Annotated in this window: 65 protein-coding genes (1 of these 65 running past the window's edge); 10 read left to right on the top strand and 55 right to left on the bottom strand. The window is 45.9% G+C overall.

Features of this window, described 5'->3' with window-relative positions:
• Positions 1–368: 368 nt before the first annotated feature.
• Both BM278_RS07620 and BM278_RS07625 read left to right on the top strand, forming a co-directional pair.
• Positions 369–650, top strand: coding sequence for a hypothetical protein (locus BM278_RS07620; protein WP_090948760.1), 282 nt, complete (start codon positions 369–371; stop codon positions 648–650).
• 446 nt (positions 651–1,096) lie between these two features.
• Entirely contained in the window at positions 1,097–1,540 is a 444-nt protein-coding gene (locus tag BM278_RS07625; protein WP_090948761.1) for an Hsp20/alpha crystallin family protein, read from the top strand.
• Between the two features lie 23 nt (positions 1,541–1,563).
• On the opposite strand, the gene BM278_RS07630 is transcribed toward BM278_RS07625, so the two are convergent.
• The 5 genes from BM278_RS07630 to BM278_RS07645 are packed head-to-tail and all read right to left on the bottom strand — an operon-like array spanning position 1,564 to position 6,403.
• Positions 1,564–2,580 carry a LacI family DNA-binding transcriptional regulator gene (locus BM278_RS07630; protein ID WP_090948762.1) on the bottom strand — a complete coding sequence of 339 codons (1,017 nt, stop codon included), beginning with the start codon at positions 2,578–2,580 and terminating at the stop codon, positions 1,564–1,566.
• A 4-nt stretch (positions 2,581–2,584) separates the two neighbouring features.
• Positions 2,585–2,719 carry a hypothetical protein gene (locus BM278_RS19465; protein WP_279625755.1) on the bottom strand — a complete coding sequence of 45 codons (135 nt, stop codon included), beginning with the start codon at positions 2,717–2,719 and terminating at the stop codon, positions 2,585–2,587.
• Complete coding sequence (galT, locus tag BM278_RS07635) at positions 2,716–4,233, bottom strand: UDP-glucose--hexose-1-phosphate uridylyltransferase (RefSeq protein WP_090948763.1); 1,518 nt, start codon at positions 4,231–4,233, stop codon at positions 2,716–2,718. The genes BM278_RS19465 and galT overlap by 4 nt, the downstream gene beginning before the upstream one ends.
• A 2-nt stretch (positions 4,234–4,235) precedes the next feature.
• The gene (gene galE, locus BM278_RS07640; RefSeq protein ID WP_090948764.1) at positions 4,236–5,222 is read right to left on the bottom strand and encodes a UDP-glucose 4-epimerase GalE; all 987 of its coding nucleotides are present in this window, start codon (positions 5,220–5,222) and stop codon (positions 4,236–4,238) included.
• On the bottom strand, positions 5,219–6,403 hold the full coding sequence (locus tag BM278_RS07645; protein WP_090948765.1) for a galactokinase: 1,185 nt from the start codon (positions 6,401–6,403) through the stop codon (positions 5,219–5,221). The genes galE and BM278_RS07645 overlap by 4 nt, the downstream gene beginning before the upstream one ends.
• A gap of 145 nt (positions 6,404–6,548) precedes the next feature.
• Here BM278_RS07645 and BM278_RS07650 point away from each other — a divergent pair, with 145 nt between their 5' ends.
• Positions 6,549–7,331, top strand: a complete 783-nt coding sequence (locus BM278_RS07650; protein ID WP_090948766.1) for an EcsC family protein — start codon at positions 6,549–6,551, stop codon at positions 7,329–7,331.
• A 175-nt stretch (positions 7,332–7,506) separates the two neighbouring features.
• Here the strand turns inward: BM278_RS07650 and BM278_RS07655 are convergent, their stop codons facing one another.
• The 6 genes from BM278_RS07655 to BM278_RS07675 all read right to left on the bottom strand — a co-directional run bounded on the left by BM278_RS07655 (position 7,507) and on the right by BM278_RS07675 (position 12,531).
• The gene (locus tag BM278_RS07655; protein WP_090948838.1) at positions 7,507–9,171 is read right to left on the bottom strand and encodes a glycerol-3-phosphate dehydrogenase/oxidase; all 1,665 of its coding nucleotides are present in this window, start codon (positions 9,169–9,171) and stop codon (positions 7,507–7,509) included.
• A 197-nt stretch (positions 9,172–9,368) separates the two neighbouring features.
• Positions 9,369–9,929 carry a glycerol-3-phosphate responsive antiterminator gene (locus tag BM278_RS07660; protein ID WP_090948767.1) on the bottom strand — a complete coding sequence of 187 codons (561 nt, stop codon included), beginning with the start codon at positions 9,927–9,929 and terminating at the stop codon, positions 9,369–9,371.
• A gap of 19 nt (positions 9,930–9,948) precedes the next feature.
• A complete protein-coding gene (locus tag BM278_RS18720; RefSeq protein WP_167359598.1) occupies positions 9,949–10,107 on the bottom strand; it encodes a hypothetical protein in 159 nt (52 codons plus the stop codon).
• Between the two features lie 15 nt (positions 10,108–10,122).
• A complete protein-coding gene (locus tag BM278_RS07665; protein ID WP_090948768.1) occupies positions 10,123–11,520 on the bottom strand; it encodes a HAMP domain-containing sensor histidine kinase in 1,398 nt (465 codons plus the stop codon).
• Entirely contained in the window at positions 11,517–12,191 is a 675-nt protein-coding gene (locus BM278_RS07670) for a response regulator transcription factor (protein ID WP_090948769.1), read from the bottom strand. Before BM278_RS07670 ends, BM278_RS07665 begins: the two co-directional genes overlap by 4 nt.
• 109 nt (positions 12,192–12,300) lie before the next feature.
• Positions 12,301–12,531, bottom strand: a complete 231-nt coding sequence (locus BM278_RS07675; protein ID WP_090948770.1) for a hypothetical protein — start codon at positions 12,529–12,531, stop codon at positions 12,301–12,303.
• 93 nt (positions 12,532–12,624) lie between these two features.
• On the opposite strand from BM278_RS07675, the gene BM278_RS07680 reads away from it, so the two are divergent.
• Positions 12,625–13,092, top strand: coding sequence for an Hsp20/alpha crystallin family protein (locus tag BM278_RS07680; RefSeq protein WP_090948771.1), 468 nt, complete (start codon positions 12,625–12,627; stop codon positions 13,090–13,092).
• 47 nt (positions 13,093–13,139) lie between these two features.
• Here the strand turns inward: BM278_RS07680 and BM278_RS18725 are convergent, their stop codons facing one another.
• A complete protein-coding gene (locus BM278_RS18725; protein WP_167359599.1) occupies positions 13,140–13,283 on the bottom strand; it encodes a hypothetical protein in 144 nt (47 codons plus the stop codon).
• A 118-nt stretch (positions 13,284–13,401) separates the two neighbouring features.
• On the opposite strand from BM278_RS18725, the gene BM278_RS07685 reads away from it, so the two are divergent.
• Together BM278_RS07685 and BM278_RS07690 are read left to right on the top strand one after the other, a co-directional pair.
• The gene (locus BM278_RS07685) at positions 13,402–13,590 is read left to right on the top strand and encodes a hypothetical protein (protein WP_090948772.1); all 189 of its coding nucleotides are present in this window, start codon (positions 13,402–13,404) and stop codon (positions 13,588–13,590) included.
• Positions 13,590–13,844, top strand: coding sequence for a sigma-G-dependent sporulation-specific acid-soluble spore protein CsgA (locus BM278_RS07690; RefSeq protein WP_090948773.1), 255 nt, complete (start codon positions 13,590–13,592; stop codon positions 13,842–13,844). Before BM278_RS07685 ends, BM278_RS07690 begins: the two co-directional genes overlap by 1 nt.
• A 38-nt stretch (positions 13,845–13,882) precedes the next feature.
• On the opposite strand, the gene BM278_RS07695 is transcribed toward BM278_RS07690, so the two are convergent.
• A complete protein-coding gene (locus BM278_RS07695) occupies positions 13,883–14,221 on the bottom strand; it encodes a YppG family protein (protein ID WP_090948839.1) in 339 nt (112 codons plus the stop codon).
• A 165-nt stretch (positions 14,222–14,386) separates the two neighbouring features.
• Here BM278_RS07695 and BM278_RS07700 point away from each other — a divergent pair, with 165 nt between their 5' ends.
• A complete protein-coding gene (locus BM278_RS07700) occupies positions 14,387–14,584 on the top strand; it encodes a YppF family protein (protein WP_090948774.1) in 198 nt (65 codons plus the stop codon).
• A 199-nt stretch (positions 14,585–14,783) separates the two neighbouring features.
• On the opposite strand, the gene BM278_RS07705 is transcribed toward BM278_RS07700, so the two are convergent.
• Positions 14,784–15,155 carry a YppE family protein gene (locus tag BM278_RS07705; RefSeq protein ID WP_090948775.1) on the bottom strand — a complete coding sequence of 124 codons (372 nt, stop codon included), beginning with the start codon at positions 15,153–15,155 and terminating at the stop codon, positions 14,784–14,786.
• A 64-nt stretch (positions 15,156–15,219) separates the two neighbouring features.
• Positions 15,220–15,468 carry a hypothetical protein gene (locus tag BM278_RS07710; RefSeq protein WP_090948776.1) on the bottom strand — a complete coding sequence of 83 codons (249 nt, stop codon included), beginning with the start codon at positions 15,466–15,468 and terminating at the stop codon, positions 15,220–15,222.
• 266 nt (positions 15,469–15,734) lie between these two features.
• On the opposite strand from BM278_RS07710, the gene recU reads away from it, so the two are divergent.
• Entirely contained in the window at positions 15,735–16,340 is a 606-nt protein-coding gene (recU, locus tag BM278_RS07715; RefSeq protein ID WP_090948777.1) for a Holliday junction resolvase RecU, read from the top strand.
• A gap of 36 nt (positions 16,341–16,376) precedes the next feature.
• A complete protein-coding gene (locus tag BM278_RS07720; RefSeq protein WP_090948778.1) occupies positions 16,377–19,136 on the top strand; it encodes a PBP1A family penicillin-binding protein in 2,760 nt (919 codons plus the stop codon).
• A gap of 20 nt (positions 19,137–19,156) precedes the next feature.
• Here BM278_RS07720 and BM278_RS07725 read toward each other — a convergent pair whose 3' ends face one another.
• From BM278_RS07725 to BM278_RS07810, 18 genes are all read right to left on the bottom strand, one after another.
• Complete coding sequence (locus tag BM278_RS07725) at positions 19,157–19,660, bottom strand: YpoC family protein (protein WP_090948779.1); 504 nt, start codon at positions 19,658–19,660, stop codon at positions 19,157–19,159.
• A 101-nt stretch (positions 19,661–19,761) separates the two neighbouring features.
• Complete coding sequence (gene nth, locus BM278_RS07730; RefSeq protein ID WP_090948780.1) at positions 19,762–20,418, bottom strand: endonuclease III; 657 nt, start codon at positions 20,416–20,418, stop codon at positions 19,762–19,764.
• Positions 20,419–20,469: 51 nt separating this feature from the next.
• Complete coding sequence (locus tag BM278_RS07735) at positions 20,470–21,177, bottom strand: DnaD domain-containing protein (protein WP_090948781.1); 708 nt, start codon at positions 21,175–21,177, stop codon at positions 20,470–20,472.
• Between the two features lie 69 nt (positions 21,178–21,246).
• Entirely contained in the window at positions 21,247–22,539 is a 1,293-nt protein-coding gene (gene asnS, locus BM278_RS07740; RefSeq protein ID WP_090948782.1) for an asparagine--tRNA ligase, read from the bottom strand.
• Positions 22,540–22,657: 118 nt separating this feature from the next.
• Entirely contained in the window at positions 22,658–23,848 is a 1,191-nt protein-coding gene (locus tag BM278_RS07745) for a pyridoxal phosphate-dependent aminotransferase (RefSeq protein ID WP_090948783.1), read from the bottom strand.
• Positions 23,849–23,869: 21 nt separating this feature from the next.
• Positions 23,870–24,352, bottom strand: a complete 483-nt coding sequence (locus tag BM278_RS07750; protein WP_208601769.1) for a cell wall elongation regulator TseB-like domain-containing protein — start codon at positions 24,350–24,352, stop codon at positions 23,870–23,872.
• 7 nt (positions 24,353–24,359) lie between these two features.
• Positions 24,360–24,530: a YpmA family protein gene (locus BM278_RS07755; RefSeq protein WP_064550254.1), complete on the bottom strand. Its 171-nt coding sequence runs from the start codon at positions 24,528–24,530 to the stop codon at positions 24,360–24,362.
• Positions 24,531–24,812: 282 nt separating this feature from the next.
• A complete protein-coding gene (gene dinG / locus BM278_RS07760; RefSeq protein ID WP_090948785.1) occupies positions 24,813–27,575 on the bottom strand; it encodes an ATP-dependent DNA helicase DinG in 2,763 nt (920 codons plus the stop codon).
• Positions 27,576–27,645: 70 nt separating this feature from the next.
• The gene (panD, locus tag BM278_RS07765) at positions 27,646–28,029 is read right to left on the bottom strand and encodes an aspartate 1-decarboxylase (protein ID WP_090948786.1); all 384 of its coding nucleotides are present in this window, start codon (positions 28,027–28,029) and stop codon (positions 27,646–27,648) included.
• 21 nt (positions 28,030–28,050) lie between these two features.
• Positions 28,051–28,899, bottom strand: coding sequence for a pantoate--beta-alanine ligase (gene panC, locus BM278_RS07770; protein ID WP_090948787.1), 849 nt, complete (start codon positions 28,897–28,899; stop codon positions 28,051–28,053).
• Positions 28,896–29,735 carry a 3-methyl-2-oxobutanoate hydroxymethyltransferase gene (gene panB / locus BM278_RS07775; RefSeq protein ID WP_090948788.1) on the bottom strand — a complete coding sequence of 280 codons (840 nt, stop codon included), beginning with the start codon at positions 29,733–29,735 and terminating at the stop codon, positions 28,896–28,898. The genes panC and panB overlap by 4 nt, the downstream gene beginning before the upstream one ends.
• Positions 29,736–30,003: 268 nt before the next feature.
• On the bottom strand, positions 30,004–30,993 hold the full coding sequence (locus BM278_RS07780; protein ID WP_090948789.1) for a biotin--[acetyl-CoA-carboxylase] ligase: 990 nt from the start codon (positions 30,991–30,993) through the stop codon (positions 30,004–30,006).
• Positions 30,951–32,165 (bottom strand): CCA tRNA nucleotidyltransferase, encoded by a 1,215-nt coding sequence (locus BM278_RS07785; RefSeq protein ID WP_090948790.1) that lies wholly within the window; start codon positions 32,163–32,165, stop codon positions 30,951–30,953. Before BM278_RS07785 ends, BM278_RS07780 begins: the two co-directional genes overlap by 43 nt.
• Before the next feature lie 4 nt (positions 32,166–32,169).
• Positions 32,170–33,297 (bottom strand): N-acetyl-alpha-D-glucosaminyl L-malate synthase BshA, encoded by a 1,128-nt coding sequence (gene bshA / locus BM278_RS07790; RefSeq protein ID WP_090948791.1) that lies wholly within the window; start codon positions 33,295–33,297, stop codon positions 32,170–32,172.
• 2 nt (positions 33,298–33,299) lie between these two features.
• Positions 33,300–34,010 carry a bacillithiol biosynthesis deacetylase BshB1 gene (bshB1, locus tag BM278_RS07795; RefSeq protein WP_208601770.1) on the bottom strand — a complete coding sequence of 237 codons (711 nt, stop codon included), beginning with the start codon at positions 34,008–34,010 and terminating at the stop codon, positions 33,300–33,302.
• Positions 34,000–34,422 carry a methylglyoxal synthase gene (mgsA, locus tag BM278_RS07800; protein WP_090948793.1) on the bottom strand — a complete coding sequence of 141 codons (423 nt, stop codon included), beginning with the start codon at positions 34,420–34,422 and terminating at the stop codon, positions 34,000–34,002. Before mgsA ends, bshB1 begins: the two co-directional genes overlap by 11 nt.
• A gap of 39 nt (positions 34,423–34,461) precedes the next feature.
• Positions 34,462–35,262, bottom strand: a complete 801-nt coding sequence (dapB, locus tag BM278_RS07805) for a 4-hydroxy-tetrahydrodipicolinate reductase (RefSeq protein WP_090948794.1) — start codon at positions 35,260–35,262, stop codon at positions 34,462–34,464.
• A complete protein-coding gene (locus BM278_RS07810; RefSeq protein WP_090948795.1) occupies positions 35,262–35,600 on the bottom strand; it encodes a nucleotide pyrophosphohydrolase in 339 nt (112 codons plus the stop codon). Before BM278_RS07810 ends, dapB begins: the two co-directional genes overlap by 1 nt.
• Before the next feature lie 142 nt (positions 35,601–35,742).
• Here BM278_RS07810 and BM278_RS07815 point away from each other — a divergent pair, with 142 nt between their 5' ends.
• Positions 35,743–36,612 (top strand): YitT family protein, encoded by an 870-nt coding sequence (locus BM278_RS07815; protein ID WP_090948796.1) that lies wholly within the window; start codon positions 35,743–35,745, stop codon positions 36,610–36,612.
• A 32-nt stretch (positions 36,613–36,644) separates the two neighbouring features.
• Here the strand turns inward: BM278_RS07815 and ypjB are convergent, their stop codons facing one another.
• The 22 genes from ypjB to BM278_RS07925 all read right to left on the bottom strand — a co-directional run.
• Positions 36,645–37,433: a sporulation protein YpjB gene (gene ypjB / locus BM278_RS07820; RefSeq protein ID WP_090948797.1), complete on the bottom strand. Its 789-nt coding sequence runs from the start codon at positions 37,431–37,433 to the stop codon at positions 36,645–36,647.
• A gap of 58 nt (positions 37,434–37,491) precedes the next feature.
• Complete coding sequence (gene lhaT, locus BM278_RS07825) at positions 37,492–38,085, bottom strand: lipoprotein heptaprenylglyceryl N-acetyltransferase LhaT (RefSeq protein WP_090948798.1); 594 nt, start codon at positions 38,083–38,085, stop codon at positions 37,492–37,494.
• 78 nt (positions 38,086–38,163) lie between these two features.
• Positions 38,164–38,931, bottom strand: a complete 768-nt coding sequence (locus BM278_RS07830) for a menaquinol-cytochrome c reductase cytochrome b/c subunit (protein WP_090948799.1) — start codon at positions 38,929–38,931, stop codon at positions 38,164–38,166.
• 48 nt (positions 38,932–38,979) lie between these two features.
• Complete coding sequence (qcrB, locus tag BM278_RS07835; protein WP_090948800.1) at positions 38,980–39,654, bottom strand: menaquinol-cytochrome c reductase cytochrome b subunit; 675 nt, start codon at positions 39,652–39,654, stop codon at positions 38,980–38,982.
• A gap of 6 nt (positions 39,655–39,660) precedes the next feature.
• Complete coding sequence (locus tag BM278_RS07840; protein WP_090948801.1) at positions 39,661–40,167, bottom strand: QcrA and Rieske domain-containing protein; 507 nt, start codon at positions 40,165–40,167, stop codon at positions 39,661–39,663.
• Between the two features lie 151 nt (positions 40,168–40,318).
• Positions 40,319–40,774: a YpiF family protein gene (locus BM278_RS07845; protein ID WP_090948802.1), complete on the bottom strand. Its 456-nt coding sequence runs from the start codon at positions 40,772–40,774 to the stop codon at positions 40,319–40,321.
• Positions 40,775–40,861: 87 nt separating this feature from the next.
• The gene (locus tag BM278_RS07850) at positions 40,862–41,395 is read right to left on the bottom strand and encodes a ReoY family proteolytic degradation factor (RefSeq protein WP_090948803.1); all 534 of its coding nucleotides are present in this window, start codon (positions 41,393–41,395) and stop codon (positions 40,862–40,864) included.
• A gap of 53 nt (positions 41,396–41,448) precedes the next feature.
• Complete coding sequence (locus BM278_RS07855) at positions 41,449–42,705, bottom strand: tetratricopeptide repeat protein (RefSeq protein WP_167359600.1); 1,257 nt, start codon at positions 42,703–42,705, stop codon at positions 41,449–41,451.
• Positions 42,706–42,721: 16 nt separating this feature from the next.
• Positions 42,722–43,624, bottom strand: coding sequence for a hypothetical protein (locus tag BM278_RS07860; protein WP_090948805.1), 903 nt, complete (start codon positions 43,622–43,624; stop codon positions 42,722–42,724).
• A gap of 89 nt (positions 43,625–43,713) precedes the next feature.
• Positions 43,714–45,000, bottom strand: coding sequence for a 3-phosphoshikimate 1-carboxyvinyltransferase (gene aroA, locus BM278_RS07865; protein WP_090948806.1), 1,287 nt, complete (start codon positions 44,998–45,000; stop codon positions 43,714–43,716).
• A 15-nt stretch (positions 45,001–45,015) separates the two neighbouring features.
• Complete coding sequence (locus BM278_RS07870) at positions 45,016–46,119, bottom strand: prephenate dehydrogenase (RefSeq protein ID WP_090948807.1); 1,104 nt, start codon at positions 46,117–46,119, stop codon at positions 45,016–45,018.
• A gap of 65 nt (positions 46,120–46,184) precedes the next feature.
• The gene (hisC, locus tag BM278_RS07875; protein ID WP_090948808.1) at positions 46,185–47,282 is read right to left on the bottom strand and encodes a histidinol-phosphate transaminase; all 1,098 of its coding nucleotides are present in this window, start codon (positions 47,280–47,282) and stop codon (positions 46,185–46,187) included.
• Between the two features lie 23 nt (positions 47,283–47,305).
• Positions 47,306–48,082, bottom strand: a complete 777-nt coding sequence (gene trpA, locus BM278_RS07880; protein WP_244151121.1) for a tryptophan synthase subunit alpha — start codon at positions 48,080–48,082, stop codon at positions 47,306–47,308.
• Between the two features lie 4 nt (positions 48,083–48,086).
• On the bottom strand, positions 48,087–49,301 hold the full coding sequence (trpB, locus tag BM278_RS07885; RefSeq protein ID WP_090948810.1) for a tryptophan synthase subunit beta: 1,215 nt from the start codon (positions 49,299–49,301) through the stop codon (positions 48,087–48,089).
• A complete protein-coding gene (locus tag BM278_RS07890; protein ID WP_090948811.1) occupies positions 49,294–49,935 on the bottom strand; it encodes a phosphoribosylanthranilate isomerase in 642 nt (213 codons plus the stop codon). Before BM278_RS07890 ends, trpB begins: the two co-directional genes overlap by 8 nt.
• A complete protein-coding gene (trpC, locus tag BM278_RS07895; RefSeq protein ID WP_090948812.1) occupies positions 49,919–50,698 on the bottom strand; it encodes an indole-3-glycerol phosphate synthase TrpC in 780 nt (259 codons plus the stop codon). Before trpC ends, BM278_RS07890 begins: the two co-directional genes overlap by 17 nt.
• On the bottom strand, positions 50,691–51,710 hold the full coding sequence (gene trpD / locus BM278_RS07900) for an anthranilate phosphoribosyltransferase (RefSeq protein WP_090948813.1): 1,020 nt from the start codon (positions 51,708–51,710) through the stop codon (positions 50,691–50,693). The genes trpC and trpD overlap by 8 nt, the downstream gene beginning before the upstream one ends.
• Positions 51,703–53,229, bottom strand: a complete 1,527-nt coding sequence (trpE, locus tag BM278_RS07905) for an anthranilate synthase component I (protein WP_090948814.1) — start codon at positions 53,227–53,229, stop codon at positions 51,703–51,705. Before trpE ends, trpD begins: the two co-directional genes overlap by 8 nt.
• 207 nt (positions 53,230–53,436) lie before the next feature.
• On the bottom strand, positions 53,437–53,814 hold the full coding sequence (aroH, locus tag BM278_RS07910; protein WP_090948840.1) for a chorismate mutase: 378 nt from the start codon (positions 53,812–53,814) through the stop codon (positions 53,437–53,439).
• 8 nt (positions 53,815–53,822) lie between these two features.
• On the bottom strand, positions 53,823–54,923 hold the full coding sequence (gene aroB, locus BM278_RS07915; protein WP_090948815.1) for a 3-dehydroquinate synthase: 1,101 nt from the start codon (positions 54,921–54,923) through the stop codon (positions 53,823–53,825).
• Between the two features lie 2 nt (positions 54,924–54,925).
• Complete coding sequence (gene aroC, locus BM278_RS07920; RefSeq protein WP_090948816.1) at positions 54,926–56,092, bottom strand: chorismate synthase; 1,167 nt, start codon at positions 56,090–56,092, stop codon at positions 54,926–54,928.
• A 118-nt stretch (positions 56,093–56,210) separates the two neighbouring features.
• A protein-coding gene (locus tag BM278_RS07925; protein ID WP_090948817.1) for a CheR family methyltransferase crosses the window boundary here: on the bottom strand, positions 56,211–56,303 show its 3' end. It continues 681 nt past the right edge of the window; the window shows 93 of its 774 coding nt (coding positions 682–774); the start codon falls outside the window, past its right edge; it ends in the stop codon at positions 56,211–56,213.

The raw sequence follows: 56,303 nt of genomic DNA on the forward strand, positions 1-56,303 counted from the left end.
GGGCTAATCAGTCGCCTCCACTTTTCTATGTGGACGCTTCGTTTTGTTCAGTTTTCAAGGAACATTAAACCATCCATTTATCTGAAAACATATTATAACTAAACATCCAACATTGTCAATACTTTTAATAGTTTTGTTCCTTCGAGCAATTACTAATTTTATTCAATTCATCATACGTTGTCAATACTTTTTATTTGATTATTTGAGCAATTACAAAATGATACTGTTTGAAAAGACGATTTACATATTACAAACTTATTTCTATTTTGTCAATATAATATTTTTTCCAATTGCTTCTGTATTTTTTATATAATAACCATCGAATTACTCTTTACAAACGACATAATTTAAAGAAGGGAGTATATGCAATGGAATGTTCATTTTCTACATTATTAGAAGCGTACCGCCACTTATGGACGAATCGCTCTTTAACCAAAAAAAAGCTGAATGAACAAGAAAGTCAATCACTTCTTTATGAAACGATTGAAAAAGAACTACGTGATGAAATGACGCATCCTCGTGCACGCCAATTACCTGAAACAAAGTTTTATTACGCCATCAACAGAATCATGAATTCCGATCTATCTGAACAAGAAAAATTATCGTTAATTCACATTCACGTAAACGTGATGGAACAAATAAAAGAATAATCTGCAATGCCAACATAACTGATGGACAGTCGTTTATTCCTATTCATGCTAATTATTAAAAAATTTTTATTTAATTCAAATAAGTGGAAAGATTATTTATAATGGTGATAATCCATACTTTTCTGTGAAATAACGATCCATGAGTGGTTAGGGCCATTTTCACGTTTGAGTGGAGAGTAAAATTTACTCATGGGTGTTTATTATGAAAAAACAGGAGGTGAGCATAATCGAAATTCAAAATCGTCCAGTAACGGCTCGATAAGCTCTTTTATAGTAAGATCCATTCGTTTAAGATAAATGAGAACACCGTTCCACTAGTTCGATACGTCAAAGGGCTTCCATATTGGGGACCCTATTCTTTATAGAACAGCCTTTGTATAAAACGGCGTCATCCAATCCAAACTATATGATGGTAAATAAATCACATCAAAGGAGGCGCTACTTATATGTCTTTAATTCCTTACGATCCATTTCGCCATTTCGAAACAATGCGTAGAGATCTTAACCGATTTTTCGCAACGGATTTTCCATCTTTCTTTTCCCATATGGAAGATCACATCGGAATGCCGCGCATGGATATGCACGAAACAGAAAACGAATATGTTGTTTCCTGCGATCTTCCGGGTCTAGAGAAAAAAGAAGACGTGCATATCGACGTACACAACAATATTTTAACCATTAGCGGAACTATTCAGCGCCACCAAAGCGTGAAACAAGAACAAATGCACCGCCAAGAACGCTTTTTCGGCCGTTTTCAACGTTCTATTACGTTGCCATCTGATGCAGCTACAGACAACATTAAAGCAACATATAAAAATGGTGTGCTCGATATTCATATTCCAAAAACAACATCCGGCCTGAAAAAGCGTGTCGATATCGAATTTCATTAAACTAATAAAGGGAGCTGTTGCATTCAGCTCCCTTTTGCACAAACTTGACTGCTTTCGCGAACAACAAGTTTGGTTGGCACAACCACTTTTTTGCAAATGGTTCGTTTCGTCGTCAATCTCTCTACTAACAATTCTACCGCCGTCTCTCCCATAAACTCTGTATACACTTTTACTGTTGTTAATGGCGGGTGGATAAATTTTGCGGTCGGAAGATCATTAAATCCGACGATCGATACACGATTAGGAACTGGAATTTGCGCTTCATGAAGCGCGCGCAGCGCCCCGATCGCCATCGAATCGCTAGCAATGAAAAACGCAGTCGGAAGATCTTTTGCAGAAATTGCTCGTTTCATTAATCGATAGCCATCTTCGGCGGTAAAGCTGCCTGTCCATACATATCGTGAATCATATATTCCTTTCAAATACAAATATTCGTAAAACGTTGTTTCGCGCTCATCATGAAGAGGTGTTTGTCCGTCCACATATTCACGCCCGCCAATATAGCCGATTTTTTGATGACCGAGTTGAAGAAGGTGATCTAACACCATAATCGTTGATTTTCTTAAATCAATGACAACGGAGTCAAATTTTTGCTCATCCGGCGAACAATCAACAAACACGATATGCTCAGTACTTGCCGCAAACGCACTTACCTCTTTTGGTCCAAATTTTCCTACCGCAATGATTCCATCCAAATGTTCCATCCGTTCCTCTGGATAGGAACCGTTTTGTTTAAACAGCTTTACCAACTCGATCTGCCGTTCAAAACATTCTTTTTCTACGCCTAAACGAATCGCCATGTAATACGGATCATCAAGTTCTTGCCGCTCCGAATACCAATGAATGAGACCGAAGCGAAATCGTTCTTTCGCTTGTTGGTTGCGTTCCCGCAGTGTTTTATAGTTTAGCTGCTGGGCTACTTCGAAAATGCGTTTTCTCGTTTCATCCGATACTGACAAAGTGGTGTCATAATTAAGCACGCGTGACACCGTCGCCACCGATACTCCCACTTTTTCCGCGATTTCTTTTAATGTCGCCATTGGTTCAGATAGATCCCTTCCTTTCATTATCGATGAACGAAGCGAGTTTACTGCTGTATTCCGGGAAAAACGTCGCTTTTATGTCATTGTTTTCTAAAATGATGCTTTTTAATCCTTTGAACGTTCCTTCCCGAATCATGACAACTTTTCCTGCACTTTCCGCAAAAAGGTATGAAATGCCTGTTTTCCTTTCTCAGTGCGTTTAAACACGCCGGCATGTTCTAGGACAGTAATAAAGCGCTGTCCTACTTCATGACGCAAAATGTCCAATACATTTTCTTCCGTAATATTCGAGTAAGTGGCACGGATTTGCTCGTACCAATCCCAATGTTTTAAAAGCGTTTCGTCCCACTCGGCTTTTTTTGTATTTTGGACAAGATACGTTGCCAATGCATCTAATTCGCCAGCAAGCCTTCCCGGAAGCACGGCGAGCCCCATGACTTCAATTAAGCCGATATTTTCTTTTTTAATATGGTGCAACTCTTCATGAGGATGGAAAATGCCGTACGGATGTTCTTTAGATGTTCGGTTGTTACGCAGCACGATATCCATTTCAAACAAATCGCCGCGGCGCCTTGCGATAGGAGTGACCGTATTATGCGGAACATCGCCGCTGTTGGCATAGATGCCAACGCTCGGATCGCTATACGTCCGCCACGTTTCGTAAATGCCATTCGCAGCTTCAAGCACTTCTTCTTTTTTGCCACAGAGGCGGATCACCGACATCGGCCAGCGCACAATTCCTGCCGTCAATGACGGAAATGAAGGAAAAGAAACGTATTCTTCAATTTCCGCTTTTTCCATCGCAAACGTATAGTTTCCGCCTTGAAAATGATCGTGCGCTAAAATCGAACCACCGACAATCGGCAAATCAGCGTTGGAACCGATAAAATAGTGCGGAAACTTTTCGATAAAATCAAGCAAGCGCGCGAACGTTTTCCGTTCCATTTTCATCGGCACATGTTCCGCGTGAAACACGATGCAATGCTCATTGTAATACACATATGGAGAGTATTGAAAATACCACGTCTCATCCAATAACGTAATCGGAATGATGCGGTGATTCGAGCGCGCCGGATGGCGCCACGTCCCTTCGTATCCTTCATTCTCTTTGCATAGCAAGCACCGCGGGTACGAAGATGTCGGCGTATCTTTTAATTTCGCGATTTCTTTTGGGTCTTTCTCCGGTTTCGATAAATTGATGGTAATGTCGAGTTCCCCGTACGCCGTTTTTACTTTCCATTGTTTATTTTTCGCAATCCGCGCTGTTTGAATATAGTTGGACGCTTTGCTTAAGGAATAAAACCAGTCGGTTGCCAGTTTCGGTTCTTTATGATATTTGACATAAAATTCACGGATCACTTCGGATGGGCGCGGCATTAAACAGTTCATCAGCTTGGCGTCCCATATATCCCGCTCCGTCGTTGTATTCGTTTGCAAAAGACCGCGTTCATACGCCCAATCTAAAATCGTCTCTAAGATCGGAGAAGGAGAGGTAAAGGATGTGTCCTTTACCTCCACCGGCTGCCATTCCTCTAACCGCAACGCCGCCAGCAGTCGATTGCGCGCGTAAACAATATCTTCGCGTGAAAGCAGGCCGCTTTTTATCCCGTATTGGATCAGCTGTTCTACTGCCGCCAAAATGTCCGCCACCGTCACGCACCCCGATATCCGTATGGTTTCGCCTGATGCCATTCCCATGCCGAAGCAACAATATCGATAATCGATGTGTATTTTGGTTCCCAGCCAAGCTCGCGTTTTGCTTTTTCCGCGGATGCGACGAGCTTCGCCGGATCGCCCGGACGCCGCGCCATGACGCGCGCCGGGATCGGATGGCCGGTCACTTTCCGCGCCGCTTCGATCACTTCTTTAACGGTAAAGCCGTTGCCGTTTCCTAAATTGTACACGTTGCTTTCCGCACCGCTCCGCAGCTTTTCCACCGCCAGAATATGGGCGTCAACGAGATCAAGCACGTGAATATAGTCGCGAATGCAGGTGCCGTCATGGGTATCGTAATCATCGCCAAAAATATGAATCGCTTCACGTTGGCCAAGCGGCACTTTTAAAATTAATGGAATAAGATGTGTTTCCGGATCATGATCTTCGCCAATCAACGTGCCGTAAGCGCCGGCGACGTTAAAATAACGCAGCGAAATATAGCGGATTCCGTAAGCACGATCGACCCATTTCATCATTTTTTCCATCGCCAGTTTCGTTTCTCCGTACGTATTCGTCGGCATCGTCGGATCTGTCTCTACAATCGGAATTTGCTTCGGCTCTCCATACACTGCCGCCGTCGAGGAAAACACAATTTGCTTGACACCGGACTCGTTCATGATTTCCAGCAATACTTGCGTACCGTACACGTTGTTATCGTAATATTTAAGCGGCTCTTGCATGCTTTCGCCGACAAGGGAGTTGGCGGCGAAATGAATCACCGTATCGATCTCATGCTTGCGAAATACGTCGCGCAAAAACGCACGGTCGCGAATATCACCTTGATAGAAGATCGCATCCGGATGAACAGCCTCGCGATGCCCTGTTTGCAAATTATCGACGACAACGACCTTTTCTCCTTTTTCAACTAAACGATATACCGCATGGCTGCCGATATAGCCTGCGCCGCCGCAGACAAGAATCATACGCTCATCTCCTTTGCTTCTGCTATTTCTCTCGCTCCGTCACCGATTTTCACGACATAAAAACTAGCTTCATATCCAATTTTCCCCGCGTATTCTTTCCCTACTTGTTCAATAAAAGAAGGAATGGACTCATCTTTGACAATGTTCACCGTACATCCGCCAAAACCGGCGCCAGTCATACGGGCGCCGATCGTTCCCTCATGCTTCCACGCCGCCTCAACAAGCGTATCTAGTTCCGTCCCTGTCACTTCATAGTCATCGCGCAGCGAAATATGCGACTGTTTCATCAGCTCGCCAAAACGGGCTAAATCTCCCTTTTCCAACGCGGCCGCCGCTTCTAACGTCCGCTCGTTTTCCGTCACAGCATGACGGGCGCGCTTTTGTTCAAGCGGAGAAAGAAGGTGCTTATACTCTTCCAGCTGCTCGCTTGTCAAATCACCGAGTGAGGCAATGTTTATATGTTTCTGCAATTTCGCCAACGCTGCCTCGCATGCCGCCCGCCGTTCGTTATACGCCGAATCGGCCAAGCCGCGCTTTTTGTTTGTGTTGGCGATGACAATCGAACAATCGTTCATCGAAACGGGTAAATAGCGGTACTCTAACGTTTGGCAGTTTAGTAGCATTGCATGGTTTCGTTTTCCCATTCCGACGGCAAACTGGTCCATAATGCCACAATTGACGCCAACATATTCATTTTCTACTTTTTGACTCATTTTCACAAGTTCAAGCATATCGATATGCTGCGCGAATAGTTCATTGAGCATGACCGCCGTTACTAGCTCAATGGAAGCGGACGACGATAATCCGGCGCCGTTCGGGATCGTCCCGTAATACAAAATATCAAGTCCCGTCTCGATCGGGCAAAGCTGCTGAAACGCGGCGATAATCCCTTTCGGATAGTTCGCCCACCCATGTTGTTCTTGGTAGGATAAATCATCATAAGACACCGTAATGATCCCGGTTTCGGGAAAGTTTTTTGAGTAAAAGCGGATAAACGGATTGGCTGTTTTGCGCACGAGCGCATATGTGCCGATTTCTAACGCACACGGCAGCACATGCCCGCCGTTATAGTCGGTATGTTCACCAATTAAATTGACGCGACCGGGGGCGAAGAAAGTACAAATTTCTTCGTTGCTGTCTCCAAATAATTCAATAAACGTTTTTATTAAATTGGTGATCATGAAGATGCCTCCTAACCTAAATATATCTTAAGTAAATATTTTAGTAAAAATTTTATTATAGATCAATGAAAAAGAAACATTTTCTTTTTTGAAAACGTATAATAAGTATCTTATTCCATCATTTTATATATAAGGAGGGTAGCCAATGGAAACAAAACAAATGTTGGAACAAGAACTGCAAACAATCCGCCGCTGGGAACAAGAGCAAAAAGATTTATGGTTTTGGGAAAAACTTGGGCGCTTGCCGTTTAAAGTGCTCGATAAGCTTACGCCAAGCATTGTACATAAAAAACTGGGACAGCTGTTGGATGAGCTTGGCAGCTATATCCAAAGCGGCGGGCAATATTTAGTGAAAGAAGAAAAAATATTGGAGAAGCTGGGCGTCCCGTCGTTAGAACAAGCGGCGCAGCTGCCGCTTGCGACCATGGACCGCGTTTGTGATGAATTGATCGACGCGCGCGTGACGTTTGCCCAGCTTCAAGGGGCAACAACGGGCGTCGGCGGCGCGTTGACGCTGGCGATCGATATTCCTGCTCTCCTCGGCCTTGCGTTAAAAACGCTGCAGGAAATCGCCATCGTCTACGGTTACAATCCGAAGGAGAAAAAAGAGCGAATTTTTATTGTGAAATGTTTGCAATTTGCCTCCTCCGATATTGTCGGCAAAAAGGCGATTCTTGATCAGCTCACATCGTTTTCCAACCATCACCAGCAAGTCTTTTCCCAGCTTCAAGGCTGGCGTGAAGTCATGATGACATTTCGCGACCAATACGGGTGGAAAAAGCTGCTCCAATCCGTTCCGATCGTCGGAATGATTTTTGGATCAGTATATAATAAAATGTTTATAGAAGATATTGCGGAAACCGGAAAGATGTTATATCGAAAACGGCGCATCTTAGAAAGGCTCCACTCATTGGAAGACGATGTCTAAGTATACACACATGCGATATTTTTTACTAAAATTTTATCTACATAGTAATGATCTTGCTGTTATAAAGCGAAAAGGCGCAAAATCGCAAACAAAACGCCCTTACTTTGGAGCCACCGACGAAGCGCTCCAAACGTAAGGGCGTTTGTTACTGATTAGTGTTTCCTGTCACACAATATTAATCATGTTCACTCGGAACAACCGCTTGATGCAACGCTTTCTCCAACTCTTCTGTATAATCTGCCGTTTGTTCTTCCGTCCATTGCAAATAATCGGCCATAAAAGCAATGACGCGGTCTTTCCAGCGGCGCACAGAGGCGATATCAAATAATAGTGCGCCGGTACGGCGGATGAAATAATCGATCGGCTTTGCCGCCATTTCGTAGTCAATGGCGTATACAAGGCGGACAAACTGTTCGCGGGAAAGGCCGCATGAATGATCATATTGCTTGCTTAATTCAAATAATTGATCGACATTAGTGCCGTATATTTTCGCGAGCCGTTCTCCTTCTTCTTTCGTAAATCCAAAGCGCGCCGCTTCTTCGGCTTTTTTCGCGATAAAGGCTGGCAACTGCTGCGAGCCGCCGACATCCCCGCCGGAGATCGGCAAATGTTTCGTCTGGCATGGACGGAATGTTTTTCCTTCCTCTTTTTCCAACAGTTTTGCCACTAAGTCGACAACCGTTTCCGCCATTTTCCGGTAACCGGTCAGCTTTCCGCCGGCGATCGTAATTAATCCTGTCGGCGATTGCCAAATTTCATCCTTACGGGAAATTTCCGACGGATCTTTTCCTTCTTCATAGATGAGCGGCCGGACGCCTGCCCAGCTTGATTCAATATCATCGGCGGTGATGTTCACGGATGGGAACATATAGCGAATCGCGCGCAATAAATAATCGCGGTCTTCTTTTGTCATTTTTGGATTGGCAATATCTTTATTGTAAAACGTATCCGTCGTTCCAACGTATGTTTTCCCATCGCGTGGGATCGCAAATACCATGCGGCCGTCCGGTGTATCAAAATAAATCGCTTGCTTTAACGGGAACCGTTTTTGGTCGATGACGATATGAACCCCTTTTGTCAGCTGCAATCGTTTTCCCGTTTTCGAACGGTCTTTTTCCCGCAGCGTGTCGACCCACGGACCAGCGGCGTTAATCACTTTTTTCGCGCGGATTTCATACGTTTGGCCGCTTATTTGATCGCGGCAGCGGGCGCCGATCACCTTGCTGTTTTCATCGTAAAGAAATTGTTCCACTTTTGCATAGTTGACGGCATTAGCTCCCAATTCGACCGCTTTTTTGATCACTTCCATCGTCAAGCGGGCATCGTCGGTGCGGTATTCGACGTAATAGCCACCTCCCCGAAGCCCCTCCTGTTTAATCAACGGTTCTTTCTGCAATGTTTGTTTGGCGTTTAACATCGTGCGGCGTTCGCTTTTTTTCACCCCGGCTAAATGGTCATATATCCATAAGCCGATCGATGTGCTCCACTTGCCAAACGTTCCTCCTTTATGAATCGGCAAAAGCATCCACTCCGGCGTCGTCACATGCGGACCGTTTTCGTACACAATCGCCCGCTCTCTGCCGACTTCGGCAACCATTTTTACTTCGAATTGCTTCAAATAGCGAAGCCCGCCGTGTACGAGCTTCGTCGAGCGGCTCGAAGTACCTGCTGCAAAATCTTGCATTTCCACAAGCGCCGTTTTCATGCCGCGCGAAACTGCGTCTAACGCAATGCCGCAACCGGTAATACCGCCTCCTACCACTAATATATCGTAATGCTCTTTGCTCATTTCTTCTAAACGTTGGCGGCGTTGTTTACTTGAGAACAATGTCGATGTCATGAAAAATTCCCCCTTTATTGTTAAAAAACAAAAAGAGACCACCGCAAACACGATAAGCTTCTGCTTATCATGCATGCATGGTCTCTCCTAAGATCTCCTGACTGATTATTAACTTATTTTTATTATAACGAAAAACAGTCTGTCTGGCTAGTGAAATGCAGCGAAAAGTTTTTCATGAGCGTTCTTTTGTATTTTCCTTAGCGCTCTTCGTAGTGTTTCCATAAGTCTTTATTGGAAGTGGTCACTGCGACCGCGCCCGCTTCGAGCGCGCGCTCAACGTCATCGATGGTGCGAATAAGGCCGCCGGCATAAATCGGTTTGCCTGTCCGTTCTTTCACTTCCCGAATCATATGGGGCATCGCGCCAGGGATCACTTCGATGCAATCAGGTTCCGTTTTTTCAATCAGTTGATAGCTTTTTTCGAGCGCGTGCGAATCAAGCAAAAAAACGCGCTGAATCGCAAGCACCTTTTTTTGCTTTGCCTTTATGATAACATTTCCCCTTGTGGAAATCAGCCCATGCGGATGAAATTCCTGGCATAAATATTCCGCCCCATGCTCATCATGGCTTAACCCTTGAATTAAATCCGCATGGACGATTAGTTTTTTTCCATGTTGGCGGGCATAATGAAACACGCTTTTCAGCTGCGAAATATGTATTTCCAATAACACTCCACACATATAACGGCTATTTAAAAATTTCTCAAAATCTTTCATCGTCTTCATCGCAGGGATGATTTTCTGACAATGAATATCCATTGTTTCTCCCCTTTTTATCTTATCTATTTCTTTCTGCTTCAATTTCTTCTAAGCAAGACAATGACATCATTGTCCGCGGCTTGCAAGTCGCAATTTTCACTCCGCGTTTGCGAAACTTTTCCACAACATGCTCGATATTTTTTTTCCGAATCACTGTACCTTCGTGAAGATGTTCCATTCATCTCACCTTTCTTTATTTTGCTTTCGGGATTGACAACTCGACAGTTGTTCCTTTGCCGACTTCGCTGTCAATCGTAATTTGTCCGTCGTATTTATCGATAATTTCTTTCGCGATCGCTAATCCAAGACCGACGCCGCCTTTTTCACGGCTTCGCGCTTTATCCACGCGGTAAAACCGCAAAAACACTTTTTCCAATTCGTCTCGCGGTATGCCAATTCCAAAGTCCCTTACCGCAATTGTAACAAACCGTTCTTCTTCTTTTACAGAGATTGTCACTTGTTTCGCTTGTTGCGAATATTTTACCGCATTATCCAGCAAAATCAACAGCAATTGTTCTAAATGATATTTTGCCATTCGAATCCGCGCCGCTCGATTCGACAAATTGTGAACGACAAATTGGAAATCAGGATAAAGAACATGGAAATTTTTCGCCACTTGTTCAATTGTTTGTGTCGGGTCAATCGGCACGATATCATTCGGAACCGTGATCGCTTCCGCGCGTGATAAATCCAACAGCTCAAGCACTAATTTTTTTAAACGCGCCACCTCTTGCGTTGCCGCTTTCAACGACTCTTCCAAAATGTCGGGATTATGTTTTCCCCACCGTTCCAATAGAGAAAGATGGCCTTCTAAAATAGCGATCGGCGTTCGCAGTTCATGGGAGGCATCTTCCACAAATTGTTTCTGCTGTACAAACGAACGTTCGATCTCATCCATCATTTCATTGAACATCATCATTAGTTCCGACATTTCGTCATTGGAAGGCGGAACGTCGATCCGCTTTTGCATTCCTTTATTTTTAATATCCATCATTGTTTCCGTCAACGCTTTTAGACGCCCGACAAAACTTTGGGCAACGAGCCTGCCGGCAAAAGCGCTCGCAATCATTGCCGCGATCCCGATCACCGTCATGATAATAAACAGCGTATTGGTCATTTGTTGGAATTTCGCAAGGCGGCGGGCGATTTCGATCGTTCCGTTTACCGTCGAAGTATGTAAAGGTTCTCGCAAAATAATGAAACGTTCATCGTTTACGAAATGATAATCCATCTGCGTCTCTTTTGGAGCGTCGCTTGGCGACAAAGAGACGGACGCGCCGTTGGAAACAGAAACAACGACGTTTCCTTTGTCGTCAAGCACCCGAATCATTTGATATTTTTCATTTAATTTTTCTAGCAGCTGTTTGCTTTGGCGAATATCCTTCCATGATAAATTACGTTTTTCCGCATAATAAGTTTCAATTTCCTCTACCGTTTTTTTCATCGCCTTCTCTTCTTCGTTCAGCAGCCATTGTTTTACAACGTGATATTGCAAAAACGTGAAAATAAAATAAGTAATAAAAATGGCAATGGCAGAAAAAAACGTAAGTTTCCATTTTAATGAGACGTTTTCCATCCGAAAAAGTTTCATGACCGCATCACATATCCAGCGCCCCGCACCGTTTGGATATAACGCTCTTTATCTGTTTCATCAAGTTTATGGCGCAAATAGCGGACATATACATCAACGACGTTTGTTTCGACCTCCGCGTCAAATCCCCATACTTTATTTAGCAATGTGTCGCGCGTTAAGACGATATTCTTATTTTGCAAAAACGTCACTAACAAATCGTATTCCCGTTTTGTTAATTCGATGAATTGATCGCCTTTTTTTACCGTGCGAGCGTTCAAGTCGACCGTTAAATCTTTAAATGTCAGCAAACGTTCTTCCGTAGAAGCATGGACGCGGCGAAATAGCGCGCGAATCCGCGCAAGCAACTCTTCGATCGCAAACGGTTTGACAATATAGTCATCCGCGCCGTTATCCAAGCCCATCACGCGGTCAAACACGCTGTCTCTCGCCGTAATCATAATGATCGGAGTCTGTTTTACCGCACGGATGCGGCGGCATACTTCCATCCCATTAAGGCTTGGAAGCATGACATCCAATAAAATAAGCCCCCATTCTTCCGACAGCGCCAATTCAAGCCCTTCCCTGCCATCATGGCTTACATGCACCTCATATCCTTCATGGGTCAAATCAAGCTCAATAAATCGCGCCAAATTCGCTTCATCTTCAATGATTAAAATGCGATGATTCATCTTTCTCCCTCGCTTTATTCCCGTTTCGTTTTACTTTTATCATATCAAAAAAGAAAAGCCAACCGCCTCATGCGATTAGCAATGATACACTCCTTGTTTTATTTTGTACTTACGAATGACGGTCGACTAAAAAATCGATAAACGCTTGAACGATTTCAAACGCTTGATAAGAAAGGAGCGATACAGCTGTGCCAGAAAAAAACAACGTAACTAACCAATGAAAAATATGCATTGCGCCTCCTCCTTTTGTTTGCCGGCGGTTTCTTGCGATCGTGCCGCGAGCAACATAGACGCGATCTTTTTTTGTAATGCCATCATACGCGATAAACGTTAAAAACACATTAAAATTCCTTAAAAAATTAAGAGTGACTTTTTTTATCGCTGTACATACATTGGAATTAAGCAATGAAACGCAAAAGGAGGACGATAGAAAATGAGCGATCATTCTCAGCCGCCGATGAAAAATGATGGGAATCATCACCCGCTCCAACATTTATGGGAGATGGTCGACCAATTTTTTGATGAACGGCCGTTGAAAAACATGATGGAAACGCTAGATGAATACTTCCAGCAAACGTTCTCCCACGCCTATATCCCAGTCGATATTCGCGAAACGAAAGACGAATTTGCAATCATCGTCCATCTTCCTGATGTAAAGCGAAACCAAATTCTGTTGCAATTTGCCGATGATCATCTGCAGCTAGTCATTCAAAATAATGAAACGATTGAAGCAGAAGATGAACAACATCATTTGTATCAACACCGTCGAGTGCGCCAGCATATTGTCCGAACGATTCCATTGCCGTACCGTGTTAGTGAAAAAGAAGTGAAAGCGTCATGGCAAAACGGTAAACTCGTCATTCGTCTGCCGCAAAAACGAAAATATATCGATATTGAATAAGAAAAAGGGCATGTCCAAAACAATGGGCAGCCCTTTTATATGTTATGTTACGAATTTTTATGCGATTTACTTCCATATTTATTATTGATTTCTGGAGTCGAGTCTTTTTGAATATCCCATTCTTTTCCTATTTCTTCACGATCGCTCGGATATTTGTTTTTTCGTTCGCGGTGATCATTGCGGTTTGTCACGACCGTTCACCTCCCATCCCGTTTTAGCTTATGCCGTTTCTTGTTTGATTAATCATTCCGTGTACAATACATACTTTTGTCAAAATTGACTCACTCTACTTATAGGAGGTGGCAGATAATGAAAAAGCCATTGCCTGACTTTGATTCATTAACAGATCGACTCATTAATGAGCCGGCGGACGAGCCGATGTTGGTCATAAAAACAAAATTCGATCCGAAGCAAATTACCGAAGAAAACCCATACGCGCAAAGAAAAGAGACCGTAAGCAAAACATTCACAACGTTTTTTCAAGGAGAGGAACCATAATGGAGAAGACGCTCGCTTATTTACGGGAAATTTTATCAAATTATATAGAATACCATGATGACACGCCGCGCCGCATTTATCAAAAACTGCTCAACAAACCGTATCAAAGCGAAGGAGAATTCGTCCGCGACCTGTCGCAAAAAGAAGCAGCTTTTTTAGACCGCATTTTGCCGCGTGAGATTCGCTACGCGATGGATGAGCGCGATTTGGAGCGGGTGTATCAATTAAATGAAGTGTATGAGCTGCTCATTTAAAAAACAAGCCTCCTCCACTCGTTTGTGGAGGAGGTTGCCTATTTTTTAAATGTGCTGATTAGTCCTTTGATCATTCCGTTCACTTGATTAACGGTATTAATCATTTGTCCCATTGTGTTCATCATTTTATTAATGTCATACGTACCGTCCTGTGTTTTAAACTGCGCCATCAGCGACTGAATGCCAGGAGCCGGCTGTGTTGACAAAGGGCCGGGTTTTGGATATGGCGTCGGGTACGGAGACATTGCGGTATGTTTTTGTTGCTCGGCAGACCAGTGGCTAGGAAACGGCGGAGCGTATTGGTATGGATGCCAGACGTGATGGTATGGCGCGTAAGCAGAAAACGGTGTGGAAAAAGGACGTGGATACCGATACATCATGCATCTACTCCCCCAATTCTAAGCTGCCATTAGTATATGTGTTAAAGCGTAGGATGGTGAGACGGAACATGTCATGAATTGTCGGAAGTTTTAATTTTCCGAATTCACATAATTCCCATATTTCATGGTACTATATATAAAAAGGGGAAGGGGGAATGAAGGATGAACATGGCGGAATTAAAAAACAAGTTTATCGCTGTAAAAAACTATGAACCGACTGATGTGAATGAACTCCTTGATTTTGCGCGGCACATGTATTTACGCGGAGAGATCACGATCGCACAGTACCGTGATCTTGCCCGTGAACTGGAGCTTGCCGGCGCTTATAAACCAGATCATAAAAACGAATATGTCAGTTAATAAATAGATAAATAGAAAGCGCTTTCTTTTTTCCGTATACCTCGCTAAAAGCAACTGGTTGGTGGAAAAGACACGATTTGTCCATAAGAAGCATGGCACAGAAGCCATGCGGAACGTTTAGTTGCAATAACAACTAACCTTGCTTAAGGCGTGAACAAAGAACGAAAGCTGTCTTCCACAACGAAGACAGCTTTTTCTTTCACCATCGTTTTCCACTTTCTTCTAAACGCTCTTGCACAAGCAACAGCGTGTATTCAATCGACCGGCAAAATTGCTTAATGCGCCGCGTCGGAACAGATGGATAAAACGCTTCGACCGAAACTTTTTCGATATTGTCCGCGGCAGTTTCAATTTGCATCTCGTAAATATGCTTCGGTCGCGCTTTTTTCACCCAAAGAAGCGCCATCTGTTTCCATTCGTCTACAACTCGTTTTACTTGATCGGCAAACGGCTTTACCTCTGCAAAAAAATCCGGTTCCTTTTGCCGCTGTTGCGCTTGCTGCGAAATATATGCGAATTGCTTATTATAGTCCAATAACTTTTCTGTCAATGCTTTTAGCTGCTTCTCCATGGCGATTTCCCTCCAAACGTTCTTTTTTACTATACCACACCATTACGTTGAAGGGAAAAACTTACTACACAAAGAAAAGCTTTGAAGCAAATGAAAGCGACGGTTCCGCTTCTTCGACAACATCCCGTAATTGCTGTTCGACATGATCAAATTGCCGCTCTACCCTTTCCAACTGCATTTTATTTTGTACATAACGCTCCTCAATGGCATCCTCAATGACTTTTTCCATTTTTTCATGTACTTGCTGGATTAGTTGGACAATTTCGTATAGTTGTTTTTCCACTTTCTCTTTTTTGACCCACCGCTGATCCACTGTCATTCTCCCCCCATCTTTTATCATGATGATAATCAATTCGCGGCAAACCTTTGACACCCTTCCAATATGACAAAACTAGAACCATTTCGGCAAAGAAAGTGCCGGCAGCTATTGCTTCGAACGTTTTCGACATATGGAAAATACGGTCAAGAAAAAAAATAACCTGCGTAATCATGTATATGTGATAGATCATTTGATTCTTATTGCACCCGTTTCTCGATTTCCTGTGGTATAATAAAAAGCATTCAAAGGAGATGAAGAGGATGGCATTCAAATATCCCGGCGGCAAAACGTACGAAACAAGGCGGATGAGCGAACCGGTGCGTCCATTTCAGCCAAATTACGGAAATCGTGGAATGACGCTAGAAGAAGATTTGAACGCAACGAATGAATATTACCGCGAACACGGAATTGCCGTCATTCATAAAAAGCCGACGCCGGTGCAAATCGTCCGCGTCGACTATCCGAAACGAAGCGCTGCCGTCATTAAAGAAGCTTATTTTAAACAAGCGTCGACAACTGATTATAACGGGGTATATCGCGGCAAATATATTGACTTTGAAGCGAAAGAAACGAAAAATAAAACATCGTTTCCGTTGAAAAATTTTCATGAACACCAAATTCATCATATGAAGCAAGTATTGCAGCACGGGGGAATTTGCTTCGTCATTTTGCGCTTTACGACATTGAACGAAGTTTATCTTCTTGATGCTCGTCATTTAATTACATTTTGGGAACGACAACAATCGGGAGGGAGAAAATCCATTCCGAAACAGGAAATCGAACGTCACGGTCACTATATTGCACTTGGCTATCAACCGAGAATTGATTATATTAGTGTAGTAGAAAAGATCTACTTTTCTCATTAACGGATTGCAAATCCATAAGAAAGGCAGGATTTGTTTATGTCTGGTGAATATCGTTCTCGCGTAGAACGAAAACAAGCAGCAAAGCGGACAAAGCAAAAGAAAGCGAAAAAGCGAAAAAACACATCGCTTTTTAAAAAATTAGCTACTGCTGTTTTGCTGTTTATGATCATAGGAATGGTAGGCGGAATTGCGACATTTGCTTATTTTATCAAAGATACACCGCCGCTTGATGAGGCAAAAATTAAAGATCCATTATCATCCACTGTTTATGACATGAACGGCCATAAAATCGCGGAACTCGGCGGTCATAAACGGACGTATATTTCCTATAAAGATATTCCAAAAGTATTGGAAGACGCCGTTTTGGCGACAGAAGACGCCCGCTTTTACGAGCACCACGGCGTGGATTTTATCCGGCTTGCCGGCGCCGTTGTCGCTAACGTAAAGGAAGGGTTTGGTTCAGAAGGCGGAAGCACGATCACACAACAAGTGGTTAAACTCACTTTCCTTTCGCCAGAAAAAACGTTAAAACGGAAAGCGCAAGAATTATGGCTTGCGCTTCGTTTGGAGCAAAAGTATTCAAAACAGGAAATTTTAGAAATGTACTTCAATAAAATTTATTATTCAGACGGTATTTACGGTGTTGCGAGAGCGGCAGAATATTACTTTGGTAAAACAAATTTAAAAGACTTAACGCTTCCTGAAGCAGCGCTGCTCGCGGGAATGCCGCAAAGCCCAAACAACTATAACCCGTATGACCATCCGGACGCTGCGAAAAAGCGACGGGATGTTGTGTTGTCGCTGATGGCAAAACATGGCTTTATTACAAAAGAGGAAGCGGAAAAAGCCAAACAAATGCCGATCAAATCAATGCTTGTTGAACGGAAAAAACAAGATAACTCGATTCCGTACGACTCGTTTATCGATGAAGTCGTAAAAGAAGTAACTGACCAAGCGAACGTAAACGTCTTTGAAGACGGATTAAAAATTTACACAACACTAGACCAAGATGCGCAAAAATACGTGGAAGATTTATTAAATTCCGATACGTTGTTTACCAATAAAAAAGATTTGCAGTCGGCGATCGCGCTCATTGACACAAAAACAGGCGAAATTCGCGCGCTTGGCGGCGGACGCCACCGCGAAAACGTAACGTTTGGGTTCAACTATGCAATTCAGCCAGTCGGTCAGCCTGGATCGTCCATTAAGCCGATTTTGGATTACGGTCCGGCGATCGAATATTTAAAATGGTCGACTGCCCATCAAATTGTTGATGAACCGTATTCGTACTCTAACGGCAAACCGATTCGAAATGCCGACCGAAGATACTTAGGCCCGATTACGATGCGCTACGCGTTAGCACAATCCCGCAACATTCCAGCGTTAAAAGCGTTTCAAGCCGTTGGAAAAGAGCGGGCAAAAGAATTTGCAAACAGGCTCGGCATGGGATTTGATGAAGTGCACGAGGCGTACGCGATCGGCGGCTTGGAAAATCGCGTTTCTCCATTGCAAATGGCCGGAGCCTACAGCGCTTTTGGCAATAATGGGGTATATATTAAGCCGCACGCCGTCACGAAAATCGTCTTTCCGGACGGCACAGAGATGAACTTAAAACCGAAACCGAAAAAAGTGATGAAAGATTATACAGCGTACATGATCACTGATATGTTAAAATCGGTTGTCCAATACGGAACGGGCACGCTTGCGAACGTTCCGGGGCTCCATATCGCCGGCAAAACGGGAACGACAAACTATCCTAGCGAAATCGCAAGAAAATACGGTCTATCGGAACGGGCCGTACCGGACAGCTGGTTTGTCGGCTACACGCCAAACTATACAGCAGCGGTTTGGACCGGATTTAGCAAACGCAGCAGCACCGCTGATTTATCAAAATATGAGCAGAAGATTTCACGCCTTTTGTTTAAACGAGTCATTTCTCATGTCGATGATGGTGGCAGCGATTTTAAAATGCCAAAAAGCGTTGTAAAACTGCCGATTAAAAAAGGTTCTAATCCGCCAAAACTGGCAAGCAAATATACGCCAGAAAGCGAAGTCACATATGAATGTTTCATCAGAGGAACAGAACCGACAGAAGTGGCGAAAGACGACGAACCGGAAACAATGCCATCGGTAACGAACTTGCAAGCAGCGTACAACCAAGCAACGAACTCCATCGTCGTTTCATGGAACTATAGCAACGCAAACGGCGATACTATCTTTGAAATTCGGATAAAAAATGATAAAGGCGAACAAGACGTCATAACAACGAGAGAACAATCGATCGTCGTTAATAATCCAACGCCAGGCGCTGTTTACACATTTGCCGTTTACGCGAAAGAAGGAGAAAACCAAAGCAAGCCAGCGTTGACGAGCGTGCGAGTGCCAGGAGAAGGCGAAAATATGCAAGGAGATGAAAATCAAGGCCAAACGACTCCACCTGATCAACCAAACCAAGACACAGACAACGGACAACAACCGAATGAAAACGGCAATGGAGCAAATGACAACAACAATGGCAATAACGGAAACAATGGGAATAACGGAAACGACGATAATCGTGGCAACAATGGCAATAATGGTAATAACGGTGGTGGCAATTCCGGCGGTACGACTTCGCCAACGCCGCCATCTACCAACCCGACAACTCCTCCGCCGCAAAATAATAATGGCGGAGGAAACAATGGGAATACCCCACATAATAACGGGGGAAACAATAGTAATGCGCAACGCAATAGCTCCATTGGCACAAACGTTCAGCAACGCTCCGATCTCATCAAAAAAGAAAATGAAAATTAAACAACAAAAGGATGTCTCGCTTACCGAGACATCCTTTTGTTTATTGCCATTTGTTTGTATGCCAATTTTGCTGTTTCCGCAAACAATTCACACAACTGAATAAACGAATGATACACATCGCAACGATCAAAAACGAACTGAAGCCGTTCTAAACAATTTACCGGTTTCAGCGGCAATGCACCAATTTCTTCTTGCCAATGACGCACATTCGTCACTCTCTTTCCGTTCAGCCAAAATAAACACGAAAGCAAATAAGAAAGCGCGCGAATCATTGGCGCACGAGCGGAACGACGGTCACGTCTAGCAAAACAGCTTTCCAACTGCTCTTTTTCCTCGCTCCACAACTGCAGCACCGCGGGAATGGACCGCTCGATATCATTCCAAGGAAACGGTTCGCGTTCGATCATATCATAATAAAAATAAACGTGTTTCATCATATGCGGAAAGGGCTGTTCATCCTTTATGTCGATAACTTCCTCTTCGCGAAAGAACAACGGATGGGCAAACTCATTTGTCACGCGCATCACTCGCCCTCCTTTCGCTTGTCAAGCGCAAATGATTGCGCAAAATTCCACTACGAGCAAGCGATTCGGACCACTGGAAAACAACGTCGCTTGCACAAATGCTAGGACTTACCCCTTTTGTTCATCCGTTTTTTTCCTTCCCGACATAAATCAAGAAGCGGACAAACGTGACATTGCGGAGACTGCGCTTTGCAATGATAGCGGCCGAAAAAGATCATGCGGTGATGTGTAATCGACCATTCTTCTTTCGGAATTTTTTTCATCAACGTTTTTTCGACTTCCAATACGGAATCATTCCACCGGCAAAAACCGAGGCGCTTGCTGACGCGCTCGACATGCGTATCGACGGCGATCGCCGGTATGCCAAAGGCGACAGAAACGACGACGTTCGCCGTTTTCCGCCCGACTCCGGGCAATTTCATCAGCTCATCGCGATCTTGTGGCACTTGTCCATCATATTTTTCTATTAGCATCGCACATAACTTTTGAATATTTTTTGCTTTATTGCGATAAAGGCCGATCGAACGAATATCTTGTTGCAACTCTTCAAGCGGGACAGTCACATAGTCTTCCGGCGTTTTATATTTTTCAAATAAATGTTTCGTTACTTTATTGACTAGCGCATCTGTACATTGCGCGGATAGGACGACAGCGATTAATAATTCAAACGGATTGCGATGCACTAGTTCGCAATGCGCATCCGGAAACATTTCCCCCATTTTATCTAAACAATAGCGAATTTGTTGTTTCGTAAGCATTCACCTTCTCCTTTCTGTTCACAAAGAAAAACGAGAGACAACGCCTCTCGCTTATGACTCCAGCCAGTTAAAAAATGGAATCGTTTGTTTATATTCACTTTGCTCAGGCGGTGTTGACTTGGAAGACTGCTGATATTTGCGAAATCTTCTTCCATAATTTTGCGCCTGCTCGATCGTGCGGATTCCGTTCTTTTTCCACTCAAATAAAATGCGATCAATATAGCGGAAATTCAATTTTCCCGACAACACCGCTTCACGAAGCGCCGCTTTAATGAGGATTGGGCTATGGCCGTCTTGATCGATCCACATCGATAATGTTTCACATTCCAACGGAGACAGCGGTCGGCCAAATTCTTGTTCAAACACCGTATACAAGCTTTGCTCTTCTTCTTGCCGCTCTCGTTTTTCCTCTTTTAACAACTCGGCGTATAAATAATGGACAAGCTTTTCCCAGAGCGGCTGCAGCGAATATTTTTCGCTACGAATTTCTTGCTCGTCAACGTTCTCTTCAATCGAAATAAATCCTTTTTGCAACAATTTCCGAAGCGTCTCCATACACTCGGAAGGAGTGATCGTCATTTTTTCGGCCAACTCAGCCGGAGTAGGGAATAAAATTCCTTCTTCAATAAAAGAGTGCAAATGCAATAATAGCACGAATTCTACTTCCGACAAACCGAGATGTTTATAATGATACAATAATAGCTTCGGAATCGCAATGCTTCCTTGCGACAGCCATTCGGCCAATTTCTTTTTATCCATACGGATACACCTCAACTATAGTATAACATAACCGGATAAAAAATCCCCCCTTTTTTCCGGGGGGATTTCTTACGGATAAAGACGGTTGAGCAAACGCGGGAACGGAATCGTTTCGCGAACGTGGTCGACGCCGCAAATCCAAGCAACGGTACGCTCCAGCCCAAGCCCGAACCCAGAGTGCGGCACAGAGCCGTATTGTCGCAATTCTAAATACCATTTATACGCATCCAGCGGCAAATGATGCTCTTCCAACCGTTTTTTCAACAATTCATAATCATGAATCCGCTCCGAACCGCCAATAATTTCGCCGTAGCCTTCCGGAGCAATCAAGTCGGCGCACAGCACAACATCTGGACGATTCGGGTCCGGCTGCATATAAAACGGCTTCAGCGTTGCCGGATAATGCGTAATAAAAACAGGTTTGTCAAAACTTTCGGCAATCGCTGTTTCGTGTGGAGCACCAAAATCGTCACCCCATTGGATGTCGTTCAACCCTTTATCATGCAAAAGCTGAATTGCCTCATCGTATGTAATGCGCGGAAATGGCGGCTTCACAAGTTCGAGCTTCGTCGTATCGCGCCCTAACGTTTTTAACTCCAACTGGCAATTTTTCAACACCGATTGGACGATGTGCGAAACGTATTCTTCCTGAAGCTTTAAATTATCTTCGAATTCATAAAACGCCATTTCCGGCTCAATCATCCAAAATTCAATTAAATGGCGGCGCGTTTTTGATTTTTCGGCACGGAACGTCGGACCAAAGGAAAATACTTTACCGAGCGCCATCGCCGCCGCTTCCATATATAACTGCCCGCTTTGCGATAAATAAGCGTCCTCATCAAAATATTTCGTATGAAATAATTCGGTCGTCCCTTCCGGCGCGCTGCCTGTCAAAATCGGCGGATCGATTTTCACAAAGCCGCGATCGTTGAAAAATTCATACGTCGCGCGAATCACTTCATTGCGAATTTTCATAATCGCATGCTGGCGACGCGACCGCAACCAAAGGTGGCGGTGATCCATTAAAAATTCGACTCCGTGTTCTTTCGGCGTAATTGGATAGTCGACCGCTTCATGAATAATTTCCAAGTTTGTCACAGAAAGTTCATATCCGAACGGAGAACGTTCATCGACGCGCACCGTTCCCGTTACGTATAGCGACGTTTCTTGCGAGATCGATTTAGCGATTTGAAAAACATCTTCCGTCACTTTCGATTTTTCGACAACACCTTGAATAAAGCCTGTTCCGTCACGTAATTGCAAAAAGGCGATTTTTCCACTCGAACGCTTGTTAGCAAGCCAAGCGCCGATCGTTACTTCTTGTCCTACGTAATTTTTTACTTCTGCAATCGTCGTTTTCACGTACGTTTTCCCTCCAACATCTGTTCGAACACAATGTAGTACATCCTACAATATTATACATTTCGCCAAAAAGAGAGGCAACAAAAAAGCGGCTTTGCCAAAGCAAAGCCGCTTTTGTTTACGCATGCTGCAGTTTGTTTTCCATAAATTGTTTGATGCGTTCAATCGCTTTTTCCAACACGTCAAGTGAAGTGGCATAGGACAAGCGGACGTTGTCCGGAGCGCCGAATCCGGATCCCGGCACAAGCGCAACGTTCGCTTCTTCCAACAGTGCTTTAACGAATTCGTCCACCGTATCATAGCCGGCTATTTTCGCCGCTTCACGCACATTCGGGAACAAATAAAACGCTCCTTGCGGCTTCACGCAAGTAAATCCTGGAATTTGCACAAGCTTTTCATAAATAATGTTCAACCGTTCTTCAAACGCTTTGCGCATTTCTTCCACTGGCTCTTGCGAACCGCTGTATGCAGCAATCGCCGCATATTGCGCGATCGATGTCGGGTTCGAGGTGCTGTGGCTGGCAAGATCAGTCATCGCCTTAATAATTTCTTTGTTTCCGGCCGCATAGCCAATCCGCCATCCCGTCATCGAATGCGATTTGGACAAGCCATTAATGACGATCGTTTGCGCTTTTAACTCCGGTGACAATTGCGCGATCGATACGTGTTTGGCGTTTCCGTACACCAATTTTTCATAAATTTCATCAGAAACGATCAAAATGTCATGCTCTAAGCAAACTTCACCAAGCGCTTTTAACTCCTCTTCCGTATAAATCATTCCCGTCGGATTGCTTGGCGAGTTGATGATCACCGCTTTTGTCCGCTCCGTAATCGCCGCTTTTAGCTGCTCCGGCGTGATTTTAAACTCGTTTTCCTCTAAACCTTTGACATAAACAGGAACGCCGCCGGCAAGCTTGACTTGCTCCGGATAGCTGACCCAATATGGAGTTGGGATGATCACTTCATCCCCTTCGTCTAAAATTACTTGAAATAACGTATATAGCGCGTGTTTTGCCCCGACACAAACGATGATTTCCGACGGCTCGTAATGAAGCTGCTGGTCTTTTTCAAATTTCTTAATAATTTCCGCTTTTAGAGCCGGCAGGCCTCCCGACGGCGTATATTTCGTATGCCCTTCATTCATCGCTTTGACAGCCGCGTCAATAATATGCTGCGGCGTGTTAAAATCCGGTTCACCTGCTCCCAATCCAATCACATCATAACCTGCTGCTTTTAACTCTTTTGCTTTTGCCGTGATCGCTAGCGTGGCGGATGGTGTGAGTGAAGCAACTCGTTTCGCAAGTTTCATCGTTTCTTCCCCCTAATTATGTCATTGTTGAAAACTGTACCTCTTTAGAAATGTTCCGTCAGTAAAGCTTACGTAATAAAACGAATAGCGGTCATGTTGATCAATGTATGTTAACTCCCAAAGAGGTACGCCCTTTTCCATGCCAAGCTTGGCGGAAATCAATTTCTTTGGATGGCGCTCCGCTTTTAATTTCGCGATCGCTTCCGTTTCCGTAATGCCGCTTTCCGCTCGTTTGATAACGATTTTTCCTTTCTTTTCTGGAACCCAAGCGATATATTTTTTCCCATGCTTATTCTCGCCGATAAAAACGGTATAAGTGCGGTCTCCATAATATGTATAAGTGCGGTCAATACGCGTGAAAGCAATTTTTTCTTTCGCGCGCGCTAACGCCTTTTCCGCCAATGACTGTTTTGGCTGCAAAGCATCTTGATAAACGGAGATCGCCTGCCAAACTCCAAGACATAAAAAAATGAGTATGAAAACGAGCCACTTTTTCATTTCCATCACATCTTTACGTACGATAAATCGTAAAAATCGCCTGCTTTTTATCCTTTTCATCTAAAGCGAGCCCGAACATAAGGTTGTCTCGTTTCAACGTCCGGTTCAGGCAATCGACGATTTTGTATAAATCATCAGAATGTTGAATTTTTACGGTAGCAAGCACTTCGATTTTACTTTCCATTTACGTCGTTTCCTCCTGTGTGACACAAATTTTGTTACTTATACGAACAAAGCACAACGGCAACAATACAAATACAACAGCAATATGACATGTTGTGTTTCCTTATTATTATAACAGGTTCGCCTGTTTATTTCATAAAAAAATTGCCCGCCTACACCACTTTTCATCGCGCCTTGCTTCCATATATGCGCAAGCAAGGCGCTTTTTTGCTGCAATTCTCTAAGCGGATTAACGGCTAGTCCAACTAGTTATAGCTTACGCCGTTTTCCGTTCATTTATCTATCATAGCCATTTTTCTAGTTTTTGCAAAAGTTGATCAAGCGATTGTTCATAAACGGTAAGCGGCGGCAACGAATTTAAAAAATATTTTCCGTATGAAGCAGACGTAAGGCGGCGATCAAGTACAAACACCGCTCCTTTATCTTTTTTCGTGCGAACCAGTCTTCCGAACCCTTGTTTGAAGCGGAGTACCGCTTCCGGAAGGGAAAGTTCGTAAAAAGGATTTCCACCTTTAGCGCGAATATGCTCGCTCTTTGCCGCGATGACCGGGTCGTCCGGTGGCGCAAATGGCAAACGGACAATCACCACTACAGACAGCTCGTCACCAGGCAAATCGACTCCTTCCCAAAAATTGCTTGTTCCAAACAAAATCGCTTGTTCAAACTGTTGAAACGCTCTTGTCAGTTTTGCCGCACTGCCGCTTTGTACTCCTTGGGCGATCAATACATATTCCCCGCTTCGTTCATCCATATTCATCGCGGCGGCAGTCAATCGCAACAGCTCGTAAGAAGTAAAAAGCACAAGCATTTTCCCTTTAATTTGTTCAGCAATTTGCGCTACCCCTTCGGCAACGGCGGAGGCATATTCTTCTAATGATACAGAAGAAATGGATGGAAAATCGCTCGGAATCATTAAAATCGCTTGTTCTTTATACGAAAACGGAGATGGAATTGTTTGGCAAATTGGATAAAAGTCGCTTAATCCGAGACGGGATATCATATATGCGAAACTGTCATTCATCGTTAATGTCGCTGATGTAAGCACAACGCTTTTTTTTCGCATAAACAGCCGTTCGGCAAAAAATTCATCGAGCTGAATCGGCTGTGAATAAATCGCCGTGGCGTTTGCCGCTCCCTTTTCTTCCGCTTCGATCCATCGCACGACCATTGGATCATCGCTTTCCATTAAATCGAACAATGCATCGACAATGTTGTTCAAAGAGGAAACGTCGGAAAAATACGAACAGGACTTATCGGGCATAGTTTCCATTTCGTTTTGTTTGAAAATTGCCCGCAATCGCATTGTTTCGTCGACAAGCTGGGCAACATGATCGCGTACCCGCCATAACAGTTCTTTCATCGCGCTCCATTGGCGGCCGCTTTCTTTTTTTGGCTCCACGCGATAGCGGCAGCGCCCCGATTCCGCCGGCTTCTTGTTTAACGCATAACGGCGCATCATGCGAAACAGCTCGTCACATTCAAACTGCAGTTCTTCCACAAGCCGCTCACAACGCAAAAAACGATCGTTCGCGCTCAAATGATACCGTTCAAATAATTTCATTAACTTCGCCAGCGAACCGTTTTCATTTATTTTTCCAATTCTTGTTAATAGCAAACGAATCGAAACATAATCGACTTGTTGCCCAAAATAATGGGACGCCACATCTTCGAGATGGTGCGCCTCATCAATCACTATATGCTCATAATCAGGCAAAAGCGGTGTAGAAGCAGTAACGTCATGCAATAAAAACGCGTGGTTAGTGATCACAATATCGGCTTCTTCCGCACGCTGTTTCGCTCGTAAAAAGAAATTATATTTGCCGCCGTTATCTTCCTCATCCATAAACAGCAATGGCCAAAATAAACGCGCGCCGGATGAGACGTTCAACTCGTCCATATCTCCTGTTTCCGTTTTCGTCAGCCAAACAAGAAGCTGGCATTTCAACAATACAACATCATAGTTTTGATGATGCTCCCGCAAAAAAGCGACGAACTTATCCAATGAAAGATAATTGCGCTTTCCTTTCAGCACCGCTACGCGAAGCGGAAACGGAACAATCGTTTTTACGAAAGGGATGTCGCGCTCAAGAAGCTGCTGTTGCAGCTGAAGCGTATGCGTGCTAATCACGACGCGTTTTCTCCGCTCATGCGCGAAAAAAGCGCTTGGAATTAAATACGCCAGCGATTTGCCAATGCCTGTCCCCGCTTCGACTAAAGCGTGCTGCGACGTTTCGAGCGCTTCATAAACGAGCTTCATCATTTCCCATTGCCCATCTCGTCTTTCATAATGATCAAGCGGAAGCGTATGCGGGCCGGCAAAAAACTCGGCAAACGAGGCCCGCTCGTTGCCGTCCTCCTCTTTTTTTGGCATGGGAGCAGGTTTTTTTAGGGCAACGCCATGGTAAAACATATATGACTTCTCATCGGCTAAAGATGCCATCTTTTCCATCACCATATTGTCCATCAACGAATATAAATCGCTTTTTAAATAGGGCGACAACCGCTTTAAATGCTGCAGCGTCGCAAGCGGCAACCGGCGCAAACGGTCCAATAACGCGATAAATAATTTAGCGGTGACTTCTGCATCGCTGTCAGCGTGATGCGGTTGGTCATGGGTAATATGCAGCAGTTTTGCTAAGTCTCCTAATTTATAGCTTTCAGCATCCGGAAAAACAATGCGGGCAAGTTCGACCGTATCGATCGTCGGCCCTGCAAATGGAGGAAATCCCGCCATTTGTAACTCTTCCTGCAAAAATTGCAAATCAAACGAAACATTATGGGCAACAAAATAAGATTGCTGCAACATGTCGACGATTTTCGCCGCTTTTTCGGCAAAAATCGGCGCATCAGCGACCATTTGCTCATTAATGTTCGTTAACTGCTGCACAAATGGCGGAATATCCCGCTCTGGGTTAAAAAAACTCGAGAAACGAGCGACAATCTGCCCGTTTTCCACGACTACCATGCCAAGCTGGATAATGCGGTCGCCTTTTTTCGGAACATTCCCTGTTGTTTCTAAATCTACGATTACAAACCGGTCTTTCATATCGTCACCTCAAAACAAAAAAGCGTAACGAAAGGGGCCTTTTCGCACGCGAAATAGCCCCTTTCTTTTATTATAAAACCGTATGTGCCGGTTCATCGACAATGAGCTGCTGAATGCGATTGTTCTCGTCCATAATCGCGATTTTCGGACGATGTTCGGCGATTTTTTCCTCAGGAACGAGCGCGTAGGAAATCACAATAATAACATCCCCTTTTTGCACAAGGCGGGCGGCGGCGCCATTCAAACAAAATACCCCGCTGCCGCGCTCGCCGGGAATAATATACGTTTCAAAACGCGCTCCGTTATTATTGTTGACAATTTGCACTTTTTCATTAGCAACCATGCCGACCGCATCCAAAATATCGGCATCGATCGTAATGCTGCCAACGTAGTTCAAATTTGCCTCCGTTACGCGAGCGCGGTGAATTTTCGCGTTCATTAATGTGCGAAACATGAAGAAATCCCCCCAATAGCGTCACTTTACATCCATTACGATATTATCGATGAGACGGGCGTTAGCAAAGCGAACAGCAACGGCAATGATCACTTTCCCGCGTAGCTTTTCAAGCGGCTTTAATTCCGGATAAGCGTAAATTTCCACATAATCGATCTCCGCACTTGTATTCGCTTGAATATAATCTTTCACTAATGCACAAACCGTCTCCGGATGGCGCTCTCCGTTTTCGATTGCCTGTTTCGCCCGTTGCAGCGCTTGGTAGAGCGCCGGTGCCTCTTTTCGTTCTTCCGGCGATAAGTAAATATTCCGGGAACTTTTCGCAAGGCCGTCTTCTTCGCGAACAGTCGGCACAGCAACTAATTCGATTGGAAAATGAAAATCACGAATCAGTCCGTCAACCACGGCGACTTGCTGCGCGTCCTTCATTCCAAAATAAGCGCGGGTCGGCATGACAATGTGAAACAATTTCGTCAAGACGGTAGCAACGCCGTCGAAATGGCCCGGTCTTGATTTTCCGCAAAGCACGTCGACGCGCTCTTTCACGACCACTTGCACGCTTAATGGGCGCGGATACATTTCCTCTACACTCGGGCAAAAGAAAACGTCAACGCCGTTTTCTTTTGCGATGCGCTCATCGCGCTCGATATCGCGCGGGTATCGCGCAAAATCTTCATTTGGCCCAAACTGAAGCGGATTGACAAAAACGCTTAATGCGACGATATCGTTTTCCTCACGCGCTTTTTTAATGAGAGCAACGTGCCCTTCATGCAAATATCCCATCGTCGGCACAAAGCCGATCGTTTTTCCCTCAAGTCGATATTGCTGCATCATCGTTTGCATGTCTTGCACTTTCGTTGTCACAATCATGATTGTTTTCCTCCGTATAGGGCAACCCATTCTTCTTCTTTCATCGTAAACGCATGAGCGGCTTCTGGAAACCGCCGCAACTTCACATCAGCGACGTAGTTGGCAAGCGCGTGGGAAATCGTTTCTTGAATATTAGCGTATTTTTTCACGAATTTCGGAACGCGGTCCACTCCATATCCGAGCACGTCATGATAGACAAGCACTTGGCCATCCACTTCATCGCCGGCGCCGATGCCGATCGTCGGAATCGTTAACTGCTTTGTAATTTCTGCGGCAATTTGTTTCGGCACACATTCCAAAACGAGAGCGATTGCGCCGGCTTTTTCGCACAATTTTGCGTCTTCCATTAGCTTCCGGGCGCTTTCCGCGTCTTTTCCTTGCACTTTATAGCCGCCAAGCACCCCGACAGACTGCGGAGTAAGCCCAAGATGAGAAATAACAGGAACTCCCGCTTTTGTAAGCGCACGAATAACGTTGACAACGTCATCGGCGCCTTCGATTTTTACCGCGTTCGCTCCCGATTGCTGCATAATGCGTTGCGCATTGCGAAGCGCTTCTTCCATGGATAAATGATAAGACATAAACGGCATGTCAGTAACGATAAACGTATTTGGCGCTCCGCGACGAACCGCTTTCGTATGATGAATCATTTCTTCCACAGTAACAGGTATTGTCGAATCATACCCTAAAACGACCATCCCGAGCGAATCGCCGACTAAAATCATATCCACTCCCGCCGCTTCTGCTAGTTTCGCCGACGGGAAATCGTAAGCAGTCAGCATGACAATCGGCTCATTCGCTTGCTTCATTCGGAAAAAATCGGTTTTCGTTTTCATCATCTATCCCTCCTCTTTTGTCACAGAGGAGATGAATCACCGAACAAAAAAACCTTCTTTCTCTACCTTGAGAAAGAAGGACACCTATGGCAACCATCGGCTGAGTTCATCCCTCTGTCCAAGTCCTTCTAAGGATCAAGGCAGATCGCGTTTTGTTATTGACTTGTTGTTCTTACTTGCTTGGTGCAGTTCTTTCGCAAAAGATACTGCCCTTTTCCTTGTTCGTTTGTATTTTAACAAAATTGTCACAATTTTTCTAGATGGATAATTATAACTGAATATCAGCGGAGTGAATATAATGAATCTGCTTGTCTTCGTCTTCTAGCATAAGCACGCCTTCATCGGTAATGCCGAGCGCAATTCCTTTCATCGTCCCGGTTAACGTCCGGGCGACAATTTCTTTTCCGATGCTTGTCGCATATCCTTCCCATAATAGTTTAATCGGGCGGAATCCATATTGCAAATATTGTTCATATAATCTTTCGAGCCGCAATAAAATTTCTTGGATAAGCTTTGCGCGTTGAATGCGCTCTCCTTTTTCGATCGAGAGCGACGTGGCAATCGCGCGGATTTCTTCCGGAAATTGCTCGATCGTTTGGTTGACGTTAATGCCCATGCCAATAATGACCGAATGAATCCGATCAGGGTCTGCTTGCAATTCCGTTAAAATGCCGACACATTTTTTTCCGTTGATTAAAATATCGTTCGGCCATTTAATGTCAGGGACGATATTCGTCACTTCCTGAATCGCTTGCGCAATCGCAACGGCGGTCAGCAACGTAAGCTGCGGCGCCTTTTGCGGCGGAATCGGCGGGCGCAAAATGAGGCTCATCCATATTCCCGTTCCTTTCGGAGAAAACCATTTGCGGTCCATCCGCCCACGTCCGGCCGTTTGCTGTTCAGCGATCACCAGCGTTCCTTCTTTCGCGCCTTCATACGCGAGTTTTAAAGCGATCTGCTGCGTCGATGTTACTTCTTCTTCGAAATGGATATGGCGGCCGAACGTTTTTGTCTTTAAACCAAGCTGAATTTCATTTGCCGTCACTTTATCAGGGGTTTTTACGATGCGGTAGCCGAGGCGGCGCACCGCTTCTAATTCAAAGCCTTCCTTCCGCAGCTCTTCGATATGTTTCCAAACAGCCGTCCGCGAACAACCGAGCATTTCGCTAATTTTTTGTCCAGAAATAAAATTTCCATTTGCTTCGGAAAACAGCTCTAACAATTTTCTTCGCGTATCAGATTGCGATGAATGAGCCATTCGTGAATCCGCTCCTTATGGTTTTCTACTTCCTCGTGAATCACCGCTCGCTCGATGAGCGCCAATATCTCTTTTACCCAAGGCCCTCCCGGTTTGCCAAACCATTTCATAATGTCATGTCCGCGCACCGCTAATTCGCTTTTTGTTTTGATTGGAAGGGACATAAACAATTCGCGCAACTTTTTGCGACGCTCGTCTACATTTTCACCGTTCGCTACCGCGCGAACCGTTTCCGCGGCAATCGCATGCTCCAGCCCGCATGCAAACAATCGCTCTTTCGTCCAATCGCGATCGGAATGAGTCGTTTGCACAATCCGCAAAACCGTCTCCACTTCTTTAATGACACGATTTGGCAACTTCCATGCCCGTAAAAAGCCAGCGGGCGCATCGATGCGAAGGATATAGCATAAAAATGCCCACCGTTGCCCGCGTGAATCAAGCAACCTCCAATCATAGCGGGTAGCCGTTTGCAGTTCGCTTTCTTTGTCGCGAAGCATCGGCAAATAGAAAAACAACCGCGTTTCCACTAATAAAGACAACGCCCGGCTTGCAAACGGGCCTTCCAACAGCTTTTCAAATTCCATCGTCATCCGTTCCACCGAAATGTGGGCAAGAAGCGGAGCGTTTTCGATAATCGCCCGCTTCGTTTCTTCATCAAGGGAAAATCCGAGCTGACTGACAAACCGGATCGCCCGCATCATTCTTAACGCATCTTCGGAAAATCGCTCTTTTGGATCGCCGACCGTGCGAATGATGCGATTGGCGATCGCGTCTTGCCCGCCAAATGGATCGATCAGCTTTCCTTCTTCATCCATCGCGATCGCGTTCATCGTGAAATCGCGGCGCTTTAAATCTTCGTAAAGGGAACGGACGAACGTCACCGATTCCGGACGGCGGTGGTCTTCATAGTCTCCATCGGTACGGAACGTCGTCACTTCATACTGAATTCCCTCATGAATAACGACAACGGTGCCATGCTGTGAACCGATATCAATCGTTTTCGGGAACAATTGCATGACTTCGTGCGGCAGTGCGCTTGTCGCGATATCAACATCGCCAATGTTCCGATTCAACAAAAAGTCGCGCACCGCTCCGCCGACAAAATATGCTTCATATCCATGCTTCTTTAGCTCGCGAATAATGCCAAGCGCTTTTTGAAACGGTTCTTTCATCACTTCACCCCTTTACGAGTGAAAAATAAATATCTTCATATTGCTTGACGATGTGCGCGGAATGAAACTTTTCATATACGGCTTGCACTGCCTGCGTTGCCATCAATGTATGGAGGCGTTGATCCGTTAAAATGCGAAGCGCTTTATTTGCAGCTTCTTCCGCATTTCCGAGTTCGCATAAAAATCCCGTTTTCCCATCCGCAATCACTTCCGGAATGCCGCCGATCGCTGTGCCGATGCAAGGGACGCCGCAAGCCATCGCCTCTAATAGCACAAGGCCGAAGCTTTCTTTTTCGGATAACAGCAGTTTCACATCGCTAATCGAATACAATTCATCGAGTTTATCTTGTTTTCCTAAAAAACGAACGTCATCGCCAAGCCCAAGCTCTTTCACAAGACGGCAGACGACCGTCATTTCCGGGCCGTCGCCGACAAGCAGCAGTTTTGCCGGCAGCTGTTTGCGAATGAGAGAAAATGCGCGCACGACATCGGGAACGCGTTTGACTTTCCGAAAGTTCGATACATGAATGACGACTTTTTCGTTCTCATCAATGCCATATTCCTTCTTTAAATGATCGACATTTTTTTTCTGGTATACACGCTCATCAACAAAGTTATAAACAGTGTGAATCGGCTTTTGCACGTCAAGAAGCTCATACGTCTGGCGGACGAGCGCGTTCGAAACGGCAGTGACGGCATCCGATTGTTCAATGCCGAATTTGATCATATCGCTTAACGACGGGTCATAGCCGAGCACAGTAATGTCCGTTCCGTGCAATGTCGTAACAATCTTTAACTTTCCGCCTACCATTTGCCGCGCTAATACAGCGCAAACGGCGTGCGGGACGGCGTAGTGGGCATGCAGCACGTCAAGCTGCTCCCGCTTCGCCACTTCGGCGATTTTGCTCGCCAGCGCTAAATCATATGGCGGATATTGAAACACGGAATATTGATTGACGCTTACTTCATGATAATAAATGTTGCCATACACCTTATTGAGGCGAAACGGCATGCTCGAAGAAATAAAATGAATTTCATGCCCTTTTTCCGCCAGCAATTTTCCTAACTCGGTAGCGACAACGCCAGAGCCTCCTACCGTCGGATAACAAACGATTCCTATTTTTAGCTTCATTGTCACACTCCCAGCAAATCATTGAAAATTTTAAGCGGTTTTTTCGCGAAAAATCCTTCGGCAAACATGACGCCGACTTCTTTTCCTAACAACCGTTCACGGCTTTCCACCATGTCGATATAGCCGTCTGTAAGCGGCGTGTCGACAGATCCTGCCGTTTTGGTAAACTGGCTTTCATAAGCGCGCAAACTAGCTATTTTTTTGTCGATTGTATCGCTAATGTCGATAACAAAATGCGGACGTTCCCACGCGTTAATCATGTAATAATAAACAGATGGAACGCGATGCGCCGGCAAGTCCGGTTCTGTTTTGTAGCGGCGGATGCCGGCGGAAAACACCGCCTCTTCGACAAGCCGAGCGCAATGCCCATGATCCGGATGCCGGTCCACCCAATAAGGGGCAAACACAACGAGCGGTCGGTATCGGCGAATGACAGAAACGATGCTGCGAATCGCTTCCTCGGTCGGGTGCAAGCCGCGATCCGGAAGCCCGAGGTTGATTCTCGCGGCAACTCCTAATATATTCGCGGCAACCGTCGCTTCTTTTTGCCGCAATTCCACCGTTCCGTTCGACGATAACTCGGCCAGCGTTAAATCGCAAATGCCAATGCGATACCCTTTTTTCGCATATTTCGCAATCGTTCCGCCCATCCCGATCTCCACATCATCCGGATGGGCACCGAACGCCAATATATGTAGTTGCTCATATTCCATTTGTCTCACCTTTTCTCCCGCGAACAATATTTCTCCACGCAAAATCGCCGCGCTCTAGCCCTTTAATTAAAATTTCCGCCGTTCCCATATTTGTCGCAAGCGGCACGGAATAGACATCGCATAAACGAATGAGCGCACTGACATCCGGCTCATGCGGCTGCGCCGTCAGCGGATCGCGGAAAAAGATCACCATATCCATTTCGTTGCGGGCGATCATTGCACCAATTTCTTGATCACCGCCATATGGTCCCGATTGAAAGCGATGCACCGGCAGCCCTGTCGCTTCTTGAATGCGCAATCCTGTCGTACCCGTCGCATACAGTTCATGTCGTTCTAAAATCGGCTGGTAGGCAGTCACAAATTCAATCATATCTGCCTTCTTTTTATCATGCGCGATCAACGCGATTCTCACAATAGCACCCCCGCTTATTTCTTCACACTTCTTGCCGCTCTACTCGATAATATGTTCCAAACCGTATACGAGCGTATGTAACTTCATGACCGTTTCCACTGACAATTTGACTCCAGACATGAAAGAAGCGCGGTTAAACGAATCATGGCGAATCGTCAACGCTTGTCCATTTCCGCCAAAAATCACTTCTTGATGGGCGATAAGCCCCGGAAGGCGAACGCTATGAATCGGTATGCCGTCATATGTCGCGCCGCGCGCTCCAGCGAGCGTCTCCTTCTCGTCCGGATGTCCTTGTTTTTTCGACGGGCGCACCATCGAAATAAGCTGGGCCGTTTTCACAGCTGTTCCAGATGGAGCGTCCAGTTTTTGATCGTGATGTAATTCGATAATTTCGACATCCGGAAAATATTTTGCTGCCATTTGCGCAAATTTCATCATTAAAATGGCGCCGACCGCAAAGTTTGGCGCAATGATCGCCCCGATTTCTTTTTCTTCTGCTAACTTGGTCAAACGTTGAATATCTTCGTTGGTAAAGCCGGTCGTGCCGACGACAGGACGGACTCCGTATTGAAGCGCGATTTCCGTATGTCTTTTTCCAGCTTCCGGCGTTGTTAAATCAATGAGTACATCCGGCTTCACTTCTTGAAAGCAGCGGGCCGCATCGGTGTAAATCGGGGCGTGAACACCCGAAAATCCTTCCACATCCGCTAAATCTCCTCCGTCGTTTTTCCGGTCAATGACACCGACAAGTTGAAAATGTTCGGTTTTTTGGACAAGCGAAACCGCTTCACGTCCCATTCGGCCGCGCGGACCGGCAATGACGATGCGAATCGCTTCCATTATGCTTCCTCCTTTTCTTTTCGCGTCCAACGATCTTTATCGCGCGTGCGAAACTTTTCCATTACCATATCATGCGCTTGTTGCAAGTCGATATCGAGGGAGTTGGCAAAACAAATAAGGACAAATAACAAATCACCAAGTTCTTCTTCGATCGTTTTTTCTTTTTCCGTCTGTTTTTTCGGTTTTTCGCCATAATAATGATTGACTTCCCGCGCCAGCTCACCAAGCTCTTCCGTCAGTCTTGCTAGCATGGCAAGCGGGCTGAAATATCCTTCTTTAAACTGGCCAATATATTCGTCGACTTCTTGTTGCAGCTGCTTTATCGTCTTTTCTTGCATGAACGTCACCTCTCATGTTTTCATGTTAGCGGAAAGCAACGTTTTTGACAAATATTTTTGCGTGCCGCGCCTGCTCGTTGCTTGTGTGTACAACTTCCTCTATAATTAAGGGCGCCGACTATTATGGAAACGGAGGTAGCATATGGTTTTCGGATTAAAAATAAAAAATATCATTTTCATTTTGTTTGGTGCCGCCATTTTCGCATTTGGGATTGTTCATTTCAACATGCAAAATAACTTGGCGGAAGGTGGCTTTACCGGAATTACGCTGCTGCTTTACTTTTTATTTGGCATCGATCCGTCCTATACAAACTTGGCATTAAACATTCCGCTCTTTTTTATCGGCTGGAAGTTGCTCGGCCGCCATACGTTTTTATACACCATAATCGGAACTGTTGCCGTTTCTCTCTTTCTTTGGATTTTTCAACGCTATGCCATCCATATGCCGCTGAAGCATGATATGACGTTGGCCGCATTGTTCGCCGGCGTCTTTATCGGCGTCGGCCTCGGCATTATTTTCCGCTACGGCGGAACAACGGGCGGCGTCGATATTATCGCTAGACTCGTCTATAAATATAAAGGAATCAGCATGGGAAAAACGATGTTTACATTTGATGCGGCCGTCATTACGCTTTCTTTGCTTTACCTTTCTTACCGCGAGGCGATGTATACGCTTGTTGCGGTGTTTATCGCCGCTCGCGTCATCGATTTTATGCAGGAAGGCGGCTATGCAGCAAAAGGAGCGATGATTATTTCGGAAAAAAGCGAGGAAATTGCCACCAAAATTTTAACGGAAATGGACCGCGGCGTAACGGTTTTAAAAGGGCAAGGCTCTTATACGAAACGCGATCGCGATGTATTGTATTGCGTTGTCGCGAAAAACGAACTGCCGCGTTTGAAAAGCGTCATTATTTCCGTCGATCCCCACGCGTTCGTCGCGGTCACTGACGTTCATGACGTACTTGGAGAAGGCTTCACGCTTGATGAACGAAAACAGCCGATTGAACATTGAAACAATAAAAAGGGCGCGATTGGCCCTTTTTCCTATTCATTTTGATGCGTGCGGTTTTTTTCTTTTTCCCCGCGATATTTCCGCCAGCCGACATAAGATAGCGTCAACACGATGATTCCTCCAGTGGAAATCATCACCCATATGAGCGAGGGGTCGGCTTCGTCCTTTTTTGCTCCTTCAAACAATGACCGCAAGTCCGCACGCATATTTTTTAAATGTTTACGCTGTTCTTCTTGGCTTAATTGTTGAAACGCCGGTGTTTGCAGCATTTCCATCTCTTCATCGATTTTTTTCGCCACCTCAGGCGGCACATCAATTTTGACGCTCGGCTCCACCAGTTCATAACGATTCAAAAATTCGTGAAGAGAAGCGGCAAACGCGTCTTCTTTTCCTTGATCTACCGCTTTCTCGAGCTGATTAAACGCTTCCATTATCGTTGTTTCCATCTCCGACCAAAGCGGCTGATGCGTCGAATGAATCGCATCAACGACGAGACGAAACTGCGTTACTTTATCAACTCGTTCCTCTTCGGGCAAAGAAGAGGCCGTTATCGTTTTCAGCGCATTTTCATGAGTGACGGTAACCGCGCGAAGTTCATCCGCTGATTGAAGCCGGTCGCGCGCGTTTATTTGAAAAAATTGATTCCAAAAATATATCAATACTTCTTTTGCTTCTGCAAACCGTCCGTTTTTCGCCAATTGTAACGCTTGATCGGAAATTTGATCTAATTTTCTCCAATCGCCGTCATTTTCAACGGCGGAAACAAGCGGCGAAAATGCGCAAATAAGCGCGATGAAAGCAAGCAGCCATATTCGCTTCATTCTTGTCCCTCCTCCATTCACTACTACAATGTATGAAGGAGTGGACAAGAGTAGACCATCAATTTAATGAAAGAACAAGCCTGTTTTTTCGCAAACATAACATATAACTAATTGCAAGCGAAGCGATGCTAAGCCAAAACGTAAAATAGCCGATTGGCGAAATATATTCATTTAAAACGCTGTAGCGCGGCATCATTCCAAAAACATAGTCGATGATGTCATTATGCAACGTCCAAACCGCGGCGAACAATAAATGCGGCCAGCGAAACCGATAAAACGGGGCGTATAATATTCCTTCGATCGCCATGGCCCCGTGTGAAACGATCAACATCCATCCTGCAACTTCAAGCGTTCCTGTCACTTTCCATACTAACAAGTTCATTACAACCGCCCAAACGCCATACTTGACCAACGTCACGACCGCCAGCGCTTCCAATAGCGGAAAATGACGGCGAAGCAAAAACGCGATCAGAACGAGTGTAAAAAATAAACTTGCAGTCGGACTGTCGGGGACAAATGGTAAAAAAATCGCGGGAGTTTCTGCCAACTGATAACGATACCATATATATCCGTAAATCGTGCCGATCGCGTTGACGATAAACAAAAACCATAAAACAGAACGGTGGGCTAGCAGCGGATAAAACCATTTCATGAATACACACCTGCTTCCTACGATTGCTGTAATGAAAAAAGCTGACTAATCATAGTCAGCTTTTCCTTCGGTGAACGTTTATTTCTCTTTTAATCCGGCAATAAATTCAGAGAGTTTTTTCAATTCTTCATCCGTGCCTTTGAAAACGCCCGGAGGCATGCTGCCTTTGCCATCTTTCGCAATTTTCGCGATTTCTTCCGGCTTCAAGCCCGTGCCAATAAGCGATGGCGCAGCGGCACCGCCGGATAAGTTTTCACCGTGACATGACGTACATGTATTCGCTTGGGCGATTTTATATCCTTCCGCGTTTTTGTCAATTTCCACTTCCGCACGAATTTTTCCTTGTTCAGCCGCTTTTTTCCAGTCATGCGTCACAACGGCTTCCCAAGTTAAATACACCATTGCCGCAAGCGTTAAAAGCATCATTCCAGTAGCAACAGGGCGTTTCCATGGACGCCGTTCCGGACCGCGATCCAAAAACGGCGCCAACAATAACGCGCCAAACGCCAACCCTGGTATCACAATTGCCCCGATCACCGTATAAGGACCTGATGCGTACGAATATTTGAGCAACTGATATAAGAACAAGAAGTACCAGTCTGGGAGCGGAATATACGCCGTATCCGTCGGGTCAGCAATGCGCTCTAATGGAGACGGATGGGCAACCGTTAAACATAAAAAGCCAACTAAGAAGACGGAGCCGACGAGCCATTCTTTTAATAAGAAGTTCGGCCAAAACGCTTCCGTTTTCCCGGGATATTCCGAATAATCTTTTGGAATATTCGGCTTTCTTACAGCGGAAACGCGGGAATCGCCGACAAATTTCATTCCTTTTCCGCGATGCATTTCGTATTCCCTCCTTTATCTTTAATCACTAAATAGCACTCGTGCGAATCATAGCGGACCAGAAATACCTTGTCTACGAATCATTAAGAAGTGTGCCGCCATCAAACCGAGCAAAATGCCAGGCAAGAAGAAAACGTGAATGGCAAAGAATCTCGTTAATGTTTGCGCACCGACGATTTCCGGGTCTCCGGCAAGCAACGTTTTAATGGCTGGGCCAATAATCGGTGTTGCTTGTGCGATTTCCAAACCTACTTTTGTCGCAAATAGCGCTTTCATATCCCATGGCAACAAATAGCCGGTAAAGCCAAGCCCCATCATGACCATAAAAATAAGCACGCCAACGATCCAGTTTAATTCCCGCGGCTTTTTGTATGCTCCTTGGAAAAAGACGCGCAACGTATGTAAAAACATCATGACGATAACAAGGCTCGCTCCCCAGTGATGCATACCGCGGACGATTTGTCCGAACGCCACTTCGTTTTGCAAATAGTAAACCGATTCCCACGCGTTTTTAATATCTGGAACGTAATACATCGTCAAAAACATTCCAGATAAAATTTGAATGACGGTAACAAAAAACGTTAATCCACCAAAACAATAAACGAACGCGGAAAAGTGATGGGCTGGGTTTACATGTTCCGGAACTTCATGGTCAGCGATATCCCGCCACAAAGGCGTAATATCCAAACGTTCGTCAATCCAGTCATAAAGCTTATTTAACACGACGTATTACGCCTCCCCTCGTGGTTTCGCTTTTCCTAAGTATAATTTTCCATCTTTCACTTTGTACTCGTAACGGTCTAGCGGAGCTTGTGGCGGCGTTCCCGGTACGTTCGTGCCGTCTTTCGTGTAGCGCCCGTAATGGCAAGGGCAGAAAAATTGGTTCGGGTGCTCTTTATCCGTGTTCCAGTCTACCGTACAGCCGAGATGTTTACAAATCGGAGAAAGCGCTACAATTTCTCCTTTTTCGTCTTTATACACCCACGCGGATCTCGGCTCTTCCGACTCGTACCAAGCGTCTTTCACTTTTACTTTGAAATCAAAACGCTTCGGTTCCGTCGTAATTTCCTTGACATCCGCTACCGCGACCATGTCCGTTCCCGCTTCCTCTTTTAAAATCGGGTCAAACGCGAAACGGAGCATCGGCATTAAAGTTCCGGCAGCCATAAAACCGCCGACGCCAGTTAACGCGTAGTTTAAAAATTGGCGTCTTGTCACGCGATGTTTGTCGCTCATCGTCTTCCCCCATCTATATAAAATGAAGTCCATCCGGACGGTATCGTATAACACAATATAAAACTAGGACATTCTAATGATAGCTCAATCAGCGGACAAGGTCAATATCATCGTTGCTTTAACCTGCCAACTTCCTAATCATGTCGCCGCTTTATGACCATTGTGATATGAAAAAGTTCAGCAATCGAGATGTTTGGTCACGGACGATTTCATGCTTATACGATTCATCCATATTTTGTAACGGAACCGCCGGCACTATCCACAGCCTGCCAGAAAGCTGCGTTTCATACTCTTTCCATGCATCGTCACATGTCACATAAAAAACATGCTTCATCCCGTCTTCCATTAGTTGCCTTGTCCAATGGCCAAGCCGCTGAACGAGTCCTTCACGTTGTTCATTCGCAAAATACGCAAATGGCGGAAATAAAAACACCCTTCCCTTTAGCTGCCGTTCCGCCTCGTTGACAATTAGCTGCACAAACTCCCCACCTGATGCGGCCGCCTTGGCGCCATCCGCAATCGTAATCGGAATAAGCGAAATTAAGGCGGTGTCGATATAATCTTTTTCTTTCGCGTATATCTCTACATCCGCTGCTATCCATTTCATGCGCATTCCCCTTCTTTAAAAGCATCATTTTCTTTATCAACATACCATAATTTTCGCAAAAAGAAAAACCTTGCATTTTGCAAGGCTTCACAGTTGTTTCAACTGATCGGTAAGGCGGCGAAATGCTTCCGCATCTTGACGATCTAGCGCGTCATCAATCAGCTTCATCAACCGTTCCCGCTGAAATTCGTAAAGCGTTTTTTCTAGAAATTGCTCAGCAAGACGCCGATCGTTTTCGTCTACCTGCACTTGTTTTGGAGCATACGGATTCTCTTCTAGTACGGCGACATATTGCGGCGAGTGGAAAGAAGCACGGAAATTCAGCTGAATATAAATATCTTCATCCCGGTTTAAGCGGATATCATGGAACGATTTTTCCGCATCCGTCGTCATGACATTGCCTTTATAAAAGCGGAACGGAACGTCGTCGACGCAATGGGTGGACATGATAATGCCGCGCGGGCAATATTGGGCGTTTTCTACAAAGTGGACCTTTTGCATCAATTGATCATGGCTCATTAAATAGTTTAAAATCCAAACACATTCCCGACGTTTTAACTGGTAATGATTTAAAAACCAACGAATAAATTCTTTTTTCTCATTCACGGATACGTGCGTCATTATGCGCTCCCCCTCTATCGTTTTCCAAGAAAGAGGTACGTTTACCGCAATCTTTATTCCTCTAATTGTAGCAACATGTCCGCTGCCTCTATATGTCCCGGATCGAGGCGTACGATTTGTTGGAATATTTCTTTCGCTCGTTCCCTATCCCCTTCTTCGATTAGAAAATAGCCATATTCTTCGAGAAAATCAATATTATTCTTAAAGAAAGTATATGCCTCTTGATAATGGTTTAATGCATCGGAATACATCTCCAGCTTATGTTTTGCGCGCGCCAAATCCCATTCAAACTGAGGATCGTACTCTCCTTGCGCCATTGCTTCTTCTAGACAAGAAACGATTTCTTCATACCGCTCTTGATGCAATAGAAGCGCGCTTAACGTCGTCAACGCCTCGATATATCCTTGGTCAATCTCGATCGCTTTTCTCAGCCACGACTCCGCTTCATCTGGTTTTCCAAGTTTTAAAGCGACTTTCCCGGCATATAGCAATAATTCTTTATTCCACTCATCAACGTGAATTCCTTCTTTCGCAATTTCATAGCTTTTTTCCAGCTGCCCTTCGTGCTCATACGCTTTCGCTAAGTACAAGTAAAGCGGAACATATTCCGGATCGAGTTCTTTTAGCTCGTTTAACTTTTCAATAGCAGTTTGATAATATTCCGCTTGGAATGCCGTAAACCCATAGCCGAATAACGTCCGGCTGTCGATTCTCGTTTTTAACGCTTCATCGTAATACGGCAGCGCCTGCTCAAATTCGCCGCATAAACTGAGCGCTTCGGCGAGCCGTTCAGCAATGAGGGTGCCCGCCAATTCTTTCATTTTTTCCCGCACTTTTTCATAAAATGGAATGCTTTTTGCATATTGTCCCATTGAAAAATATAGCTCTGCCAACGCAAACTGAATAATCGGCTCATTCGGCATTTTTTCGTATGCTTGCTGGAGCTTTCGCTCGCTCACTTCCTCCAGCCCTTGCATTTGATACAAATCGGCGGCAATAAGACATGCGCGGGCAAACAGCGGATCTTTTTCATCGATTTGTTCTAAAATTTCGAGCGCATTTTCTTCTTCCTCCAGCTCTGTGTATACTTCAGCCAAAAACAAGCGGATTTCCCCTTCATCGGGATAACGAAGCGCCAGCTCTTCTAACAACTCTTTCGCTTCTTCCAGCATTCCCCATGAATATAAATGATCGGCAAGCTCGTATTTCTCTTCATCGCTGCCATTTTTTTTAACGTCAGGCACAAGCGCTAACGCTTTTTGCACCTCTCCGTTTTCCACAAGACGAACGATTTCTTCGATTCGTTTCATACGCATAAACCCTTTCCTACTGAAAATGTGCGGCAAACATTCCCGGTGCGCGAACAATCCGTTCCGTACCGAATCCGGGATAAAAGTATAATTGATTTTCTGCTTTAAGCAATCTTCCTTTATGGACGGTAATGATAGGAACATGATTATCATAATCGACAACAGGCGTTTCGGCAACTAAACGGCTCAAAGACTCTTTTTTGTATAAATTATAATCTACTTCTCCGCCGATGCGGAGATCTCCTTTTTGCGGATAAATTCCGATTTTCTTTAGCACATCCAGTGAAAGCGGCTTTCGTTCCTGCAATGGAAACGGAACAAATGGAATATGATGCATAGCAAGCAATTTTCGCCATGCTGCCTCTTGTTTTTTCATTCGTCTTTCCTGCGGCCAATGCGGAACAAACGCAAGCGGATGTGTTTTTAACACCTCTGCGATCCAATGCCATGGGACGGAATGGAGCGCATCATTTTCTTTGATTTCGACAAAAATGACGGGAATTTTCCATCGCCTGCAAGCGATCAGCAATGATGGAGTAAGCGTATGAAGCGGGACTTTCACGCCGATGAAATAATCGATGGGGCTATTTAATAAATGCCGGCGCAAGGCTTGCAGCGCAGGGAAAAGCTGTTTTTCCGAAGAAACGTCACAAACAGCAAGCAATGTCGTGCAACCTTGCGCAATCAGGTGCTGTTTAACGTATTGCTTGAATTGGGAAAACGGCCGCTGCTGTTGAAACGAAAAATCGGCCATCACATGGCCGGGCGCCACGACCATTTCCCCAATTTCCATTCGCATCCATGTATATTGCTTCGCTTTCTCGCTTATATACTCAATGCGATTGCGATCAATCACGAGCGAACAACGCTGAAGCTGTCCATGGCGGATCACGTACGCTCCTTCAATCACATACGGCATGTCTTCATTCCTCCTTTACGACAAGGCTATGAAGGAACGAAGAGACATATGAATAAAAAAGCAAGAAACGCGCATTCGTTTCTTGCTTTTTACATTAAGGAATGAAGGTGATCAAAAAACGATGGATAAGAAACGGCGACCGCTTCTGGGCGTTGTAAATGGACGGTTCCTTGCGTAATGCAAGCCGCGATCGCTAGCATCATGCCAATGCGGTGATCACCATGGCTGTCAACGACCGCTTCCTTCGCCGTCAACGCTGCTTTTCCATGAATGATCATGCCATCGCTTGTCGCTTCAATATTCGCGCCAAGTTTCCGCAATTCGTTTACGACCGTATCAATTCGGTTCGTTTCCTTCACTTTCAGTTCGCTCGCATCTTTAATCACCGTCGTGCCTTCCGCCTGCGTTGCGAGCAAGGCGATGATCGGGATTTCGTCAATCAGCCGCGGAATCAGCGCGCCGCCAATTTCCACCGCTGTTAAATTCGAGGTGCGGACAGTAATATCGCCAAACGGTTCCGTCTGTTCATTGCGGACGTTTTCGATCGTGATTTCCGCGCCCATTTGTTGCAACACATCGATAATTCCCGTTCGCGTCGGATTGAGGCCGACGTTTTTCAGCGTAATCTCGCTGTTTGGCACAATCGCGCCAGCCACTAAGAAAAAGGCTGCCGATGAAATATCGCCTGGAACGTATATATTTGTGCCTGTTAGCTGCTGTGGCCCAGTCACGGAAACCGTGCGGCCGTCCACAGTGACGTTCCCGCCAAATAACCGTATCATCCGCTCAGTATGATCGCGGGAACGATGCGGTTCCGTTACGGTCGTCGTGCCATCTGTCGCCAATCCCGCCAGCAAAATCGCCGACTTCACTTGCGCACTCGCGACAGGAGATTCATAATGGATCGGCTGAAGTTCGCCGCCGCGAATCGATAGCGGTGTATAGTTCCCATGCTCGCGGCCGTCAATATGCGCGCCCATCATTTTCAGCGGCTTTGTCACCCTGCCCATCGGCCGCTTGGCGATCGATTCGTCGCCAATTAAGCAAGAATGAAACGGGCAACCCGCTAAAATTCCAAGCAACAACCGTGCCGTTGTCCCGGAATTACCGACATGCAAAATATCCGTTGGCTCCTTCAGCCCTTTTAATCCCTTTCCTTCAACAACGACATCGCTTCCGTTTTGCTCGATCGCTACTCCCATTTTGCGAAAACAATCAATTGTGCTTAAACAATCTTCTCCCGGCAAAAAATTTGCAATCGTTGTCGTTCCGTTAGCGATCGCCCCAAGCATCACAGCGCGATGGGAAATCGATTTATCGCCTGGAACATCGATCGTCCCTTGCAATGACGAAACATTCGTTCGCAACTTCTGCACGTCGTTCCCCTCCGTCTATCCTTCATATGTATCATAATTCGTATGTTTTTGAATGCACGCTTTCGCTTTTGCCCGATCTTCTTCGCTTTGAAAGCTAAGGCGAAGCACACCATAAATTTCTTCTCTCGTTTCGATAATCCGGATGTTCGTAATGCTAATTTGTTCTTTCGCAAGATAGCCAGTAATTTCGGAAATCACCCCAGGGTAATCGGGAACATCGACATATAAGTCGTAAAAAGATGGTATAGCCCCTTTTGTTCGCGCTGGAAGTCCGTCGCGAAACTGTTTTGCTTGCAAAAAATAGCGATAAATCGCTTCGCTGTTTTCCTCTTCCACAATCGAACGGAGCTTCTGCATTTCTAAAATCCAGCTATCAAATAACGCCAACAGTTCCTCCTTATTATGTATAAAAATATCGCGCCACATTTCCGGATTGCTTGAGGCGATGCGCGTAATATCGCGAAATCCCCCAGCGGCAAGGCGGCTGACAAGCGGATTTTCTTTTTCGTACCGCTCTGCTTGATGGACAAGGCTTGCCGCGATAATATGCGGGAAATGGCTAATCACTCCGGTGATGCGATCATGCTCTTTTGGCGATAGCACGACAAACTGCGCTTTCGTCCCTTTTAGCCATTCCTTTAATCGTTCCACATCCTCCGCCGCTACGCCATTCGTCGGCGTCAATACATAAAAGGCGTTTTCAAACAAATGCGCCCGCGCCGCAGCAACGCCGCTTTTATGCGAGCCTGCCATCGGATGGCCGCCGATAAATGTGATTCCTTGCTTTCTTAACTGCTCCGCATGCTTGACAATCCGCTGCTTTGTGCTCCCAACGTCCGTTATAATCACGTTTTTCTTTAAAACATCGGCGCGCATTTCCGCCAAAATTCTCTCCGTCTGCATGACAGGAGTGGCTAAAATGACCAAATCCGCCTGCCTCATCCCTTGTTCAAGGGAAGAAGCCATCTCATCAATCACTTTTAATGTGCGCGCAAGTTTCATCTCCTTTTCGTTTACATCATATCCGATAATGACGGCGTTCGGATGCGCTTTTTTAATCGCCAGCGCCATCGAGCCGCCGATTAAGCCAAGCCCAACGACAAAAACGTTCCCTTCCAACTGCTTCACCTTCTCTAGAAAATGCACCCGCTGCTTTTACAAGCAACGGGGCGAATGATAGATTGCTATACAAGCTGCTTTTCTTTTAACATTTGCGTCAATGCGGCGATAACCCGTTCGTTTTGCTCGCGCGTGCCGACCGTAATGCGCACTGCCGTTGGAAAACCGAGCGCATTTCCAGAGCGAACGATAATTCCGCGTTCTAGCAAATATTGAAAAACTTCATTCCCTTCAATGCCAAAATCGATCAACACGAAATTCGTTTGCGACGGATAATAGCGCAACCCGTTTTCCTCGCAAAAACGATAAAACGTTTGTAATCCTTGCTTATTTTTTTCCACACAGTCGCGAATAAAAGCTTGATCGTCCAACGCAGCAACGGCGGCCGCTTGCGCGATGCTGGACGTATTAAACGGTTCGCGCGCCGGTTCGATATCGCGAACGATCGTTTCGCTGGCAATGCCGTATCCAACCCGGAGCGCCGCTAAACCATACGCTTTCGAAAACGTGCGTAAAATCATCAAGTTTTCATATTGGCGAAGAAGCGGAACGGTTTGCGGATAATCATCCGCCGTCGCATATTCGTAATACGCTTCGTCTAAGACGACAAGGACATGTCTAGGAACGCGCTCAAGGAAGGAAGTTAATTCCCGTTCGTTCACATACGTTCCCGTCGGGTTGTTCGGATTGCATATCCAAACGACGCGCGTTTGCTCATCGATCGCATTTAACATCGCTTCTAAATCATGGCGCCCATCCACAAGCGGAATTTCGCGAACTTCCGCCCCTTCAATCACCGCGTTATGGCGATATTGCGGAAACGTCGGCGCCGCCATCACCGTGTTCGTATTCGGCGATAAAAACGCGCGGCAAATAATTTGCACAACTTCATCGGAACCGTTGCCGAAAATAAGCTGCGTTTCCTTTACTCCAAGATGCGCGGCGACTTTTTCGCGCAGCAGGCGCGCGTACCCGTCCGGATAAATGGCAAGACGGTCCAATTGTTTCATGATCGCTTCCTTCGCTGCAGGCGAACATCCGTATGGATTTTCGTTGGACGCTAGTTTGATAATATCGGTAAGCCCATACTGCCGTTTCACTTCTTCAACGGATTTTCCCGGTTGGTAAGGGGGAAGCCCCCGCAACTGTGCTTTAATTTCCATGATGACACTCCCTATCATTTCTGTTATTGCACCGTTTCATCAAGCGGTGCTGTCAGCGAGCGAGCGTAACGGCGAAATTCGGCAAGCGCCTCTTCTTTTTCGTCTGGTTTTTGCAAACGATCGCTAAGCTGTTCAATTTTTTGGACAAGCGCGCTGCCGATGACGACCCCGTCACAATAGTTTTTCAGCATGCTCACTTGTTCGCTTTTCGAAATGCCAAAGCCAACGACGACAGGAACGCGGCTATGCCGCTTTACTTCTGTTAAAAATTCGTTTAATGTTTCCGGCAACGTATCACGCACGCCGGTCACGCCGAGCGATGAAACGCAATATAAAAATCCTTGCGCATTGGAAGCGATCATTTCAATTCGCTTTTTCGATGTCGGCGCCACAAGCGAAATCAGCGGGATTCCCGCCGCTTCGCCGAGCTTGCGAACCGGCTCGCTTTCTTCAAAAGGCAAATCCGGAATTAAAACGCCGTTCGCTCCATTTTTTTGCGCTAAAGCAAAAAAGGATTCTTCTCCTAATTGTAACACAGGATTGTAATACGTAAAGATAATAATCGGAATTTTTACACCTTTTTTTCGCATTTCAGGGATTAATTCGATCGCTTTTTGCAGCGTCATTTGCTGGCGCAGCGCTCTTGCCGCGGCCCGTTGAATAATCGGGCCATCCGCTAACGGATCGGAGTACGGAACGCCTAGTTCCAAAATATCAGCTCCCGCTTCTTGAAGCGCCAAGGCGAGCTCGATCGTTATATCCGGGCTAGGATCTCCGGCGACAATAAACGGGATAAACATCGGTTTAGTTACGGTTAGACATTGCAACGTCGTTTCCCCCTTTTAAGTACTTCATCATTGTTTGCACGTCCTTATCGCCGCGACCGGATAAACAAACGAGCACCGTTTGATCGCTTCGCATCGTTTTCGCAAGCTGCACCGCCTTCGCCAAAGCGTGCGCCGACTCGATCGCCGGAATAATCCCTTCTTCCCTAGACAGCAATTGAAACGCCGCGATCGCTTCGTCATCCGTCACGCTTTCGTAACGAACGCGGCCGATGCTAGCCAAATAAGCGTGCTCCGGTCCGACTCCAGGATAATCCAGCCCTGCAGAAACGGAATACGGCTCAATAATTTGCCCGTGCTCATCTTGCAATAAATACGTCATCGACCCATGAATGACCCCTTTTGTTCCTTTTGTGATCGTTGCCGCATGGTACGGCGTGTCGATTCCTTTTCCAGCCGCTTCCACTCCGACGAGCGTCACATCATCTTCCAAAAACGGATAAAACATTCCCATCGCATTGCTTCCGCCTCCCACACATGCGACGATGATATCCGGAAGCTTTCCTTCCCGTTCGAGGAATTGCCGTTTCGCCTCATCACCGATAATGCGCTGAAATTCGCGCACCATTTTCGGATACGGATGCGGGCCGACAACGGAACCGATCATATAGAAATGGTCGTCGCAATGTTGCACCCAATAGCGAATCGCTTCGTTCGTCGCGTCTTTCAACGTACGGTTGCCGCTGTAAACGGGAACGACTTCGGCGCCTAACAATTTCATCCGGAATACGTTCAATTCTTGCCGTTTTATATCTTCTTCCCCCATAAATACGATGCATTCCATTCCAAAATGGGCCGCTACCGTCGCCGCGGCAACACCGTGCTGTCCCGCCCCCGTTTCGGCGATAATTTTTTTCTTTCCCATTCGTTTGGCAAGCAATGCCTGTCCAATCGCATTATTGATTTTATGGGCGCCGGTATGGTTTAAATCTTCTCGTTTCAAGTAAATTTTCGCGCCGTTTAGTTTTTTCGTTAAATTAGGCGCAAACGTAAGCGGAGTCGGACGGCCGGAATACTCTTGCAAAATTCGCATATATTCCGCTTTAAACTCGTCATCGGCGAGCGCCTTGGCAAGCGCTTCCTCTATTTCTTCGAGTGGAATCATTAACGTTTCGGGAACGAATTTTCCGCCAAAATCGCCAAATCTACCGTTTTCGTTTGGAACGTTATACATAGTTCGCCACCTTCTTCTCAATTTCTTTCATTTTTTTTGCGCTTTTCTCTCCGTTTTCTTCAATGCCGCTGCTGATGTCGATGCCGTAAGGGCGGTACGAAAGCAGCTTTTCCACGTTTTCCGGCGTGATTCCGCCGGCGATGAAACAAGGGACCGCTTGACGCGCGGCTTCTTCCAAATAAAACGGAACGTTTTCCCAATCGAATGAAATTCCCGTTCCGCCCCACGCTCCACTTACCCGGCTATCCACCACATATCCGTCGGCAATGCCGGCATATTGCCTCATCTTCGCAAGCGCGTTCCCATCGTGATGAATCGCTTTCCAAACGGAAAGGCCTGTCACTTCTTTTATTTTTGCGATATACTCGGCCGTTTCATTGCCGTGGCATTGGATCACCGCAAGCGGAAGCTGCGACGCCGCGTAGGTGATTTTATCAATCGGCGCGTCGACGAACACGCCGACAAGCTGTTTATCGCCAAGGGAAATATATTGCAGCCACTGTTTTACCGCTTCGACTTCCACTTTTCGTTTGCTTTCCGCAAAGATCAACCCAACGTAATCGGCTTTGCTTTGGACGCTTTTTTGTAAATCGGAAGCGGTGCGGTTGCCGCAATATTTAAGACGGACGGCCAATCGGATCAACCTCCCGGAATAGTTCGTAAACCGCGGCTTCGACATCGTCTTTTCGCATCAACGATTCCCCGACGAGCACCGCGTTTGCGCCGTACGTTTTCACCGTTTTCAAGTCGGAAGAAGTAGCGATGCCGCTTTCGCTGACAATCACGCTTTCAGCCGGCACGAACGGGATGACTTTGCTTGTCGTTTCTAGCGTGGTGATAAACGTATGCAAATCGCGGTTGTTAATGCCAATGATTTCCGGCGTAAAAATATCTAAAATGCTTTCCAACGTTTCGCGCTGATGCACTTCGACTAAACATTCCAAACCTTTATCATACGCCTCTTGATATAACTCATACAACGTTTTTGCTGGCAGCGCCTCGCCGATCAATAAAATCGCATCCGCCCCGATTCGCACGCTCTCTTCAATTTGCATTCGATCGATAATAAAATCTTTGCGCAAAATCGGAAGTTCTACCGCTTGCTTCACATCGCTCAAATAACGGCGATGCCCTTGGAAATATTGTTCATCCGTCAACACGCTGATTGCATCCGCTCCCGCTTTTTCGTACGCTTTCGCGATCGCCACAGGATGAAAATCCGGGCGAATCAACCCTTTCGATGGAGAGGCCTTTTTCACTTCGGCAATAAGACCGATGGAGCGGTTCGGTTTTTTTAGCGCCGCTGCTAGCGAACGGCGCTTTACGTTTCGCAATGGCTCCGGCAATGTTAGTGTTTCTACTTCTTTTCGTTTCGTTGCGATAATTTGTTCAAGCATATTTCTCAACCTCTTTCATCCGCAACCGTTCAAATTGTTCATACGCTTTCTTTGTCATCACCGCATCTTTGGCCATTTCGACCCCTTCGCGAATCGTCGCCGCTTTTCCTGCCACATATAGCGCGACGCCGGCGTTAAGGATGACGATATTTATCGCGCTTTCGTTCGCTTTTCCTTCCATAACCGCCTTTAACAGTTCGGCGCTTTGCTGCACCGTGCGAACTTGAATATGTTCTAATTTTCCGCGCTTGAGCCCATATTGTTCCGGCGTGAGAACGAAACGGCGAATTTCCCCATTTTTCAGTTCGACAACGTCCGTTTCCGCGGAAATGCTGCATTCATCCAGCCCGTCTTTTCCAGTAACAAACAAAACGTGTTCCGAACCGAGCCGGTGAAGAGTTTCTGCGAGCTTTTCCGCATAGTTCGTCGAATAAACGCCGATGACTTGCCGCTTGCACCGCGCCGGGTTCGCAAGCGGGCCAATTAAATTGAAAACGGTGCGAAACCCGATCTCCTTGCGCGGCAACGCCGCGTATTTCATCGCTGAATGGTAAAGCGGCGCGAATAAAAAAGCAAGTCCTTTCGTTTTTAACGCTTGTTTCGCTTCTTCCGGCGTCGCTTGAATATCGATGTGAAGCGCCTCTAACACGTCCGCGCTTCCGCTTTTCGAGGAAACCGCGCGATTGCCGTGTTTCGCTACTTTGACGCCGAGCGACGATACGACGATCGCCGCCGCGGTAGAAATATTGAACGTCGCTGCTTCGTCTCCGCCCGTTCCGCATGTGTCGATCACTTCTTCTTCATAATCGAGCGTCATCATCTGATTGCGCATTGCTTTCACTAATCCTGTCAGTTCATCGACCGTTTCCCCGCGCAACCGCAAAATCGATAAGAAACTGGCAATTTGACTGGCCGTCGCTTCTCCTGACATGATCGTCGTCATCGCTTCATACGCTTCTTCCTCCGTCAACGTATATCCTTCGACACACTTAGCAAGAAGTTGTTTAAACATAGATATTCTCCCCTTTCACAAACAGTTGCTCAGCACGCTCAATTGCTTTCATTAAGGCGCTCGCTTTATTGCGCGTTTCCTTCCATTCCAATTCAGGAACGGAATCGGCGACAATTCCCGCGCCCGCTTGCACGTAAGCATAACCGTCTTTAACAATCGCCGTCCGAATCGCGATGCATGAATCAATATTGCCGTCAAAACCAATGTAGGCAATCGTGCCGGCGTATAAATTTCTCGCCGTCGGCTCCAACTCCTGCAAAATTTGCATCGCCCTTACTTTTGGCGCCCCGCTTACCGTTCCTGCCGGAAATGCGGCCAGCAGCGCGTCAATCGGGTGAACCCCTTCTTTTAACACGCCAGTTACTTTCGAAATGAGATGCATCACATGCGAAAACTTGCCGATTTCCATTAACACCGGCGTCTCGACCGTGCCATATTCCGCGACTTTTCCGATATCGTTGCGCGCTAAATCGACCAACATGTAATGTTCCGCTCTCTCTTTCGGATCATTGTAAAGCTCCTTTTGCAGACGCTCATCTTCTTCCGCCGACCGCCCCCTTCTTCTCGTTCCGGCGATCGGATGGATTTCCATATGGCGGTTATAAACTTGAATGAGCTTCTCTGGAGAACTTCCGACAATTTCCATATTGTCGATACGAAAATAAAACATATATGGCGACGGATTAATATGACGCAACATTCGGTATATTTGAAAACCGCTCGCTTGAACGGGAACGGTAAACCGCTGCGATAATACCGCCTGAAAAATATCGCCGCTGACGATATAGTCTTTGATTTTCTCAACATCCCTCATAAATGACGCTTTGTCATAATTGGATATGACGCCATGAAAGGAAACACCCGTTTCTTCTTCGTCACCGCGAAGCAATAACAGCGGCTCTTCCCGTCCGCTCGCTGCCTTTTTCATTAACGCTTCAATCCGCTTGACCCCTTTTTCATATTTTTGCTTTTTCGTTTCCTCTTGGTCCTTATCGGACAAGCGGACATAATGAATAAACACGATTTCTCGCTTACGATGGTCAAACACGATTAGCGATTCGCAAAACGTAAAATAGCCTGTTTTCATCGGAATATCGCGATTGGAATGCATTGGGACTTTTTCGATGGCGGAAATAAAATCGTATCCTAAAAAGCCGACCGCGCCGCCAACAAACGGAATTTCATCGGTAAGCCGCTTGACGCGCAGCTGCTTTTCGATAAACAAAAACGCTTCTTTGAGCGAAGGTGCTCTCATCATTTCTTTGCCATGTTCATCCATCACTGAAAATGAACGACCTGTTTCGCTTTCGATCGTCAAAAAAGGCGATAAACCGATAAAGGAATAGCGCGCCCACGGTGATGAATCATCTTTGCTTTCGAGCAAAAATACCGCTTCATCTTGCAAATTTTCAAAGATTTTCAGCGGCTCGAACACGTCGGCAAAAAAGCGGCGCACAATCGGAATCGTCTGGAAATGGATCGCATCTTCTAAAAAAGTGGTGATCGTGCAGTTTTTCAATGGTTCTCCCCCTCCGTTCGTCCGGGTGGAGAATGAGGGTTTATGAGGCGAAAAATGAGGAAATGAAAAAACCCAAAGACAAATGTCTTTGGGTAGACTTCTCCTCGCTTAGGCAAAAGCTCACCTCAACTAAACTCGCTCATTCTCATCTACCCTCATCTCGCTCTGCTCTTCTTCTGTTCACTTATCGCTTTGTTTTTTATCATATTATATTTCTGTTTTTTTTGTCAACAAATCCGGGCGCAATAAAGTAGCATCACGCAAATAAATGTGGGAAATTTCCTCTTGTTTTTTCGTGGTATGGACTGTCATCATCACGCGTATGCAACGCGGCAATGAATGAGGAACGGGAATTTCCCGCATGCACATGACCGGAACGTACGTCCACCCTTCCAAGCGGCGCAGCGCTTGCGCGGGAAACGCTGCCGTAATATCTTCAGTAACGGAAATAAGCACAAACGATACGTCGCTTGCCGCTACGCCATTGGCGCGGATCATTTCTTTCAGCAATATTTCCGTTGCGTTCACAATTTCCTCTGCTTCATTGCGCTCAACGGTAATGGCGCCACGAATCCCGCGGATCATTCTTTCCGTCATTTTTCTCCCTCCTCCCGTCGCGAAAATTCGCCAAGTAGCGCGAGCAGCGTTTCATCGTCAAGCGACGTTACTTCCACCGCGCCGATGTCTTTCAAAAGCACCATGCGAACCGTTCCTGCTCTCGCCTTTTTGTCTCCTTTCATTTTCGCAAGAAGATGATTAATTTGCAGTTGTTGCGGAATAGACACAGGGAATCCGTATGTACGGAACCAAGAAGAAAAACGATGATCGTCAAACGATACTCCATACACCCGCTCGCTGACAAAAATCGCAAACAGCATCCCGATTGCTACGGCATCGCCATGCGTGATCGCGCCATAGCCGAGCTCGTTTTCAATCGCGTGCCCAAGCGTATGTCCAAAATTTAAATGGGCGCGAACCCCTGCTTCTTTTTCGTCTTCCCGCACGACGCTCGCTTTCACTTCGATCCCTTTCTTAATGCAATATTGCAATCGCTCCCCTTTTAAATCGCCAAGCTCGCGGATTTCTCGGCGAAGCCATTCATAAAAGCCGCGGTCGCGAATAAGCGCATGCTTGATGACTTCGGCAAAACCAGAGCGCAGTTCTTTTTCCGGCAGGGAGCGCAAAAAAGCGATGTCATAAACAACCGCTTCCGGTTGATAAAACGCTCCGATCATGTTTTTGCCGAGCGGATGATTGATCGCTACTTTGCCGCCGACAGCGCTGTCATGCGCGAGCAGCGTCGTTGGTATTTGAATATATCGGATGCCGCGCATATACGTGGCGGCGACAAACCCAGCCAAATCGCCGACGACGCCGCCGCCGAAGGCAAGAATAAGCGATTGGCGGTCAAGCCCGCATTGCAACGCAGCCGTTTGGCACGCGTAATATTGCTCAAACGATTTCGCTTCTTCCCCGCCCGGGATGACATGCGCATGTACGTCATAGTCATCCTCAAGCAGCGCGCGAAGCTTCGATAAATACAAACGCTCTAACGTTTGATCGGTAATAATCAGCACTTTCGTCCCTTTGGAAAAGGACAGTTGGCGGAGAATATCCGGAAGTGCTTCGATGATCCCTTCGCCGAGAAACAACGGATATTGTTTTGTTTTCGTTTCGATCCAAATTCGTTCCATCGTTAAAACTCCTTTGCGTAACGGCGCATTTTTTCGACATTTTCTTTAATGAGATCCATTCGGTCTTGGCCGAACTGTTCGACGATCGCCGCAGCAACTTCCCAAGCAACGACCGCCTCCGCAACAACGCTTGCCGCCGGTACCGCGCAGCTGTCCGAACGCTCGATGCTTGCCGTAAACGGCTCTTTCGTGTCGATATCAACGCTTTGCAACGGTTTGTACAGCGTCGGAATCGGCTTCATCACTCCGCGCACGACAATCGGCATTCCGGTTGTCATTCCGCCTTCAAAACCGCCGGCCCGGTTTGTCCGCCGCGTAAATCCCGTTTCTTTGCTCCAAATAATTTCATCATGCACTTCGCTTCCCGGACGCCGCGCCGCTTCAAAGCCGATGCCAAATTCGACGCCTTTAAACGCGTTAATGCTGACAATCGCTGCGGCAATTTTCGCGTCCAACTTCCGGTCGTAATGAACGTGGCTGCCGATGCCGGCAGGGACGCCTTCGACAATCACTTCGACAATGCCGCCAATCGAGTCACCGTTTTTCTTCGCTTCGTCGATCGCTTCCATCATTTTGACCGCCGCTTTTTCGTCAAAACAGCGCACCGGCGACTCTTCCGTCACTTGCTGCAATTCCTCAAGCGAACGATAATCGAGGCGCTCCGCGCGAACCCCGCCAATTTCTATCACATGTCCGGCAACGCGAACGCCAAGCTCTTCTAAAATCCGCTTTGCCACCGCTCCTGCCGCGACTCGTACCGTCGTCTCCCGCGCTGACGAACGTTCTAATACGTTGCGCATATCACGGTGCCCGTATTTTAACGCGCCGTTTAAATCGGCATGGCCTGGTCGCGGTCGCGTCACTTTCCGTTTTACTTCTTCAGTCGGATCGATCGGCTCAATCGACATAATGTTTTTCCAATGTTTCCAATCGCGGTTTTCGACGACAAGCGTGATCGGGGAACCTAACGTTTTTCCGTGGCGGACGCCGCTGAAAATCTTCACTTCATCTTTTTCAATTTGCATCCGCCGGCCGCGGCCGTATCCTTTTTGCCGTCTTGCCAGCTCTTTATTAATATGTTCGGCAAGCAGCGTCAGCCCTGCCGGCACCCCCTCCAAAATCGTCGTTAACTGCGGGCCATGTGATTCTCCTGCTGTTAAATATCTCATCTTTTTCTCTCCCTTCAACTCTTTAACGCGTTTAAGTAACAATATATCATAAATTTGAAAAATGAAAATAGTTTCTGACAAAAAAAGAATTCATCTTGCCGATGAACTCTTTGAGCGACTATTTGACTTTGCGGTAAAAAAACGTGTCTTCCATTGCAAAGCCGTACAAGGCCGGGTTAAAAATTTGTTCCGTGCTGCCGACAAACAGGAT

The organism is Parageobacillus thermantarcticus, from assembly GCF_900111865.1.
Classification (GTDB): domain Bacteria; phylum Bacillota; class Bacilli; order Bacillales; family Anoxybacillaceae; genus Parageobacillus; species Parageobacillus thermantarcticus.

Bases quoted from the DNA above. Each gene is read 5' to 3' on its own strand.
- BM278_RS07680 (WP_090948771.1), top strand. From the start codon at position 12,625: ATGAGCGATCATTCTCAGCCGCCGATGAAAAATGATGGGAATCATCAC.
- dinG (WP_090948785.1), bottom strand. From the start codon at position 27,575: ATGAAAGACCGGTTTGTAATCGTAGATTTAGAAACAACAGGGAATGTT.
- BM278_RS07745 (WP_090948783.1), bottom strand. From the start codon at position 23,848: ATGAAACTTGCGAAACGAGTTGCTTCACTCACACCATCCGCCACGCTA.
- BM278_RS07815 (WP_090948796.1), top strand. From the start codon at position 35,743: ATGGTTTTCGGATTAAAAATAAAAAATATCATTTTCATTTTGTTTGGT.
- BM278_RS07725 (WP_090948779.1), bottom strand. From the start codon at position 19,660: ATGCGCGTGACAAATGAGTTTGCCCATCCGTTGTTCTTTCGCGAAGAG.
- BM278_RS07660 (WP_090948767.1), bottom strand. From the start codon at position 9,929: ATGGATATTCATTGTCAGAAAATCATCCCTGCGATGAAGACGATGAAA.
- BM278_RS07840 (WP_090948801.1), bottom strand. From the start codon at position 40,167: ATGAGCGACAAACATCGCGTGACAAGACGCCAATTTTTAAACTACGCG.
- BM278_RS07830 (WP_090948799.1), bottom strand. From the start codon at position 38,931: ATGCATCGCGGAAAAGGAATGAAATTTGTCGGCGATTCCCGCGTTTCC.
- BM278_RS07810 (WP_090948795.1), bottom strand. From the start codon at position 35,600: ATGCAAGAAAAGACGATAAAGCAGCTGCAACAAGAAGTCGACGAATAT.
- BM278_RS07720 (WP_090948778.1), top strand. From the start codon at position 16,377: ATGTCTGGTGAATATCGTTCTCGCGTAGAACGAAAACAAGCAGCAAAG.
- lhaT (WP_090948798.1), bottom strand. From the start codon at position 38,085: ATGAAATGGTTTTATCCGCTGCTAGCCCACCGTTCTGTTTTATGGTTT.
- panD (WP_090948786.1), bottom strand. From the start codon at position 28,029: ATGTTTCGCACATTAATGAACGCGAAAATTCACCGCGCTCGCGTAACG.
- BM278_RS07695 (WP_090948839.1), bottom strand. From the start codon at position 14,221: ATGTATCGGTATCCACGTCCTTTTTCCACACCGTTTTCTGCTTACGCG.
- aroC (WP_090948816.1), bottom strand. From the start codon at position 56,092: ATGAGATATTTAACAGCAGGAGAATCACATGGCCCGCAGTTAACGACG.
- BM278_RS18720 (WP_167359598.1), bottom strand. From the start codon at position 10,107: ATGGAACATCTTCACGAAGGTACAGTGATTCGGAAAAAAAATATCGAG.
- BM278_RS07665 (WP_090948768.1), bottom strand. From the start codon at position 11,520: ATGAAACTTTTTCGGATGGAAAACGTCTCATTAAAATGGAAACTTACG.
- bshA (WP_090948791.1), bottom strand. From the start codon at position 33,297: ATGAAGCTAAAAATAGGAATCGTTTGTTATCCGACGGTAGGAGGCTCT.
- BM278_RS07655 (WP_090948838.1), bottom strand. From the start codon at position 9,171: ATGACATCGACATTGTTCTCAAGTAAACAACGCCGCCAACGTTTAGAA.
- BM278_RS07705 (WP_090948775.1), bottom strand. From the start codon at position 15,155: ATGGAGAAGCAGCTAAAAGCATTGACAGAAAAGTTATTGGACTATAAT.
- dapB (WP_090948794.1), bottom strand. From the start codon at position 35,262: ATGGAAGCGATTCGCATCGTCATTGCCGGTCCGCGCGGCCGAATGGGA.
- bshB1 (WP_208601770.1), bottom strand. From the start codon at position 34,010: ATGGAATATGAGCAACTACATATATTGGCGTTCGGTGCCCATCCGGAT.
- BM278_RS07630 (WP_090948762.1), bottom strand. From the start codon at position 2,580: ATGGCGACATTAAAAGAAATCGCGGAAAAAGTGGGAGTATCGGTGGCG.
- trpD (WP_090948813.1), bottom strand. From the start codon at position 51,710: ATGTTTAAACAACTTCTTGCTAAGTGTGTCGAAGGATATACGTTGACG.
- BM278_RS07670 (WP_090948769.1), bottom strand. From the start codon at position 12,191: ATGAATCATCGCATTTTAATCATTGAAGATGAAGCGAATTTGGCGCGA.
- aroH (WP_090948840.1), bottom strand. From the start codon at position 53,814: ATGATCCGCGGGATTCGTGGCGCCATTACCGTTGAGCGCAATGAAGCA.
- BM278_RS07685 (WP_090948772.1), top strand. From the start codon at position 13,402: ATGAAAAAGCCATTGCCTGACTTTGATTCATTAACAGATCGACTCATT.
- hisC (WP_090948808.1), bottom strand. From the start codon at position 47,282: ATGGAAATTAAAGCACAGTTGCGGGGGCTTCCCCCTTACCAACCGGGA.
- aroB (WP_090948815.1), bottom strand. From the start codon at position 54,923: ATGGAACGAATTTGGATCGAAACGAAAACAAAACAATATCCGTTGTTT.
- trpC (WP_090948812.1), bottom strand. From the start codon at position 50,698: ATGCTTGAACAAATTATCGCAACGAAACGAAAAGAAGTAGAAACACTA.
- BM278_RS07855 (WP_167359600.1), bottom strand. From the start codon at position 42,705: ATGAAACGAATCGAAGAAATCGTTCGTCTTGTGGAAAACGGAGAGGTG.
- BM278_RS07755 (WP_064550254.1), bottom strand. From the start codon at position 24,530: ATGGAAAGTAAAATCGAAGTGCTTGCTACCGTAAAAATTCAACATTCT.
- BM278_RS07860 (WP_090948805.1), bottom strand. From the start codon at position 43,624: ATGCCGTATGTGATTGAAGGAGCGTACGTGATCCGCCATGGACAGCTT.
- panC (WP_090948787.1), bottom strand. From the start codon at position 28,899: ATGATTGTGACAACGAAAGTGCAAGACATGCAAACGATGATGCAGCAA.
- BM278_RS07690 (WP_090948773.1), top strand. From the start codon at position 13,590: ATGGAGAAGACGCTCGCTTATTTACGGGAAATTTTATCAAATTATATA.
- BM278_RS07780 (WP_090948789.1), bottom strand. From the start codon at position 30,993: ATGGCTCATTCATCGCAATCTGATACGCGAAGAAAATTGTTAGAGCTG.
- trpB (WP_090948810.1), bottom strand. From the start codon at position 49,301: ATGTATAACGTTCCAAACGAAAACGGTAGATTTGGCGATTTTGGCGGA.
- BM278_RS07625 (WP_090948761.1), top strand. From the start codon at position 1,097: ATGTCTTTAATTCCTTACGATCCATTTCGCCATTTCGAAACAATGCGT.
- BM278_RS07700 (WP_090948774.1), top strand. From the start codon at position 14,387: ATGAACATGGCGGAATTAAAAAACAAGTTTATCGCTGTAAAAAACTAT.
- BM278_RS07845 (WP_090948802.1), bottom strand. From the start codon at position 40,774: ATGAAATGGATAGCAGCGGATGTAGAGATATACGCGAAAGAAAAAGAT.
- BM278_RS07735 (WP_090948781.1), bottom strand. From the start codon at position 21,177: ATGGATAAAAAGAAATTGGCCGAATGGCTGTCGCAAGGAAGCATTGCG.
- galE (WP_090948764.1), bottom strand. From the start codon at position 5,222: ATGATTCTTGTCTGCGGCGGCGCAGGCTATATCGGCAGCCATGCGGTA.
- BM278_RS07850 (WP_090948803.1), bottom strand. From the start codon at position 41,395: ATGACGCACGTATCCGTGAATGAGAAAAAAGAATTTATTCGTTGGTTT.
- BM278_RS07645 (WP_090948765.1), bottom strand. From the start codon at position 6,403: ATGATCACCAATTTAATAAAAACGTTTATTGAATTATTTGGAGACAGC.
- recU (WP_090948777.1), top strand. From the start codon at position 15,735: ATGGCATTCAAATATCCCGGCGGCAAAACGTACGAAACAAGGCGGATG.
- BM278_RS07785 (WP_090948790.1), bottom strand. From the start codon at position 32,165: ATGAAAGAACCGTTTCAAAAAGCGCTTGGCATTATTCGCGAGCTAAAG.
- trpA (WP_244151121.1), bottom strand. From the start codon at position 48,082: ATGTTTATCCCGTTTATTGTCGCCGGAGATCCTAGCCCGGATATAACG.
- nth (WP_090948780.1), bottom strand. From the start codon at position 20,418: ATGCTTACGAAACAACAAATTCGCTATTGTTTAGATAAAATGGGGGAA.
- BM278_RS19465 (WP_279625755.1), bottom strand. From the start codon at position 2,719: ATGATTCGGGAAGGAACGTTCAAAGGATTAAAAAGCATCATTTTAGAA.
- BM278_RS07650 (WP_090948766.1), top strand. From the start codon at position 6,549: ATGGAAACAAAACAAATGTTGGAACAAGAACTGCAAACAATCCGCCGC.
- ypjB (WP_090948797.1), bottom strand. From the start codon at position 37,433: ATGAAGCGAATATGGCTGCTTGCTTTCATCGCGCTTATTTGCGCATTT.
- BM278_RS07620 (WP_090948760.1), top strand. From the start codon at position 369: ATGGAATGTTCATTTTCTACATTATTAGAAGCGTACCGCCACTTATGG.
- BM278_RS07750 (WP_208601769.1), bottom strand. From the start codon at position 24,352: ATGGAAATGAAAAAGTGGCTCGTTTTCATACTCATTTTTTTATGTCTT.
- panB (WP_090948788.1), bottom strand. From the start codon at position 29,735: ATGAAAACGAAAACCGATTTTTTCCGAATGAAGCAAGCGAATGAGCCG.